The following is a 48,100-nucleotide window of genomic DNA, read 5'->3' as shown; positions in this document are numbered from 1 at the left end:
GGGGGGCGCCCCCCCCCCAAACGGCGGGAAGGCCCCTGGAAATTCGGGGGGAGAACCCACCCCTTGAGGGGCCGGCCCCTCAAACGGTGGACGCTCGGACGGTCACGCTCGGATGGTGGAGGTGTTGGGACGATGGGGGTCGCGGTGTTCTTCCGTGCCGATCTGGCCGGCGAGGAGCTGACGCTCGACGGACCGGAGGGCCGGCATGCAGCCGTCGTACGGCGGATCGGGCCGGGCGAGCGCGTTCGGCTGACGGACGGGCGGGGCGCCTGGGCCGAGGGTGCCGTGGTTTCCGCTTCCAAGGCCGGCGTAACGGTGGCAGTCGACGTGCGGGGGAGTGAGCCGGCGCCGGCTCCCCGGGTCGTCGTAGTGCAGGCTGTGCCGAAGGGGGAGCGGGCCGAGCTCGCGGTCGAGATGCTGACCGAGGTCGGCGTCGACGTGATCGTGCCGTGGAACGCGGAGCGGAGTCAGTTCCGGGCCAACCCGGAGCGGGTCGAGAAGATGCTCGCGAAGTGGCGGGCGTGGGCGTTCGAGGCGAGCAAGCAGTCACGCCGTACCTGGTTCGCGGAGGTGGCTCCGGTCGCGACCACGGCCGAGGTCGCCGAGTTGCTGGCCGGCGCGGCGCTGCCCGTCGTACTGCATGAGGAGGCGACCACCCCACTGGCGTCCCTCGAGGTTCCGGCCGCTGGTGACGTGGTGATCGTGATCGGCCCCGAAGGCGGGATCGCTCCGACCGAGCTCAAGAGCCTCGACGTCGACTCCGTCCGCCTCGGCGACACCGTCCTCCGTACTTCGACCGCGGGCGTCGCTGCGGCGGCCGCGCTGCTCGCCCGTTCCCGCTGGCGTTGAGCTGTTAGGTAGACTTCGAACACCATGGTTGTCGAGTCAGCGCGAGCGCGAACCCTGCAGCACGTCGCACCGGTCGACGTGCCGTTGCAGACGGCACTCGACGCGCTCGCGGATCCGGTCCGCCGCTCGATCCTGCGCGACCTCGCCGTCCACGACGACTGGACGCGCGCCTGCGGCACCTTCGACCTCCCGGTGAAGAAGGCGACTGCCAGCCACCACTTCTCGGTACTGCGCTCCGCCGGCCTGATCGAGCAGCGCGACGAGGGCGCCCGCCGCCTCAACCGCCTGCGCCGGCCCGAGTTCGACCAGGCCTTCCCAGGACTGCTCGCCGCAACCATCGACCGCGCGGACTAGCTACTTCACCAGGCCTACTTCACGAGGATCGACTTGGAATCCGTGTCGGTGATCGTGCCGTCCGCCGCGGACACCAGGTAGACGCTGATCTGCCACGGGCCCGGGCTGAGCGTGAGCTGGAACGCGTACGGCGAGAACTTCATGCCTTCCTTCGTGCTGGTGAAGCTCTTCTTCGTCTCGCGGGTCTTCAGGTTCGTCGCCTGGTAGTTGACCGTCGCCTCGAACGTGTTCGCCACGCCCTGGACCGTGACCTGGTCCTCCCCGAGCACCTGGGCCTCTGCGGGCGACTCGATCCAGACGAAGGCCTGCACGTCCGCCGCCTGCGCGCGCCCGAGCGGCGCCGTGGCGTCGACCTGACCGAACAGCTTCGGCACCGACTGCCCGCCCTGCGTGACCTGGATCGGGGTCTGGTCGTCCTTCAACGCGCCCTGCACGGTGTACACCAGCTGCTGCGTCGCGACCTGCGCGACGTCGGCGTCCAGCGTGGTCTTCGGCAGCTGCTTGAAGTCGACCGTCACCAGGCCGTTCGACCGCGTCACGGTGTTCACCGCGGCGCCGCGCCAGACCGTGAAGTAGTCCGGGTCGTCCGGCCGCTTCGTGGTCATGATCCGGACCGCCTCCTCGGCCGGCCGGCCGCTGACCTTGGCCCAGGTGCGGTACAGGCGGGTCGCGGTCTTCTTCCGGGCGCCGATCTGCTGACCCATCCAGTAGACCGGAACGAGCGCGTTGCTGACGGCCTGCTCGGGCGCGCCGGTTGTGGTCGGCGGAATGGCCTTGTACGGCGGGATGGTGGTGGCCCCAATCGACGCCCCGGTCGACGCCTCGGACGACGCCTCGGGCGAGACCACCGACGGTGCCGGCGAGGGTTGCGCGACCGACGGGGTCCGGCCCTGCGGTACGGCGGACGCGGTGGCCGTCGTACCGGAACCGGCGACCGTGTCGCCGTCGTTGGCGGTGTTGTCGCTGCCGGTGAAGACGGTGAAGGCGCCGATCGCCGCCGCGGTGCCGACCGCGGCCACACCGGTGGTCAGGAGCCAGGGGCGCCGGTGGACGGGCCGGCGCTGGGCGTGCGCGCGGGCGCGGATCTCCGGCAGGGCGTCGGCGGGCTCGATCCGGTCGGCCTCGTCGTGCAACGCCCGCCGCATCAGGTCGTCGAACGGGTCGTTCGGCGTGTTGTCGTTCATGCGTTCTGCTCCAGGAGCTGGCGCAGCGATTTCGTCGCGCGCGCGGCATGGCTTTTCACGGAGCCCCGGCTGATGCCCATCGTGTCCGCGATCTCGGCTTCCGACAGGTCACCGTAGTACCGGAGCACCATCACGGTGCGCTGCTTCTCCGGCAGCGTCCGCATCGCCTCGATCACGCGGTCCGTCTCCGCGCTGCGCAGTACCGCCTGCTCGGCGCTCGGCTCGTCGGGGAGGGCCTTGGGGGTGTGTTTGTCCACGACGATCAGGTGGCGTTGCCGGGACCGGCAGCGGTTCACCACCGCGGTCCGCAGGTACGCGAGAGCCTTGTGGGGGTCGCGGAGCCGGTTCCAGCGGCCGTGCATCGCGACGAACGCGTCCTGGACGATCTCCTCCGCCGTTCCGGTGTCGCGCAACAGCAGTGCGCCGAGGCGGACGAGCGAGGTGTAGTGCGCCGTGTACACAGCCGTCAGCGCCTCGTCGGCATCCCACGAGGACTCAGGTGTCACGCACTCTTCGTACACCACAGCCGGTTGCGCCACGAAAAGACGACGCGAAGATGGCGTCCCAGGTTGACAACAAGCAGGCCCCGGTCAGTGCAATTCTCAGCGGACGGACAGGTGCGTTGACGGGGAGTGGCCGGGTCGTCACGCAGCACCGAAGGTTCCGTTCGTACGGCGCTCCGGCGCCCCGGGCAGGCGTGTCTCGGGGAATTCCGAGTGAGGGTGTCGGACGAGGCGGCTAGCATGGAGAAAGTCACATCACCCGTACTCAGGAGGAAGAGCCTGTCCAGGCCACGCAGTATCGAACCGGAGGCGCGCGCGAACGGCACCGCTCGTGAGGCTGCCACCAGCACGCAGGCGTCGCACAAGATCGTCGTGCCGAACAGCATCGACATGGTGGCCCTGCTCGGAGCCCGGGACGAGTTCCTCCGCATCGTCGAGAAGGAGTTCGCCGCCGACATCATGGTCCGCGGCAACGAGATCACGCTGATCGGCGAGCCCGCCGAGCTGGCCCTGGCCGAGCGGCTGATCGACGAGCTGATCGCGGTGATCCGCACCGGGCACGGCCTGACCGCCGACTCGGTCGAGCGCAGCATCGCGATGATCAAGGCCGCCACGGTCGAGAGCCCCGCCGACGTGCTCACCCAGAACATCCTGTCCAGCCGCGGCCGGACCATCCGGCCGAAGACGCTGAACCAGAAGCGGTACGTCGACGCCATCGACAAGAACACCATCGTCTTCGGCATCGGCCCCGCCGGTACCGGCAAGACCTACCTGGCGGTCGCCAAGGCGGTCCAGGCGCTGCAGGCCAAGGAGGTCAACCGGATCATCCTGACCCGGCCGGCCGTCGAGGCCGGCGAGCGGCTCGGGTTCCTGCCCGGCACCCTGTCGGAGAAGATCGACCCGTACCTGCGCCCGCTGTACGACGCCCTGCACGACATGCTCGACCCGGAGTCCATCCCGCGGCTGATGACCGCCGGCACGATCGAGATCGCGCCGCTGGCCTACATGCGCGGCCGGACGCTGAACGACGCCTACATCATTCTGGACGAGGCGCAGAACACCTCGCCGGAGCAGATGAAGATGTTCCTCACCCGGCTCGGGTTCGGCTCCAAGATGGTCGTCACCGGCGACGTCACCCAGGTCGACCTGCCGAACGGTACGAACTCGGGTCTGCGGGTCGTCCAGGGAATCCTCGAAGGCGTGCAGGACCTCGCGTTCTGCCGGCTGACCTCGCACGACGTCGTCCGGCACAAGCTGGTCGGCCGGATCGTGTCCGCGTACGAGAACTACGAAGGCAGTGTTGATCACCAGCGATGAACGTCGAGGTCAACAACGAGTCCGGAGTAGAGATCGACGCCCACGGACTGATGCGGCTGAGCCGCTTCGTGATGTCGTCGCTGCGGCTGCACCCGGAGTGTGAGCTGTCGATCAAGCTGGTCGACGAGGACACCATGGCGCGGTATCACGTCGAGTTCCTGGACCTGCCGGGTCCGACCGACGTGATGTCGTGGCCGATGGACGAGCTGCGGCCGGGGCCGGCCGAGGAGGACGACGGCGAGCTGCCGCTCGGCCACCTCGGTGACATCGCGCTCTGCCCGACCGTCGCGGCCGCGCAGGGCGCGAAGGCCGGGCACGGCACGTGGGCCGAGCTGGAGCTGCTGACGGTGCACGGTATCCTGCACCTGCTCGGGTACGACCATGCTGAACCCGCCGAGAAAGCCGAGATGTGGGACGTTCAGGGTCGCCTGCTGGAAGCATGGCGCGCACCTGGAAACAGACTGGAGGGTGCCTGATGGCGCCCTCTGCCGGTCAGGAGTGACGTTCCCATGACCTACCACGACCTCGTTCTGCTGGTTGTGGCCGCTGTGCTCGTGCTGCTCGCCGGGTTGTTCGCCGGCGCGGAGGCGGCGCTGTCGTCGTACTCGAAGGTGCGGGCGAACGAGCAGGTCGAGCAGGGCAACCTGCGCGCGGTCAAGCTGCGCGACCTGCTGTCGGACGCCCCGCGGTACCTGAACTCTTTGCTGCTGCTCCGCCTGATCTGTGAGATCACCGCGATCGTGCTGGTCACCCAGGCGCTGTCCGGCGTCTTCGAGGTGACCTGGGAGCACATCCTGATCACCGCCGTGGTGATGGTGCTGGTCTCGTACGTGATCATCGGCGTCGCGCCGCGGACGCTCGGCCGGCAGCACTCGGACCGGTTCGCGATCCTGTCCGCCGGTCCGGTGATGGCGCTGACCCGGATCCTCGGGCCGGTGCCGAAGCTGCTGATCCTGATCGGTAACGCGCTGACCCCGGGCAAGGGGTTCGCCGAGGGACCGTTCGCGACCGAGGCCGAGCTGCGCGCGCTGGTCGACTACGCGGAGAAGTCCGCGGTGATCGAGTCCGGCGAGCGGCAGATGATCCACTCGGTGTTCGAGCTCGGTGACACCATCGTCCGCGAGGTGATGGTGCCGCGGACCGACATGGTCTACATCGAGAAGCACAAGAAACTCCGCCAGCTCACCTCGCTGGCCCTGCGTTCGGGGTACTCGCGGATCCCGGTGATCGGCGAGTCGCTGGACGACATCCTCGGCGTCGTCTACCTCAAGGACGTGATGCGTCGCGTCTACGACAACGCCCAGGCCGAGTCGACCGAGCGGGTCGAGTCGGTGATGCGGCCGTGCATGTACGTGCCGGACTCCAAGCCGGTCGACCAGCTGCTGCGCGAGATGCAGGCGGCCCGGATGCACCTGGCGATCGTCGTCGACGAGTACGGCGGTACGGCGGGACTCGTGGCGATCGAGGACATCCTCGAGGAGATCGTCGGCGAGATCACCGACGAGTACGACGAGGACCCGGACTCGGTGCAGGAGCTCTCGGACGGGAGCTACCGGGTCTCCAGCCGGCTCCCGATCGACGAGCTGGGCGAGCTGTTCGGCGTGCCGCTGGACGACGACGACGTCGACACTGTCGGCGGTCTGATGGCGAAGCTGCTCGGCAAGGTGCCGATCCCCGGCGCCGAGGTCTCGCTCGAGGGTCTGTCGCTGACGGCGGAGCGGCCGTCGGGTCGCCGCAACCAGGTAGGTACGGTTCTGGTACGACGCGAGGAGCCCACCCCCGCGCCACAAGACCAGAATCACCAGCACGCCTAGGAGCCTGTGTTGCCTGACCTCTCCGCTGAGGACGCCAAACTCGTCACGCTCGCTCGCGCTGCCCGGGCCCGTACCCGGGCTGCTGAGGGCGCCGCCGTACGGGATTCCGACGGCCGGACGTACGCTGCCTGCACCGTCGCGCTCGACACGGTCGAGTTGACCGCGTTGCAGCTGGCGGTCGCGATGGCGCTGGCGTCGGGTGTGAAGGGGCTGGAGGCCGCCGCGGTGGTTGGTGACGGCGTCGGTGCCGGGGACTCCGTCGACGTGAACGTCGTACGCCACTTCGCCGGGGCGAACGTCCCGGTCGTCCTGGCCGAAGGAAGTGGAGAGGTTCGCGATGTCGTCCACACCTGAGAACTTCAAGTCCGGGTTCGCCTGCTTCGTGGGCCGGCCGAACGCGGGGAAGTCGACCCTCACCAACGCAGTGGTGGGGAAGAAGATCGTGATCACCTCGTCGAAGCCGCAGACCACGCGGCACGCCGTGCGCGGCATCGTGCACCGGCCGGACGCGCAGCTGATCCTGGTCGACACCCCCGGTCTGCACAAGCCGCGGACGCTGCTCGGCGAGCGGCTGAACGACCTGGTCAAGACGACCTGGGCCGAGGTCGACGTGATCGCGGTCTGCCTGCCTGCCAGCGACAAGATCGGTCCCGGTGACCGGTTCCTGGTGAGCGAGGCGGCGAAGGTCGCGAAGACCCCGAAGGTCGCGCTGGCCACGAAGGCCGACCTCGTCGCGCCGGACCGGATGGTCGAGCACCTGGCCGAGATCCAGGCGCTCGGCGAGTCGGTCGGGATCGAGTGGGCGTCGATCGTCCCGGTGTCGGCGACGTCCGGTTTTCAGGTGGACCTGGTCGCGGACGAACTGGTGAAGCTGCTGCCGCAGGGCTTCCCGCTCTACCCGGACGGCGACATCACCGACGAGCCCGAGGAGACGCTGGTCGCCGAGCTGATCCGCGAGGCCGCGCTGGAGGGTGTCCGGGACGAGCTGCCGCACTCGATCGCCGTCACCATCGACGAGATGAACCTGCGCGAGGACCGGCCCGAGGACAAGCCGCTGCTCGACGTCTACGCGAACATCTTCCTGGAGCGCGAGAGCCAGAAAGGCATCGTGATCGGTCACAAGGGCGCCCGGCTGCGCGAGGTCGGCGCGGCCGCACGGAAGCAGATCGAGGCCCTGCTGGGGACGCCTGTCTACCTCGACCTGCACGTCAAGATCGCCAAGAACTGGCAGACCGACGCGAAGAACCTTCGCAAGCTGGGCTTCTGATGAGCCTGCAGAATCCCGTGTACGCCGCGTTGACCGGGCCGCACGCGTCGTTCGCCGAGGTCCGGGGCAACGCCCGGCGGTACCCGTCCGCGGTGGCGCCGTTCCTCGGTCTTCCGGACGAGCCGACGGCGGCGGACTGGGCGGATGCCGCCGTACTGCTCGGGCAGGGGACCGTCGGCGCGTTGATGCGGCCCGAGTTCCCGGTGCCGGACGGGTTCAAGCTCGACCGCGTGTTCGATCTCGTGCAGTTCACCGCGCCGGCGGATCTCGCGGCCGATGATCCCGAGGCGGTCGTGCTGGGCGTCGACGACGTGCCTGACATGCTCGCGCTGGTAGCGCTCACCGATCCCGGTCCGTTCCGGAGTCGGACGATTGAGCTCGGCACTTACCTGGGGATCCGTCGTGAGGGTGAGCTGATCGCGATGGCCGGCACGCGGTTCAACCTGCCTGGGTACACCGAGATCAGCGCCGTCTGCACCCACGAGTCGGCCCGCGGCCAGGGCCTCGCCACTCGCCTGATCCGAGCTGTCGCGGCCCACATCACGTCAACCGGCAGCAGCCCGTTCCTGCACACCGGCGGCACGAACACCGCCGCGATCCGCCTGTACGAGTCGATGGGTTTCACCGTCTCGAACCGCATGAAGGTCACCCTCGTCGAGCCCGCATGACAGCCGCCGCCCGCCTCACCCACGTCCACTGGCTGGGCGGCGGCACCGGTGGAGGCAAGTCAACAGTCGCAAACCGCCTCGCCGCCCGATTCGGCCTGCGGCTGTACGACACGGACCGGATGATGGGGGAGCACTCGGCGCGAACGACCGCGACCGACAGCCCGTACCTGCACGAGTTCCTGGCGATGGACATGGACGAACGCTGGGCGAACCGCGCACCCGGCGTCATGCTCGACACGTTCCACTGGTTCCGGGGCGAGGGTTTCCAGCTGATCGTCGACGACCTGCTGCAGCTGCCGCCGGAGCCGGTTGTGGTGGAAGGGTTTCGGCTGTTGCCTGAGCTCGTTGCACCGTTGCTTGCCGATCGGAGGCGGGCGGTTTGGTTGCTGCCGACACCGGAGTTCCGGCGGATGGCGATCGAGCACCGCGGTTCGTTGTGGGCGATCGCCGGGCGGACCAGTGCGCCGGAGCGGGCGCTCGGCAACCTGCTCGAACGGGACCGGATGTTCACCGAGCGGCTGACGGCGGACGTTGCACGGCTCGGCCTGACCGGTGTCGACGTCGCGATCGGCACCACGGAGGACACACTGGTCGACCGGGTGGCCAGCCTCTTCGGCCTTGGCCACCCAGCAACCTAGCGCCCATGCCGTCTGTCTGTGCCTGCCGAGCCCGAACCGTCCTCCGACCTGCAGCTCGACAGTACGTATATGCCCACTGCTGGCGTGCGCACGCCTGAGAAGAGCTGGAATCGAGGGCGGATCGTCGACACCTCCTGTCGAGCTGCCGATTCTCCCGACTAGATCGTTTTCTGGTACGCGAGGATGCGGGCGACGATCTTGTAGTTGAGTTTCTCGTTGATGCCGATCATGTGGTTGTTGGACTCCGCGTTCCAGGTGTCGACCTGGGTCACGGCCGGCTCGGCCTCCCGGAGCCACAGCAGCATTGCGGACTTGACCAGCGCGCCCAGCCGATGGCCTCGGTGCGCCCGGTCGACGGCCGTGTCGTGCTGCTCGCCGATGTGCGGGCGCTCGCGCTCGACCGCGATGACCGTGTGCCCGGCCAGTGCGCCGGTGCTCTTCTCCCGGGCGATCACGCGATAGATCGTGTGGTCGCTCTTCGCCTGCGCTTCCTCGTAGGCGCGCAGGCGTTCCGGACTGAAGACGTCGTCCTCCATGTCCAGGTCGTCCTTCGGGGCGTCGTTGATCGAGCCGGTCAGCTCGACCATCGGCTCCAGCAGTTCCTCCGGCAGCGCCCCGGTCAGCGTCGTCAGCTCGTACGCCGTCGACGCGCCCACCGCGTCGTCGTACAGGGCCTGGACGACGTCCCAGTCGAGCGTCGCGAGGTCCTGCCGGCGGTTCACCTCGATCGCCTTCTGCTCGAACCCGTGCCGCCGGGCGAACGCGTCCGCCTTCGGCAGGTCGATGCAGCCGTATCCGACCGTGTCCCGGCCGAGCTCGCGCGCCACCTGCTCGGCGTACTCGACGAGCGCAGACCCGACGCCCCGGCCGCGGTGGTCCGGGTGGACGTCGATGTCGACCCACACCTGGTTCGTGTTGTCGTACGTGGGCATCGACAGCCCCAGCAGGCCGACGGCGACTCCGTCATCGTCCCGCGCGAGATAAGCGTCCTGCGGCTCGAGGTCCCAGCCGTAGCGCAGCATGTTCGCGAACCCGCGGGGCGTGGCCTCGACCATCTCCGGGCAGTCCAGCTTCCACGCGGCGTTCCGGATCGCGACGGCTTCGACGCACCCGGCTTCGTTGTCGGGCGACAGTTTCGTGATCTCCACACCCTCAGCGTCCACGAACCACCGGTTTACCGCGACTGGTTTATCCGCGGTCGAGAAGTTCCTCGCTGAGCTTCCACAGCCGGCGCGCGTTCTCGGCGTCGATCGCATAAGGCAGTACGCCGAACGCGCCCGGAGTCACCGCGAGCACACCGACGTCCGGCTCGTCCGACGTGTGCACCTTCGCGATGTCCACGTCCTCGCAGTACACGCCGCCGTACCCCTCGAGTTGGGGGCTGACCGCGCACCAGACCTGGGTCGCCGCGCCCTGCTCGACCGTCTTCAGGCCGCGGGCGGGGTCGATCACCGGCTCGTCGTTCGCGTCCAGGATCCCGCCCTGCCGCAGCGTCTCGCGATCCGTGAAGCGCGCGAGGTTCGTGACGATGCTCCCCGGGTGGACGGCGAATGCGCGGATGCCGTTGGCACGCTCGCGCTCGTCCAGTTCGACCGCGAAGAGGATGTGCGCCGTCTTCGACTGCCCATACCCCAGGTACGGCGCGTACTCGCGCTGCTCGAAGTTCGGGTCGTCGAAGTCGACGTCGCTGTACCGGTGCCCGCGCGACGACACCGACACCACCCGAGCGGCACCAGCGTTCCGCAGCGCCGGCAGCAGCCGCGTCGTGAGCTGGAAGTGCCCGAGATGGTTCGTCGCGAACTGCGACTCGTACCCGCGGGCGTCGCGGGTCAGGGGGTTCGCCATGATCCCGGCGCTGTTCACCAGGATGTGCAGCGCACGCCCGCTCGCCAGGAACCGGTCCGCGAACGCGTCGATACTCGCCGGATCGAGTAGGTCCATCTCCTCAACAGCGACTCCACCAACATCGGCCAACTCGGCGCTCGCCCGGGCGACATCCCGCGCCGGTACGACGACATCCGCGCCGGCCGACCGGAACGCGCGAACGGTTTCCCTGCCCAAACCGGAGTACCCACCGGTGACGATCGCGACCTTCCCGTGCAGGTCGATGCCGTCCAGTACGTCGTTCGTCGTGGAGGCCGCGGTGAATCCTGATCCCATTGGTGTCTGCATACTTCGACAGTAGGCCGCCGTACTCGGACTCTGAATGCTTGAGAGTGCTGATTACTTGCGCGATAGTACGGATATGGCCGATCCGCTCACCGACACCCTCGCGCTCACCGAGGCGCATTGCCACGTCTCCCGCGGGTTCGAGGCGATCGGCGAGTGGCGGCTGCGGTACCCGGCCACGAACCGGCTGAAGTTCACCGCCGCGGTCGAGGGCACGTGCTGGATCGACTTCGACGACGACCTGACGGCCGACCGGATCGAGTTGGCGGCGGGGGACGTCGTGCTGTTCGACGGTCGGCACGAGTTCGTGAAGGGCAATTCCGACGCAGTGCCGGTCGAGGACGCGGTGGCCGCGTTCGGTGCCACCGACGGTCCGATCGCCCGCTTCGGCAGCGGAGCCGGGTCCGGCATCGGTCAGCGGGTGGTCGGCGTCGGTGGCCACGTGTCCCTGAATCGCACCGGCGAGGAACTGCTGCTCCGCGCCCTGCCGCCGGTGATCCACCTGCGGGCCGCCGACGAGCGGGCCGCGACCTTCCACTGGCTGCTCAACCGCTTGTTGCGCGAGGTATCGACCGCCGAGCCCGGCGCGAGCCTGGCCGCCGACGATGTCGCGCACCTGCTGTTCCTCGAGGCGCTCCGGGCCTGCCTGGACGCGTCCGACGCGCTCCCGGTCGGCTGGCTGCGCGCGATCGCCGACGACCGCATCGCACCGGCGCTGCACCTGATGCACGACCAGCCCGGGCGGGTCTGGCAGCTCGAGGAACTCGCGCAGGCCGCCGCGATGTCCCGGACCACGTTCGCGGAACGCTTCCGTTCGGTCGCAGGCGTCCCGCCGCTGACGTACCTGCTGAACTGGCGGATGCGCCTCGCCGAGCGAGCGCTGCGCGACGACGATCAGCCGCTGTCGGCCCTCGCGCGCTCGCTCGGCTACATGTCCGACAGCGCGTTCAGCAATGCCTTCAAACGCGTCAACGGTGTCGCGCCGCGCCGGTACCGCGAGGCGGCGCGGGCGGCGCGGGGGACACCCGAAACGGAAGTCGCTGCTACGGCTTAGGCATCCCGTAGGCGTGGTCGACGGTCATCGTGAGCATCAACCGCTTGTCCCGGACCATCACCGCGCGGTACTCGTCCCAGTCGGGGTGCTCGCCGGATGCGGTCCGGTAGTAGTCGACAAGGCTCTCGACGGTGGCGTCGTGCGGGTCCGCGGCGACCGGGCTGAGCTCGGCCTTCCCCTCGAGGACGATGTACGAGCGCCCGCCAGAACCGTTGATGTACAGGCTGGCGCGCGGGTCGCGGCGGAGGTTCCTGGTCTTGGCCCGGTCGTCGGTCAGCGAGACGCCGAGGCGGGTGCCGTCGAAGACATAGGTGACGTTGGACAGCTGGGGGCGGCCGTCGCGCTTGATGGTGACCAGAACGCCGAGCCCGTGGGTCCCGATCCGGCCGAGGAGGGTTTCCGTCATACCGACACTCTAGAAATTCAAGCGCCCTTGAAGGCAAGGAACTCCCGGACTGTCGCGAGCCACTGGTCGGGTTGGCGGCTGTGGATGCGGTGGCCCGCCTCGATCGTGGTGACCGTCGCGGCCGGCATCACTTCGCTGACCGCGGCGAAGCGGGTTTGATCCAGGTGACTCTTGGGGCCGCCCGCCAGCAGGAGCGTGGGCGCCTTGACCGCCGCCAAGCCGTCCCACCAGGCCGTCTGTGGGCGCCGGAGATCCGCGATCACATCTCGAAGGAGAACCGGATCGCACCGGCGCCGACTCAGCCAGCCGGCCGCGAGCAACGCCAACGGCGGAATCGACCGCACTGTGGGACCAGCATCGTCGGAGTCCCTCGGCGGGACCGGCAGCTCTTCGAGCACCATGCGCTCGACAAGATCCGGCTCGGCCACCGTGACCGCGCTCGCGACGAACGCGCCGAGCGAGTTCCCGACGAGAGTGACCGGCCCGTCGAGTTCACGCAGTACCTGATCGCGCAGTATTTGATCGCAGAAGGCGTCCAGGCGGTACGGGCGTTGGCGCGCCGCGGTGCCGTGACCGAGCAGCGTCGGGCAGTGCACCCGATATCCGAGCTCCTCGAACGCGGGCACGAAGCGGTCCCAGGTCGACGGCCCGCTCGTGCCGGCATGCAGACAGACCAGGTCTTTCACGTTGTTCCCCTCAGACACTCACCAATAGGACGCCACCGATAATGATGGCGAGACCAACGATTCGAGCGCGATCGAGCCGCTCGCGCAGTACGACGACTCCGAGCAGCGCACCGAGGACGACGTTCAGCGTCCGTCCGATCGCCACAGTTCCGACCGAGGCGACCGACAACGCGAGTAACACAAGCCCGTAGCTGGCCGGCATGAGTACGGCGATCGGCAGCGCTGACCGCCAGTTCCGCAGGGCTCCCTGGTGATCGCGGACGATGGCCGACAAGACGACAACCTGCGCCACGTTGGCCACCGCGAGATACGTCAGCAGGTCGATGTGCAGCGAGCTGACGGCGTACTCGTCCCAGAGCGTGTACGCCGCCGTACATCCGCCGACCAGCAACCCGAGGACGACCCCGCGCGCCGGCGTCCGCGAGCGCGGCCGGTCCATGATGAGGACCCCGGCCAGCACTAACGCCGCGCCGCCGAAGACCCGTGTCCCGGATTCGCTCGCCACCGCTACCAACGCCGGGCCGGCGCCGCGACTCACCGAGTAGACGGTCGAGAACGCCGCGGCGCCGTACGCCTTCTGCAGCGTCACGGCGTACGTCGTGTGAAGGGCCATGCTCACGAGGCCGGCCCACCAGCTCGTGGCGAGCGACCCGCGGAGCAGGAGCACGACCGAGATCGGCAAGGTCAGCAGCCCGCACAACCAGACGAACGCGGGACCGCCCAAGCCGCCTCGTTTCAGCAACAGGTTCCAGGCGGCGTGGCAGCCGGCGGAGGCGGTCAGCAGACCCAGGGCGATCACGTAGACAGTGTCTACCGGATGTCGATAGACGCTGTCTACCCGGCACCTGTGGATCACCTGAAGAAAGCCGCCGGATCCTGGTCCGAGGGCGGCTCGACGGAAACGATCGGGGGCATGACCGAGATCAGCGAGAGGGCCGTGCTCCGGCGGCTCAACGATCGGTTGGGGTTCGGCCCCGCGCCGGGTGACCTCGATGCCACCGCAGACGCGACCGTACGGCGCCTGCTCGGCCACGCGACGGATGCGGCCGCCGCCGCGATACCACCGCCGACCGCACTGGAACCGCCCGCGCAGCCGAAGAAGGACGACCAGGGCGCGAAGAAGGCCGCCAACCGGCAGCGGGCCGCGCAGGAGCGCAAGCTGACGATCTGGTGGCTCGACCGGATGGTCGTGAGCCGGACCGCGGGCGAGCGGCTGACCTGGTTCTGGCACGGCCACTTCGCGACCAGCAACCAGAAGGTCCGCAACGCGGCCTGGATGCTGGCGCAGAACCAGACCCAGCGCCGGCTCGCGCTCGGCCGGTTCGGCGATCTCGCGCAGGCGATGATCGTCGACACTGCGACGATCCGCTGGTTGGACGGGCAACGGAACCGCAAGGGTTCGCCGAACGAGAACCTGGCCCGCGAGTTCATGGAACTGTTCACGCTCGGCATCGGTCACTACCAGGAGGCCGACGTCGCGCAGGGCGCCCGCTGTCTGACCGGGTGGGTGCTGCGCAAGGACGGTCGCGCCGCGACGTTCCAGCGCAAGCGGTTCGACTCCGGCACGAAGACGGTGCTCGGCAAGACCGGTGACTTCGACGCGAAGGCGTTCGCCGGGCTCGCGCTGGCGCAACCCGCGTCGGCCGGTTTCGTCATCGGGCGGTTGTGGTTCCGGTTGGTGTCGGCGACTCCACCCGATACCGCGACGGTCGCCCGGCTGAGTGCGGCGTACGGCGTGAATCGCGACATCCGATCGTTGCTCACAGCAATGGTTGCCGAACCGGGGTTGGATCCGGCGTCGGGGCTGGTGAAGCAGCCGGTGGAGTGGACGGTCGGACTGATGCGGGCGCTCGGACTGCGGCCCGGCAAGCTGCAGGAGAAGGAGCAGAACAAACTGCTCGCCGGTCTGCGCGGTATGGGACAGCTCCCGTACCGGCCCCCGAGTGTGGGTGGTTGGCCGGCTGGTGCGAGTTGGCTGACCACGTCGGCCGGCGTGACGCGGCTGCAACTCGCGCAGCAGTTGGCGAAGAAGGCCGATCTGTCGGCGGTCGAGGACGCTCGCGACAAGGTCGCCGCGGTCGCCGTACTGCTCGGTGTGGACGGCTGGTCCGATCGAACGAAGAGTGCGTTGGCCGGTGTGAAGAACCCTGCGCAGCTGACGGCGGTCGCCGCCTGCGCACCCGAGTACGTCGTGAGCGGATGAGTGGAGGACCGATGGACAACCTGACGAGAAGGCGGTTCCTGACGCTCAGCGGGGTGACCGCGGCCGGCGCACTCGCAGCTGGAGCGACCCGGGTGAACTGGTCCGACCTGATGGCCGCGGCTGTCGACGATCCGTTGCCGAGCGACCAGTCGGTACTCGTCGTCATCACCTTGTACGGCGGCAATGACGGGCTGAACACGGTCGTGCCCGCGGCGGACCCGGCGTACCAGAAGGCCCGGCCGGATTTGGCGTACGGCGCCGACGAGGTACTGGATCTCGGTGAGGGCCTCGGACTGAACCCTGGCCTGAAAGGGCTCAAGGGCCTGTGGGACGACAAGCGGCTCGCGATCGTCCGCGGGGTCGGGTACCCGGAGCCGGACCGCAGTCACTTCCGCTCGATGGCGATCTGGCAGACGGCGTCACCCAAGTCACCCGTCCCGACCGGGTGGCTCGGCCGGTGGCTGGACGCGACCGGCGCGGATCCGCTGCGCGCGGTGTCGGTCGAGCCGACGCTTCCCCCGCTGCTCGCGGGTGCGACCACGGCCGCCGCGTCGTTGCCGTTACGTGGTTTGGCCTTACCAGGTGGGGCTTTGGGGACGGCGTACGCCGCGTTGGGCAAGCCGAGCCCGGGGGAGGGGCCCTGGCAAGCGCGGGCTGCGAAGTCGGTTCTGGATCTGCAGAATGCGACGCAGGTCCTGGGCAAGGCGGTGCGGAGTGGTCACGAGCAGGAGGTCCCGGACGACGAGGAGCGGACGAAGGGCGCGTCGGCGGGTGGCGCGTCGCAGCTCGGCGCGCAACTGGACCTGATCGCCGGGCTGATCGAGGCCGGCGTACCGACGCGGGCGTACTCGGCTTCGCTCGGTGGGTTCGACACTCACGCGGACGAACGCGGAACGCAGCAGCGGTTGCTGACCGAGCTGGACGGTGCACTGACCCCGTTCGCGCAGCGGCTGCAGAAGACCGATCGTGGCAAGAACGCGGTTGTCCTCGTGTACTCCGAATTCGGCCGTCGCGTGCAGGCGAACGGCAGTGACGGCACGGACCACGGCACCGCCGGTCCGGTCTTCGTGCTCGGCGAGAAGGTGTCCGGCGGCTTCTTCGGCGAACAGCCCAGCCTCACGGACCTGTCCAACGGCGACCTCAAGGCGGGCACCGACTTCCGCGACGTCTACGCCACAGTCCTCCACCACGTCCTAGGCGCCGACCCCGCCCAAATCCTCGCGAACCACACGACCACCATCCCGAACCTCCTCCGTACCTAGGGGAGGCGGAGGTGGAAGGCGGCGCCTACCTTGCCGTCTTCCACGGTGAGGTCGCCGCCGTGGGCTCGGGCTACGCCGCGGGCGATGGCGAGGCCGAGGCCGGCGCCTTTGCTGTGCGGCCCGTGGACGAGGCGGTCGAAGATGCGCTCGCGGGCCTCGGGTGGGACGCCGGGACCGTCGTCCTCGACCAGTACGCCGGTCTGCGCGACGGTGATGTGGATGCTGTGGGCCCCTGCCTGGCGGGCGTTGTCGACCAGGTTGGCGAGGACCTGGGTGAGGCGTTCGGGATCGGCGCTGACGGTTGCGGTGCCGTCGACCTGAACCTTCACAGCGGGTGCCACCAGCCGCAGGCGAGCCGCCTGAGCATCAGCCAGGTGGCGAAGATCGACCTGCGCCAAGTGGAGCTGGAGGCCGGCGTCGATACGGCTCAGCTCAAGCAGATCGCCGACCAGTGTGCCCGCGCGGCGGGACTCGCGGACCAGCAGCAGTTCCAGCTCCTCGCGCTGCTCGGCCGTCGCCTCGGGGCCGAGCTGGATCAGTGTTTCCGCGGCGGTCTGCAACCCGGCGACCGGAGTACGCAGCTCGTGTGCAGCGTCCGCCATGAACTCCCGCATCCGGTCCTCGGACCGCCGCGCCACGCCCTCCGCTTGCCGCGCCGCACCCTCGGCACGTCGCGCCGTACCTTCCGCTTGACGCGCCGTCCCCTCGGCCCGTCGCGCGGTGTCCTCCGCGCCTTCGAGTGCGTCGAGCATCTCGTCGAACGCGGCCGCCGTACGGCCGAGTTCGGTGTCGGCGCGCTCGGGCTGCAAGCGCCCACCTCGCCGTCCGGCCGCGATCGATCGCGCCAACCCCGTCATCGCGTCCAACGGTGCCAGCGCGAACCGCATACCGATGACCAGCGCGAGCGCCGTGATCAGGATCGCCGCGACGCCGGACAGCAGGAGAACGGTCCGCAGTCGCGCACTCGCATCGGCGAGCAACCCGGTGTCTGCGGACAGCAGCAGCGTCGCGCCCTTTGTTTGCTGGCCCGCTTGCAGCGTCGCCTTCACCTGCCGGACGGTCCCGCCGGCGTCGACGGGAGGCGCACCGAGTTGCCGTCCGTTCCGCAGGGTCAGCGTCACTCGGACCCCGTCCGCGTCGACCCGCCGTACTAAGTTGCCGGGTGCAACGTTCTGCCGGGCGAGCTGTTGCGCCAGCTGAGCCCGCCCGGTGAGCAACGAGTCGAGGCTGCGCTCGGCCTGCGCGTCGAACACCGCCTTCACCGTCAACCCGGTGATCGGCAGTACCACCAGCAACACGGCAATAGCAGTCAGCGTCACCCGGACCCGAAGCGATGCGGTTCGTAATCCGCTCATGGGCGTAGCACGTAGCCGGAGCCGCGGACGGTGTGGAGCAAGCGGGGGCCGTGGGCTTCGAGTTTGCGGCGGAGGCCGCTGACGTAGACCTCGACGAGGTTGTCGGCGTAGTCGTCGTACCCCCACACCGCGGTCAGCAGTTGCGTCTTGCCGACGACCTTCTCCGCGCGGCCGGCGAGGAACGCGAGCAGCTTGAACTCGGTCGCCGTCAGTTCGATCTCGGTCCCGCCCCGGCGTACCGCTCGCGCCTCGACGTCCACCTCGAGGTCGCTGATCGCGAGAACGGTGCGCAGCCGCCCCATCCGGCGCAGCACCGCCTCAACCCGCGCGATCAGTTCGGCGAGCACGAACGGCTTGACCACGTAGTCGTCCGCGCCGGTCCGCAGTCCGTGAAGCCGGTCGTCAACGGCGTCCCGCGCGGTCAGCAGGATCACCCCGGCGTTCGACGTCTCCCGCGCGACCGCCAACAGCTCGAACCCGTCCCGCCCGGGCAGCATCACATCCAGCAGCACCAGATCCGGCCGGTACTCCGCCAGCTCGCGCTCGAACCCTTCGCCGTCCGGCCGGGTGCGCACGTCGTGGCCAGCCTCGGTCAAGGCGATCCCGACGGCGGTCCGGATCGGTTCCGCGTCCTCGACCACCAGTACCCGCGCCGTCATGCGGGCCATCCTCGCACCGCGATCAGACCGCTCTGTCACAGCCGGACGGAATCTTCAGCACATCCTCAGCGAGGACGCCGTCACTGTCCGTATCTCGCCCGTCGAGACCCCCGGTTCGACGGCCCGGGGGAGTTGTGCATATAGTCGCAGGCATCATGCGGCACCAGCTTCTCCTCCTTCGCTGCCGCGGCGAGGCCTGACAAGGCCGGTTCCCTCGCCGCGGAGTTTCGTCGTTACGCCGGTCGTCCAGCGACCCTGTGCAGTAAGACGTATCCCGAGGAGCACCCCCGTGGCACCGAAGAACCAGCCCAAGCCCGTCCAGCAGCCGTCCGGCATGCCGACCCATCGTTACCGCCCCTTCCCGCCGATCGACCTGCCGGACCGCACCTGGCCGGCCCAGTCCGTCGACCACACCCCGCGCTGGCTGTCCACCGATCTCCGGGACGGCAACCAGGCGCTGGTCGAGCCGATGTCGCCGGCCCGCAAGCGGCGGATGTTCGACCTGCTGGTGAAGATGGGCTACAAGGAGATCGAGGTCGGTTTCCCGAGCGCCAGCCAGTACGACTTCGACTTCGTCCGCAGCCTGATCGAGGGCGACGCGATCCCGGACGACGTGACGATCTCGGTGCTGACGCAGGCGCGTGAGGAGCTGATCGAGCGCACCGTGCAGTCGCTGCAGGGCTCGCCGAAGGCGACCATCCACCTGTACAACGCGACCGCGCCGCTGTTCCGCCGGGTGGTGTTCAACGTCGACAAGGCCGAGTGCCGCACGATCGCCGTCCGCGGCACCGAGACCGTGATGAAGTACGCCGACGAGCTGCTGGGCGACTGCGAGTTCGGCTACCAGTACAGCCCGGAGATCTTCACCGGCACCGAGATGGAGTTCGCGCTCGAGGTGTGCGAGGCGGTCAGCGACGTCTGGGAGCCCGCCGAAGGCCGCGAGATCATCCTGAACCTGCCGGCCACCGTCGAGATGTGCACCCCGAACGTGTACGCCGACCAGATCGAGTGGTTCGGCCGGAACCTGACCCGCCGCGAGCACAGCGCGATCAGCCTGCACCCGCACAACGACCGCGGCACGGCGGTGGCCGCCACCGAGCTGGCCCTGATGGCCGGCGCGGACCGCGTCGAGGGCTGCCTGTTCGGCCACGGTGAGCGGACCGGCAACGTCGACCTGGTGACGCTGGGCATGAACCTGTTCAGCCAGGGCATCGACCCGCAGATCGACTTCTCCGACATCGACGAGATCCGCCGTACGGTCGAGTACTGCACGCAGATGCGCGTCCCCGAGCGCCAGCCGTACGCCGGTGACCTGGTCTACACCGCGTTCTCGGGCTCCCACCAGGACGCGATCAAGAAGGGCCTGGAGGCGCTCGACAAGCAGGCCGCGGCCGAGGGCAAGCCGGTCGGCGAGATCACCTGGGAGGCGCCGTACCTGCCGATCGACCCGAAGGACGTCGGCCGGTCGTACGAGGCCGTGATCCGGGTCAACTCGCAGTCCGGCAAGGGCGGCGTCGCGTACATCATGAAGTCGGAGCACCGGCTCGACCTGCCGCGCCGGCTGCAGATCGAGTTCAGCCGGGTGATCCAGCAGCACACCGACGACGAGGGCGGCGAGGTCGGCCCGCAGGTGATGTGGGACATCTTCGCGGGTGAGTACCTGGCGCCCGGCAAGCTGTCGCTGCTGAGCGTCAACTCGACCTCGGGCGAAGGCCAGGGCGACCAGCTCCGCGTACAGGTCTATGCCAATGGTGTTCCCCACGAGTTGGTTGGCGAGGGCAACGGTCCGGTGTCGGCCTTCGTCGACGCGCTGCAGCCGCTGAAGTACGACGTCCGTGTCCTGGATTATCACGAACACGCGCTCTCCGCGGGCGGCGACGCGCTGGCCGCGGCGTACGTCGAGTGCGAGGTCGGCGACGAGGTCTTCTGGGGCGTCGGCCGGGACGCCAACATCCTCACCGCATCGCTCAAGGCCGTAGTGTCGGCTGTCAACCGCGCCACCCGCTGATCAGGCCGCATTCTTAACCTCGAATTGCCCGTCCCCCGTGTTGGGGGCGGGCAATTCCTGTACGCCCCGGTACCGTTACGTCACACTCTGCAACGTTGTCTCAACGTTGCCTCAAGTCGTTGACTCGGTGACCGAGGTTGCGCACACTGTCGTCACTATGCGCAGATCCTTGCAAGACAGCGTTACTAAGTCTTGTTGTTGAAAGGTCTGCGCCACCGACTTTCCCCTGCAGTCGCGTGGAGGTGAGCAGTGAGCGGTGCGGTCGAGACATCCGCGTCTGATCTGATCGAAGGACCGGTTGTCGAACCGAGACCCTCGGCTGTCCGGCGTTTTTTCAACGCCTGGCTGGTCCGAAGACTGTTCAAGGCGGTCCTGACGATCTTCATCGTCACGACGGGAACGTTCTTCCTGGTCCGATTGCTGCCCGGTAACCCGGTCGACACCTATATCCAGACCCAGATCGCGCAGACCGGCATCTCGTACGAGGCTGCCGCCGCGCAGGCGAAGAACCTGTTCTCGCTGGACCCGAACGAGCCGCTGCTCGTGCAGTACTTCCACTACATGGTCAACATGCTGCACGGCGACTTCGGCAACTCGTTGCTGTCGCCGGGCACCACGGTCGCCTCGGTGATCAAGACCTACCTGCCGTGGACCTTGTTCTCGGTCGGGGTGGCAACGGTCTTCAGCTTCGTCATCGGCATCATCGCCGGGATGATCATGGCGTACCGCCGGGAGACCTGGATCGACCATCTGCTGACCTCGATCGGCTCACTGCTGCACGCGATCCCGAACTACATCCTGGCGATCCTGATCGTGGTCTTCCTCGGTGTGAAGCTGCAGATCTTCGACCTGACCCAGGCCCGCGGTTCGTACACACCGGGCGTCACACCGTCGTTCAGCCTCAGCTTCCTGAACGACATCTTCTACCACGCGATGCTGCCGATCCTGGCCTATGCGCTGACCACGGTCGGCTCGTGGGCGCTGGTGATGAAGTCGTCGACGGTGGAGACCCTCGGCGAGGACTACGTGACGGTGGCCCGCGCGCGCGGCTTGGCCGACTCCCGGATCCGGTCCGGGTACGTCGGGCGGAACGCGGTACTGCCGCTGTTCAGCCAGCTCGCGGTGTCGCTCGGATTCGTCGTCGGCGGCTCGATCTTCGTCGAGCGGATCTTCGGCTACCAGGGCATCGGCTTCAGCCTGTACAACGCGGTCAACGGCCGCGACTACGCCGTACTGCAGGGCATCTTCCTGGTCGTGACGATCTCGGTCGTGGTCGCCAACCTGCTGGCCGACGTGCTGTACAGCCGGCTGGATCCGCGGATCCGCGTCCAGGGCAAGGGGTGACGAGATGGCCGAGGCAACAATTCCCGTTTCTTCGATCGGTACGACCGGCGTCTCCCGGTTCGCGGGCATCCTGAAGTCGCTGCGCCGCAGCCCGGCCGGCTTCATCGGGTTCGTGATCGTCGCGCTGATGGTGCTGGTCACCGCGATCGTGCCGTTCTTCCTCCCGGACGTGGCGCCGAACGTCAAGGAGATTCTGCTCCCGGCCGGTTCGCCCGGTCACCTGCTCGGTACCGACAACGAGGGCAAGGACGTCCTGATCCAGATGATCGGCGGCGGCCGGACGGTGATCTTCGTCGGCTTCTTCGCCGCCCTGATCTCGACCGCGCTGGCGATCGTGCTCGGCTCGCTCGCCGCGTACCTCGGCGGCTGGGTCGACTCGGTCGTGGTCACGCTGGCCGACGTCTTCCTGACGGTCCCGCAGATCGTCCTGCTCGCGGTGCTCGGCGCGTTCTTCAAGCTCGACTCGCCGCTCCTGCTCGCGCTGCTGGTCGGAGCCCTGTCCTGGCCGGTGCTGACCCGGGCCGTCCGGGCCCAGGTGTTCTCGCTGAAGGAACGCGAGTTCGTCGAGGCGGCCCGGCTGCTCGACCTCGGCACCGCCCGGGTGGTGTTCGTCGAGATCCTGCCGAACATGGCCAGCTTCATCCTGATGAACTTCATGATCGGCGTGACCAACGCGATCTACCAGCTGGTCGGCCTCTACCTGCTCGGTCTGGCCCCGCTGACCGGCTCCAACTGGGGCATCATGCTCAACCGCGCCTGGATTGCCGGCGCGATCTTCAACGACGCGAGCCTGGCCTGGATCCTCAGCCCGATCGTCGCGATCGTCCTGCTGCTGGTCGGATTGGTGATGATGACGAGATCCCTCGAAGAGATCCTCAACCCGCGGCTCCGGGACCGGTGAGCATGACGACGACGACTTCCGGCCAGGACCGCGCGGTGCGCGGCGGCCAGGGCAAGCCACTGCTGTCGGTCCGCGACTTCAAGGTCGAGTACCGGACCGGTTCCGGATCCACCGTGCAGGCGGTCCGTGGCGTCGACCTCGACCTCTACCCGGGCGAGAGCCTCGCGCTGGTGGGGGAGAGCGGCTGCGGCAAGACCACCTTCGGCCTCGGCCTGCTGCGGTTGCTGCCGCGCCTCGGCCACGCCAGCGGCAAGGTCGTGTTCAACCGCGGCGACGGCTCCGAGATCGACGTCCTCGCACTGGACGGCCGGGACCTGCGGGAGTTCCGCTGGCGGGACGCCGCGATGGTGTTCCAGGGCGCGATGAACGCGTTCAACCCGGTGTTGAAGATCCGCGCGCACATGCACGACACGATGCGCGCGCACACCAAGGCGAGCCGCCAGGAGATCGAGGACCGCGCCGGCGAGCTGCTCCGGCTGGTGCGGCTGGAGCCGTCGCGGGTGATGGACAGCTACCCGCACGAACTGTCCGGCGGGATGCGGCAGCGGGTCCTGATCGCGATGAGCCTGCTGCTCGAACCCGAGGTACTGATCCTCGACGAGCCCACCACGGCGCTCGACATCCTCACCCAGCGGTCGGTGGTCGACGTACTGCACGAGGTGCGCGAGCGGCTCGGGTTCTCGATGATCTTCATCTCCCACGACCTGTCGCTGGCCGCCGAGCTCGCCGACCGGGTGGCCACCATGTACGCCGGAAGCATCGTCGAGACGGGTGGCGTCCGGGACCTGTTCTACCGGCCCCGGCACCCGTACACGCTGGGCCTGATCAAGGCCGTGCCGCCGATCGTCGGCGACCTGCCGGACCTGGAGTCGATCCCCGGCGGACCGCCGAGCCTGGCGTCGCTCCCGAAGGGCTGCACGTTCAGCCCGCGGTGCAAGTTCGTCACCGACGAGTGCCGGGAGGCCGAGCCGCCGTTGGTTCCGGTGACCGACGAGCCGGGTGACGCCCACGACGTCGCCTGCATCCACGTGAAGGACGTGCACCTCGACCGTCAGGTGCCGAACGAGACCCTGGGAACCGCCTCATGACCGCGCTCGAGGAATCGCCCGCGACCACGGGCGCCGCACCGCTGATGACGCTGGCCGGTGTCAGCCAGGTGTTCGACACCAAGGCAGGACCGATCCGCGCGGTCGACAACGTCGACCTGTCGGTCAACCCGGGTGAGGTGCTCTGCCTGGTCGGTGAGAGCGGCTCCGGGAAGACCACCGCGGCGCGGATGGCGGCCGGCCTGGCCAAGCCGACCGAAGGCAAGGTGGAGTTCGCCGGCCAGGACATCTGGTCGAAGAACCGCAACGACTTCACCACCTTCCGCCGCAGCGTCCAGTACGTCCATCAGGACCCGTACGCGTCGCTGAACCCGACCCGGACGATCCAGCAGACGATCACCGCGCCGCTGCTCAAGCACGGTGTCGTCAAGGGTGCGAAGGCGGCCGCCGAGCGCGCGGCCGAGCTGCTCACCAAGGTGGACCTGACGCCGGCCGAGAACTACCTGCCGAAGTACCCGCACCAGCTGTCCGGTGGCCAGCGGCAACGAGTCGCGGTCGCGCGAGCGCTGACCCTCGACCCGAAGCTGATCATCGCGGACGAGTCGACCTCGATGCTGGACGTGTCGATCCGGATCAGCGTGCTGGCGATGCTCGGCCGGCTGCGTGACGACCTCGGCGTCGGGTTCCTGTTCATCACCCATGACCTGGCGATCGCGAAGTACTTCGGCTGGAACGGCAAGACCGCGGTGATGTACCTGGGCCGGATCGTCGAGTTCGGGCCGACCCCGAAGATCATCAACGCACCGACGCACCCGTACACCCGGGCGCTGATCGACGCGATCCCCGAGCCGGACCCGGACCTGACCAAGACCAAGGGCCGGGAATCCCTGCGCAGCCTGGAGATCCCGAGCCTGGCGCACCTGCCGTCGGGCTGCTCGTTCCACCCGCGCTGTCCGCAGTTCGAGGACGGGCTGTGCGACGGTGCGGTGCCCGCCCTGACCCAGATCCGATCCGGGCAGTCCGCCGCATGCCACGTGGTGGCCCGCGACGGCGCCCACGAAGGACGGCCGGATGAGCCGGGGGCCTGATGGGGCCCCAGATCGGCCGGGCGGCGCTCGGCTGGGCGGCGTTCCTGGTGCTCGCGAGCGGAGCCTTGCTGCTCACGCTGTCGCCGGGTACCCCGGAGTTCGTCGTCACCCTGTTCACCTTGTGTTTGGGCCTGCTACTGGGCCTGGTGGTCGTCGTCGGAGTGGTTCTGACGCGGCGTCGGGAAAAACGCGAGGGCGGTAGTTAAAACGAACCAGTAGTGCCTGACGCACACGGGCGTGCGTCAGATCAGAAAGGACCAAGGAATGAGTCCCACCGGCACCAACGATTCCGGCAGCACCGACTCGGGCGCCAACGCCCGGACCAACGCCATCTCCCGCCGCAACGTGCTCCAGTTGTTCGGCATCGCCGGTGTCGGCGTGGCCGGCATCGGGTCGCTGGAAGCGTGCTCCCCGAGCAAGCCGAACGCCGCCTCGGGTGGTGACGGCAAGTCGGGGAACAAGGAGTTCCACGGCGCGTACCCGTACCAGCTGCCGCCCAAGGGCCACTTCAACCTGGCGGCCGGTGTCACCGACGGCATCCAGCAGCAGAGCCCCTACCTCGACCTGATCTACCCCAGCGGCGGCCTGTACTACTGGGCCGACAAGAAGTGGGAATGGATGATGGCCGAGTCCGGCACGCTGGACGAGGCGACCAAGACGTACACGATGAAGCTCCGCTCCGGGCTGACCTGGAGCGACGGCAAGCCGGTGACCGCCAAGGACGTCGTCTCGACGTTCAACCTGCACTGGCTGATGCGTCAGCAGTCCTGGACGTTCCTGTCCGACGTCAGCGCCAAGGACGACACCACGGTGCTGTTCACCATCGGTACGCCGTCCACCGTGCTGGAGCGTTACATCCTCCGCGCGCCGATCATGCCGGACTCGGTGTACGGCGAGTGGGCGACCAAGGCCGAGACGATGCGCAAGGCCAAGACCAGCCTGGACAGCGCCGAGGGCAAGGCGCTGAACGGTGACTTCCAGAAGTTCCGTCCGGAGAACCCGGTCGTCTCGGGTCCGTTCAACTTCGACTCGAAGAACATGACCAACGCGCAGATGGCGCTGGTCAAGAACGACAAGGGCCTGTTCGCCGACAAGATCGGCTTCACCAAGGTCGTGCTGTACAACGGTGAGACCTCGGACATCACGCCGGTCGTGATGAACAAGGACGTCGACTACGCGACCCACGGTTTCGCGGTGGCCAGCGAGAAGACCATGCAGGGCAGCGGTTTCCGGATCCTCCGGCCGCCGGTGTACTCGGGCCCGTCGCTGGTGTTCAACTACACCACGCACCCCGAGCTCGCCGACGTCCGCGTCCGGCAGGCGATCGCCTACGTCCTGGACCGCAACGAGAACGGCACCGTCGCGCTCGGCGAGTCCGGCAAGCCGTGCAAGTTCATGGCCGGCTTCTCCGACATCTCGGTCCCGGACTGGGTCTCCGACGCCGACCAGAAGAAGCTGAACGCCTACGAGAAGGACGAGGCCAAGGCCACCGAGCTGCTGCAGGCGGCCGGGTGGAAGAAGAACGGCGGCAAGTGGACGCTGCCGTCCGGCAAGCCCGCGGCCTACGACATCAAGTTCCCGACCGAGTTCGCCGACTGGAACCCGGCCGCCACCAACGCGGCCGACCAGCTGAACAAGTTCGGCTTCAACATCACCAAGCGGGGCATCACCTTCACCCAGCTGAACCCCGACGTCCTGGCCGGCAAGTTCGACATCGCGATCCAGACCTGGGGCGCGTCGAACCACCCGCACCCGTACTTCGCGTTCGTCCAGGACCTGTACACGTTCAACTACGTGACCGCGGCGAACTCCGGCGGCAAGGGGATGAACTTCCCGCTCAAGCAGACCACCTCGGCCGGTCCGATCGACCTGCAGTCCGTGGTGGACAAGTCCGCGCAAGGCCTGAACCTCGACGAGCAGAAGAAGAACGTCACCGCCGCGGCGCTGGCCTTCAACGAACTGCTGCCGATCATCCCGCTCTGGGAGCGCTACGGGAACAACCCGGCGCTCGAGGGCACCCGGGTGGCGAAGTTCCCGGCCGACGACGACCCGATCCTGAAGAACGCGCCGTACGCCGACAACTTCGTGATCATGTACATGTACCAGGGCAAGGTCGCACCGGTCTAAGGAAAACCGACTGGCGGACTGACCCGTTTGTTTGGTTGGGTCGGCCGGGTGATCAGCATTCGCGAGATCGACCCGGCCGACCTGGCCCTGTTCGACGAGTGGTACGACGCCTTCCGGGCCGGCGCGATCGCCGGACGGGAGGCCCCGCTGGTGGCCGCGCGCGAAGCCCTCGGGTTCTCGCTGCGGAACCCGGGGCCGTTGAAGCAGCGCCTCGCGGTCGGGGCGTTCGAGGACGACCGGGTGCTCGGCGGCATGCTGTTCGAGTACCGGCTGACCGACAATCTCGACACGGTCGAGGTCGAGATCGACGTACCGCCGGAGCACCGGCGGCGCGGGATCGGTACGGCGCTGTGGCAGTGGACCGTGACGCGGGCGGCGCAGCTGGGACGGACGATCGTCCAGACCGAGCTCGGCGTACCGGGGGAGCCCTGGGCGGGTGCGGCGTTCGCCGAGCGGCTCGGGTTCCGGACGGAACATGTCGAGGAGCATCTCGTCGTATCGCTGCCGTACGACGACCTGCGGCTCGAGGAACTGCGGGAAGCGGCCGGACGGCTCGACGGGTACCGGCTGACGTCGTGGGCCGGGCTGTGTCCGCCGGAGCACCAGCACGCGTACGCCGATCTGCACACCGCGATGGATCGGGACGTACCGACCGGTGGGATGACCCGTGAGGTCGTGCCGTGGACGGTCGAGAAGCTCGAGGCGAGCGAGACGCGGGTCGACCGCAACTACCTCGCGCTGGTCACGATGGCCCACACCGACGCGGGCGAACCGGCCGGCTACACGCTCATCTACCTGCCCCGCGCCGACGCCGAGCACGCCCAGCAGGACGACACCCTCGTACTGCGCGAGCACCGCGGCCACAACCTCGGGACTTTTATGAAGCTCGCGAACCTCGAGCAGCTGGCCAAGCACCGGACGACGCAACGCTTCCTGCACACCTGGACCGCGCTGTCGAACGTCGCGATGCGCAAGGTCAACACCCGCTTCGGTTTCCGCGCCGTCGAGCAGCACCGCGAACTCGAACTGCGGTTGCCGCGTCTGCGCCCCGCGGCCCGCGCGGTGATCGTCGATCCTGAGGACCGCATCCTGCTGGTCCGCTTCGAGTTCGCCGACGGTCCGTTGTGGGCGACGCCCGGCGGCGGCCTCGAGCCCGGCGAGACGGTGATCGAAGGCCTGCGCCGCGAACTCGTCGAGGAGGTCGGCCTCCGGGACTTCGCCGACCCGCCGCAGCTCTGGCACCAGGAAGTCGTTGCCGAGGACCACGCCACCGGCTACGACGGCGTACTCCACGACTTCTTCCTGATCCGCACCGACCACTTCGAGCCGGCCGGAACCTTCACCCCGGAAGAGATGCGCGCCGAGAACGTGCACGCCATGCGCTGGTGGTCGCAGGCCGAGTTGGAGGCCCACGACGGCCGCTTCGCCCCGCGCGACCTACCCGCGCTGGTCCGCTCAGCGCTGGAGTCCGGCCCGCCAACCACCCCGACCCAACTGAGCCTCTGACCCAGCAGCCTCAGCTGAGCTCCTGCCCGTCCCGGCCACGCGGCTTCGCTGTCCGCTCCTTCGTAGCCGTGCTGCTCTGGGCCGAGGACGTCGTGGGAGCCGCTAGCCCCGACAGCGCGGCCTGCGTGACCTTGGGATCGACCGCAGGCCCGGCGAGCTCGGTACCGTCTGTCCTCAGACCGGCCGGGCGGACGACCTGCGCAAGCTGGTCGCGAAGCGGCAGATGGTTACCGGCGTGCGCATGCAACCGGGCCATCTTGAATGCCTCGATGTTCTGGTTGACGGCAGCCCAGTTGATCGATCGGCCGGCTTGTTGCGTCAACTGATCCACGAAGACGCGTTGGCTGCGAGTGTTCCCGTTCAGCGACGGATGCAACGCCGTCAGCTCACCCCAGTGGTAGGCCAGCCGATCATTGAACTGGTCGTCGCCCATACCCTGCAGCAGGTCGTCCCGCTGCAGCATCCGGAACACGTACCTCGACTGCTCTTCCAGGTGCTCCGGGAGACAATGCACCAGCTGGGTGTTCGTCGTACCGGTCGGGACGTCGCGCAGCTTGCCCGCCCAGTCGTACATGTCCTGGAACGCGCGCCGGTTGATCTCGAGCAGATGCGCGAGGTCGTAGTCGCCCTGGACCGGGTTCTGTACCAGTTCGGCGATCCGGACGTAGGCCAGCCGGGTCTCCATCGTGTGCGCGGCGAGCTCGTCCTGGAGCCCGAACTTGTTCCGCAGGACGGTGGAGTTCGGGTAGACGTAGTCGTCGTACTTCGCCATCAGTCGCGCTTGAACTCTTCGAGGGTTCGGGCGATCTCCTGCTGGACGGCCTCGTCGGCGGTGATCTCGCCGCGGAGCTGGCGGCGGGCGAGGTCGATCGACTCCTCGTCGGGCTCGTGCTCGGCCAGCCGGTGACCCGCGGTGGCGCCTTCCAGCGCGGCTTCGATCTCGTCCTCGGTCAGCTGCTTCTTCTCGTCCGCCATGGATCCATTTTACCGGTGTGAGAGGTCTGTGCGAAGGGTGTGAGAAAGGGGGACGGGGGCAACGGAGCGGCCTAGTTTCGGGGTGTGAGCACTCGACATTGCGTTGATTTGTTCGTTCCGGTCCGGTGTCTGGGGGAGATCGCCACGGTGCAGACCGGGCGGTTGCCGGACGGGGTGCGGGTCGGGATCGCGTTCCGGACACTGACGGGACTGCGGGCGGCGTGCGGCGTCCAGGAGTGGATGCGGATGTCCGAGACCGCGTTGCGTGACCTGCTCGGACCGTTGGGGATCCGCCGGATCCAGCTCGATCCGACGACGGTCGCCACACCGGTCAGAGGCGCCGTAGCCAGCTGAGGTGGCCCTCGTCCATCACGGCGTGGCCGTCGGCGCTGTCGGCGACCTTGGGATCGTGAGTGGCGATGACGACGGCGGCACCGCGGCGGGCCTCCGCGTGCAGCAGGTCGAGAACCCGCTCGCGGTTGGTGCTGTCGAGTTCGCTGGTCGACTCGTCGGCGAGGATCACCCGGCCCTGCTGCGCGATCCCGCGCGCCACGGCGACGCGCTGCTGCTCGCCTCCGGACAGTTCCTCGACCAGGTGGTCGCCGCTCTCCTCGAGCCCGACTCCCGCCAGCGCGTGCTCGATGGACCGCTCGACATCCTTGTGACGGGCCGCCAGCAACGGGATGGTGAGGTTCTCGCGCGCGGTCAGCACCCGGGCGAGCCCGTTGCCCTGCGGGATCAGTACGACGCCGTGCGCGGCCGCGGCCGGCCTCTCGGTGATCACCAGACCGTCGATCTCGACCTGCCCCTTGGCGACCGGCACCGCCCCGGCGATTGCCCACAGCAACGAGCTCTTGCCGGCCCCGGACGGCCCGCTGACCGCGAGCACGAACCCCGGCGGGACCGTGAACGACACGTCCGACACCGCGGTCAGATCGCCGTACCGGACCGTCACCTGGCTGAGGTTGATCACTGGTTCCCCTCCTGCTCGACCGGGGTGATGCGGATCTCGCCGTTGTCGGTGGTGACCTGGACGAGCGTCCCGGCGGGTAGCAGTTCGGCCACGTGCGGCGGCAGCGGCAGCGATCCGTCGACCGCGACCACGGCGTACTCCTCGCCCGATCGTCCCTCGGAGGCGATCCGGCCGTCCCGGATCGTGATCGTCCGGGGGAGGGTCGCGGCGACCTCGGGGTCGTGCGTGACCAGCAGCACGGTCATCCCGGTCTCGCGGTTGACCGTCCGGATCGCGGTGAGGACTTCGTCGCGGGCGTGGTGATCGAGCTGGCTGGTCGGCTCGTCGGCCAGCAGCAGACCGGGCCGGGTCGCGATGCCGACCGCGACCGCGCAGAGCTGGACCTGTCCCGGTGTCAGCTGCGTGAGCGGAGTCCCGGAATGGTTGCCTAGGCCAACGAGATCGAGGATGTCTGTCGGGGCCGGCAGGCCGCGGCCGCGTACGGCGGCCCGTTGTGCGTACCGGATGTTGTCGGCCGGCGTGAGGTAGGGGACGAGGTTGCGCCCGGCGCCCTGCAGCACGATGCCGACGTCGCCGGAACGCATCCGGTCCAGCTCGGTCTCGGTCATCGTGGCGACGTTGTGTTCGCCGATCTGCAGCCGGCCCGCGCTCGGGGTGAGCAGACCGCCGCAGAGCTGGAGCAGCGTGGACTTCCCGGCTCCGGACGGCCCGAGCAGCCCGACGAGCTCGCCCGGGCGGACGGTGATCCCGATCCCGGACAACGCTGCGACATCGTGACCGTGCGCGCGGTAGATGTGCACGAGTCCCGTCGTACTGATCGCGAGGCCGCTCATGTCAGCTCCTCCCGGATCCGGCCGTAGCTGGAGCGTCTGTTGACGCCGCTGCCGAGGAGCAGCGTCACGGCCGCGAGGACCGCCGTACCCGCGATCCAGAGCACGATTGCGACGGGCCAACTGGTGCCGAGGTCGAGTGGCACCGGCCCGCCGCTGGTGGCGAACAACGGGATCAGCGGCAGTGCGACCTGCGCGCCGATCAACCCGCAGACCGTTCCGAGCAGCACCGCGAGCGCGACCGGACCGGTCTGCTCCCAGCGTGCGGCCCGGCCGGTGGTGCTCGCCGGTACGCCGGTGATCTTCAGGCTCGCGTAGTCCTGGGCCCGCGAGCGCCACGACGTCACCACGGTGAGCAGCAGTACGACGATCGCGAGCACCCAGGCCGCAATCCCGACCACCGGCGTCAGTTGCAGGGCGAGCGCGCTGGCGGAACGCCCGTACGACGCGATCCGGTCGTCGCGGCGGTCCACCAGGTCGGCGTTGAACCCGGCCTTCGACAGCTTCGCGGTGATCGCGTCGACGTTCGCGAGACCGTCCTTGTTCAGCCACAGCTCGAAGTCGGTCCCGCCCTCGTCGACGGCCCCACCGAGCCGGCGGACCGTCTCGAGATCGACGACGGCCGTGCGGTCGCCGTACCGGTTCACCGGCCCGCGGAGCCGGTCGATCCGGGCCAGCGTGATCGGCGTACCGTCGATTGCCGGGCTGGTCGTGGTGTTGTCGGCGTACCGGTACTCCGGCGTGACGAAGGCCGGCGTCACCGGCGGCACGGTCGCGTACTGCAGGAACTCGTCGTTGCCGAAGCTCTTCATCGCGATCGTCAGCGCGCCGCCTGGCTTCGCCGCCAGTGAGCCTTGGTCGGACTCGACTTGGGCGAACGGCTTCCAGTCGTCCGGCTTGCCGAGTCCGATGCTCGGATGGTCGTCGCTGGCGAGCTTGCTGATCACCAGGTCGCCTTCCAGACCGGCCGGGTCGAGCGTCTCGCGACCGATGCCGAGCCGCAGCAGGTCACAGCCACCCAGACAGTCGACCGCGGCACGCAGCTCGACGGGTTTGTTCGACGGCAGTGGCAACGGCGGGAACGAGACCAGGTACCTCGCGCCGTCGCGGTGGCTGACGACATTCGCCCGCAGTACGACGGACTTCGGCGCACCGGAGCCGATCTCCTCGCCGCGCGGGGTGCGGCTGACGAGCCGTTTGATGTCAGCAGCCGAGACTGTCGCGGTCAGCTGCGCACTTCGGAACTCGATCGGCTTCACGCCGCTCGGCGCCTGGAGCGTCTGCCAGCCCTGCGCGTCGGTGAGCCGATCGCCGCGGAACGCGACCCGCCGGAAGCTGTCCGGCTCGATCATCAGCGACTTCAGCGCGTCGGGGGAGCCCGGGCTGGAGACCACCACTGGAGTCAGCCAGTGCCGGTCGGGGTCGATCTGGTCGGCGGCGCGCAGGAAGTCGGCGAGGTACAACGAGTTCATCCGCAGGACGCCCTCCGCGCCGGTCTCGTAGCCGGAGCGCGTCTCGCGGTTCCTGGCCGCAACGGACGACGCCTGGCCGGCGAACGTGAGCAGCGCGGCGGCGACGGCAACGGCCGCCACGATGCGGGTCACGGCCGGGCGGCGGGAGATCTGCAGTGCGCCGAGCGCCAGACCCAGACGGCCGCGGCGCAACGCCTGCCGACTGAGCTGGCCGGCGGCCGGGAGCAGCAGGTGCGCAAACGTCAGACCAATGGCGAGCGCGAGCAGCGCGGGCGTGAGAACCGGAAGTGGGCCACGGCCGTCGCCGGTGAGTGCCGCGAACAGACCGGCCACCGCGAACACGATGATGCAGAGGTCGGCGACACCGATCAGCCACCCGCCGCGCCGTGGCGCAACCCGACGCAGCAGGCTCGAGATCGGCTGCCGGACCGCGGATCGAACCTGCAGCACCACCACCGCCAACGCGACGATCGCTGCCGCGGCGAGCGCGGCCGGGACCATCCACGGGAGCTCGAGCGGCGCACCGTTGCGCAACCAGGTGGCGCGGACGATCAACAGCACCGCGAAGCCCACCACTCCACCGAGCAACGTCCCGACCAGCACGGGCAGGCCGAGCTCGACAGCCAGCGCACGATGGGTACGACGAGCCGACGCGCCACGCAACCGCGACAGCGCGATCTCCGGCCGGCGCTGATCCACCACGGCCGCCAGCGCAAGCGCCAGTACGACGACTGCGAACAGCGCGACCTGCACCATCACCAGCGGGATGATCGTGGTCGCCTGTTTCCGCTCCGCCTGGATCTGGTCGACCAGCGTGGCAAGTGACGACGTGGTCTCCGCGGGGATGCCGAGCTCGCCGGCGTTTCCGTTGACCGTCTGGGTGGCTTCCTGCAGGCGTTGCAGGTCGTCGAGCCGCGCTACTCCGGGCAGCGGGCGGGCGTCCGACGTGACCGTCTGCTGCCAGTCGCCGGCGCTGAACGTCGTACTGTCGGTGAAGAACTGGTCGGCGCTCCCGGGATCCTTGTCGGCGGGCTGATGCGAGTGGCCGGTCGAGTAGTCGCCGTACCAGTAGTCGCCGCGAGGCTCCTTCGGCGTGTAGAAGCCGACGACGGTGAGGCGGCCGCCGCCCTTGCCGGCGTCGCTCGGCACCGCGGTGAAGGCCGTGCCGAGTTTGAGGTCCCAGGTCGTCTGGTCGACGGTCGAGGCGATCACCTCGTTCGCGGCGCGTGGGCAGCGGCCCGCGGTCACGGTGAGCTGGGCGCAGTACCCGTCCCGCCAGCGCAGGCGCGCCTTCGGCGGCGCCTCGGCCCGCGGGGTGACCCAGGCGACGTCGTTGTGGACGCCGTGCACGGGCTTGGTGAACAGCGGCTGGAGGTCTTTCGGCAGCAATTTGTCCAACTGCTCCGGCTGGACGTCGCCTTGCGACGCGATCCGCCAGGACGCGGGCAGGCGTTGTACCGAGAGTGTCTCGGTCATCACGGTCTGTTCGACCGCGCGGGCGAACCACGGCCCGAACACCGCACAGCTACCGATCAACAGACTGATGCCGGTCAGCACCAGGGCCTGTGCCCAGCGGTACCGCAGCGCCCGTCGCAGGAACATGCCACCCCCAGATTCCGTGTCGCCCGCCGAATGTACGGAATGTTTCGGGCAGCAGGCCGGGCGGCGGAAAAATGTCACATTAATGTTGTCCAGACAGGAACCCGGCGGTGTCCGGGGCCCCGTTCGTCCCCTGGACCGGGTCCCGGCGGTAGGTTCGGGGCATGCGTGAATCCCACCTCGGCGACCTGACCGTTTCCTCCCTGGGCCTCGGCTGCATGGGCATGTCCCAGTCGTACGGCGACACCACGGACGAGACCGAGTCGATCGCCACCCTGCACGCGGCCATCGACGCGGGCTGCACCTTCCTCGACACCGCCGACGTGTACGGCGACGGCGCGAACGAGGAACTCGTCGGCCGGGCGCTGGCCGGCCGCCGCGACCAGGTCGTGCTCGCGACCAAGTTCGGTTTCAAGCGCCCCGCCGGCGCCACGGCGGTGCCGACGGTCGTCGACGGGTCCCCGGAGTACGCGCGGCAGGCGATCGACGCGTCGCTGCGGCGGCTCGGCGTCGACCACGTCGACCTGTGGTACCTGCACCGCCGCGACCCGCAGGTGCCGATCGAGGAGACGGTCGGCGCGATGGCCGCGATGCTCGAGGCCGGCAAGGTGCGGTACCTCGGGTTGTCCGAGGTCAACGGCGAGACCGTTCGCGCCGCGCACGCCGTACACCCGATCACGGCCGTACAGAGCGAGTGGTCGCTGTGGACGCGCGACCCGGAGACCGTCGTGCTGCCGACGCTGCGGGAGCTCGGCGTCGGGTTCGTCCCGTTCAGCCCGCTCGGGCGCGGGTTCCTGACCGGGCAGATCAAGTCCCAGGCGGACTTCGGGGACGACGACATGCGCCGCGGACTGCCGCGGTTCCAAGGCGAGAACTTCCAGCGGAACCTCGATCTGGTCGCGCAGGTCCAGGCGCTGGCCGCGTCGAAGGGAGTCACGCCCGGACAGTTGGCGCTCGCCTGGTTGCTTGCGCAAGGCAATGACGTGGCGCCGATCCCGGGGACGAAGCGGCGCAAGCACCTGGCCGAGAACCTCGGCGCGGTGGACGTGACGCTGTCGGCCGAGGAGCTGGCCTCGCTGGACGCGGCGTTCCCGGCAGACGCGGTGGCCGGGCAGCGGTACACCCAGGGTGGGATGAACCTGGTGGGCAAGTGATCGGCGTCACCGGGTCGACCGGGCAGCTCGGATCGCGGATCGCGTCGCGGTTGGCCGCGGCCGGCGTACCGCAGCGGTTGATCGTGCGCGACCCGGGCCGGGCGCCCGCGTTACCCGGTGCCTCGGTGGCGCAGTCGGCGTACGGCGAACACGCCGCGCTGCTGTCCGCGCTGGACGGGGTCGACGTACTGATGTTGCTCAGTGCAACGGAGTCGGCGGATCGGGTGGAGTTGCACAAGGCAACCGTCGACGCGGCGGTCGCCGCCGGGGTGCAGCGGATCGTCTACACGTCGTTCGTCGGGGCATCGCCGGGCGCGACGTTCACGTTCGCGCGCGACCACTGGCACACCGAGGAACACATCCGTGCGTCGGGCGTCGACTTCACGTTCTTGCGGGACAATCTGTACCTCGACTTCGTGTCGGGCGGCGTCGGCGAGGACGGCGTGATCCGCGGCCCGGCGGGTGACGGCAGAGTCGCCGCCGTCTCGCGGGACGACGTGGCTGCGGTCGCTGCACAGGTGCTGACGTCGGCTGATCATTCCGGTGCCACCTATGACCTGACCGGGCCCGCTGCGTTCACGCTGGCCGAGGCCACGGCGGTGCTGACCGAGGCGTGGGGGCGCAAGATCCGGTACGAGCCGGAGACGCTGGACGAGGCATACCGCTCGCGGGAGAGCTACGGCGCTCCCGCGTGGGAGGTGGCCGGTTGGGTCACGTCGTACGCCGCCATCGCCAGCGGCGAGCTCAGCCAGGTCTCCACCGCGGTCGCCGATCTCACCGGTCACGACCCGATCAGCCTCGAGGCGTCTGTCGGTCGCGAGTGAGACACTGAGGGCGTGCCGCTCTACCGTGATCAGGCGATCGTGCTGCGCACCCAGAAGCTGGGTGAAGCGGACCGGATCGCCACGCTGCTGACCCGCGCCAACGGCAAGGTCCGCGCGGTCGCGAAGGGCGTCCGGCGTACGTCGTCCCGCTTCGGCGCGCGCCTCGAACCGTTCAGCCACGTCGACCTGCAGCTCGCCACCGGCCGCACGCTCGACGTCGTCACGCAGGCCGAATCAATCGCGGCGTACGGCGAGGGCATCGTCGGCGACTACGCGCGCTACACCACCGGCACCGTCCTGCTCGAGACCGCCGACCGCCTGGTCGTCGAGGAGAAGGAACCCGCCACCCAGCAGCACCTCCTGCTCGCCGGCGCTTTGAGGGTCCTCTCCACCGGAGAACGCGAACCGTCCCTGGTCCTGGATTCCTTCCTGCTCCGCTCGCTGGCGATCTCCGGCTACGCCCCGTCCTTCGACGACTGCGCCCGCTGCGGCGAACCCGGCCCCCACCGAGCCTTCAACCCCGCCGCCGGCGGCATGGTCTGCACCTCCTGCCGCCCACCCGCCTCAGCCATGCCATCCCCCACCACAGTCGCCCACCTTGCCGCCCTCCTCACCGGCGACTGGCCCACCGCCCTCCAAGCCGACCCCAGAACCCGCCGAGAAGCCACCGGCCTAACAGCCGCCTTCTTCACCTACCACCAAGAAAACCAACTCCGCTCCCTACCCCACCTAGACCTGACCCCCGGAGGTTCCTGATGCCGTCGGACCGCGCCGTGGACCGCCTCGACGCCGAAAAACGTCACCAGCTCGACAACCTGATCGCCTCCTGGCGCATGGAGAACATGCCCCTCAGCGCCCCCGAGATCGACATCCTCGCCCGCTACATCCTCGGCGAAATCACCGCCGACGAACGCACCCGCCTGCTGGACGAACTTCTCTGATGCCGACGTTCGAGAACTGGGGCGACTACTTCTGGCCCGGCCAGATCGACGACTGCCGGATCAACAAACTCAACATTCACGACGCCACCCGGCTGGAGGCCGCCGAACGGGTCCGCACCGCCGGCCGCGCGGCCGAAATCATCACCGGCGAAGCAGAGATCCCGAGGACGTTCGACCTCGAGCACCTCCGGGCGATCCACCGGCACCTGTTCCAGGACGTCTACGACTGGGCAGGTGACCTTCGCGTCACGGAGCTGGTCCGGCCGTCCGAGGACCCCGACGCGCCAGGGCACGAATTCGTCAAGCCGGAGGACATCGAGCGCCTGGCACCGATGGTCTTCTCGCAGCTCGGCGACCCGGCCGACCTTCGTGACCGGCCGACCGCGGAAGTTGTCGACGTGCTGGCGAGAACGTACTCCGGTGTGAACATGCTCCACCCCTTTGTCGAGGGCAACGGTCGCACGCAGCGCATCTTCCTCGACCAGGCCGCGGAAGCCGCCGGCTACCGCATCAACTGGACCCGGATCGCCGACCGCCAGAACGAGGTGATGGCCGAAGCCTTCGGTGTCGGCCCCGAACCCGTCCGCCAGGCCCTGTCCGAATGCATCGAACGCCTCCCCGGCCACGAGGCCCGCCAAGACACCGAGCACGCCCTTCGCATCACCACCGACGGCCTCGCCAAGCCAGGCACCACTCCGACCCAGGCCTCCGCCACTTCCACGGCCCCCGCCGCCCGCAACCACGCCCCGAGCCACAAGCGCGACCCCAACGAACGCCAGTAACCAATCAACCGCACGTCGAACACACCCGTCGGGCGGCCACCGATTCCGTCAACGACTCAGCACGGTCCGCGGTCCTCGTCAGACACGAGGATGCACATCTCCTGCTTGCCGTCTCTGGGAGCCGCGAACACGAGACGCGACTCGACCTTGCGCCGAACTGAGTCTTGCCTGCTCGATACCAGCCGCTGTCGCGAAGAGTACGGACATCTCCGATCGCGTCGATCATCCGCTGGTCACTCAGACCAGCCGCCTCGAGTGGAGCGCGACTTGGCGCCGTCGGATCAGTCATGACCCCGTCGATCGCGGCGAGCGCATCGACGTACCGCGTCTTCGCGGCGGTGATAGCTGCCTGCTGCTCGGGGGTCCAGATCGGAGCAGACCGCGCGCTCGGAGTTGGTGTCGGGCCGCCGGAGGTCCGCTTCGCTGCGTCAGGGCCGCCGGCCTCGGGAGATCCACCGCAGGCGGTCAACAAAGCAAGAAGACCAAGCGTCGCGCCGACACTCCGGAGCAGCCTGCAGGCCATCTCGCAAAGCTCCGATCTTGAGCACTGGTGGCGTGCCTGATTGCAGTTGGCCAGACCCGATCGACGTCTATCGCCAGTACGGCCGAGACGCGAATACGAGAGAACAATTCAAGTGGTCGAGGCGAACATCCCCGTCAGCATCCGGACTTGGCCGGAGCGACAGCATCGCCGCCGTTCGGATCAACGAGCACCGGTACCGCCTCGCCGATCCGCAGTTGCGTTGCAGCGTTCTGCGTCATGGAAATCTGACCGGTATCGCCCAAGGTGCTCTGCCAGGTGATGTCCCACTGCGCGGTCGCCGTCACCGGGTACTTGCACTTCGGCAGTTTGCTCGAGGTCTTCGCGTATTGATGACCGCAAGTAGGCGAGCCTTTCACACCCATCGACTTGTCGTACGGCGTCCCGGGGCCTTCGCAGCGCACCGTCTTACCGTCACCCATGGTCCAGTCGATCGCCTTGACCTGCGCCGTTGCCGTGACCGACAGACCCGGCACGCTGGCACTCCGCACGATCGGACCCCACGTGTTCTCAGTCTTGGCAACCCACATCCACACAGGCATGTTCACGAGGCCGATTTGTCCGGCTCCAGGAGCCGTCTTGATCAGCGGGGGTGCGAGTTGCATGGTGGCGATTGCCTGGTAAACGAGGGTCAATGGATCTACAACAACAGTGTCCGGTGTGCCTGGCAGCCAGACCCATTTCGTCACGATGTGCTTGCCCTCGTCGTACCCTTGCTCACGCAGGCAGGCCCAGATGCTGCCATCCGTGTGCCCCTGCCAGCGAGGATCGGTGAACGGCGGCTGTGGGACCTCGCGCCGCATGTAGCACTGCTGACCGTTGGACCAATTGCCGAGGACCGAGGTACATGCCTGTGCCGCACCACCGTATTCGCACGCCGGTTTGACTGCCTGTACCGGCTTCTTGGTGGGTTTGGAGCCAGGCTTCTGTTCCGTGCCTGGCTTGTGGACGTATTTCTTCAGGACCCATCCACAAGTGTGCGTGGCCTTCACGCACGCCCAGACGTAGTCAGGGCCTGGCTTCGGCGGGCGCTTTCCCTCTGCGTTGGCTAGCTGTGGTTGGGCGATGACCACGGCGGCGATCGCCAGCGCGAGCCCGAGCCGATATAGGCGGGCTAACACGTGCCGAGCTCCTTCTCCGCAATCAGCCACCAGCGTTTGCCGCCGCCGGCTGCCGGCGGGGCGAACACAACGCGAGAGGAGACCTTCTGGCGCTTGCTGGTTCCGGGGCCCATCGGAACCGGCTTGCCGTCCTTCTGGAAACGGATGATGATCGCCGAACTGTCGATGCAGTTCGTCAGGCGGACCTCAGGCTGCTGAAGCTTGAGATTGACGGACGAGACCTGAGCGGTCGTGACCTTGGTGCGTCCTGATTCGTACCAGCCGTAGTTCTGGAAGTTGATCACATCCTCGAGGACGGACGTAATCCACTCGCCACCGTTGCCTGCCTTCTCGAGCTTGTTCCGGTCGGCCTTTGTCGGCGCGGCGAGGGCAGCGTCGATGGCCGCCCGGGCGACCGAGTATTGAGTCTTTGCAGCCGTGATCGCTGCTTGTTCCTCGGGGGTCCAGGTGGGGGTCGAGGGGGCGGTTGGGGTTGGGGTGGGGGTCGCCGACGTCGTGGGTGGGGTGGTGTTGGGTTGGCCGGCCTCTGGGGAGCCGTTGCAGGCGGTCAGGGCGGTGAGGGCGCTGAGCGTGGCTGCGGCGGTGGCTAGGGGTCGGCGGCGCATGGGAGGGGGCTCCGATCTTGGGTGCTGTTGGTGTAAGGGTTGCATACGGAGGGTGTTGGCGGGGCGGGTTATCCACAGGTTGCAGGTTGCTGCAGTGGGGGTTCGGGGTGGGTGGGAGACTGCGGGTATGTCGCCTATTGGTCGTCGTCGGGGTCGTGGGTTGGTGGGGGCTCGGGGGGAGCGGAAGGTCGTGGTGGCGCCGGAGGCGCATCCTTCGGGGGCTCGGGCGCCGCTGGTGCCGGCGGAGTTGGTGCCGCGGCATGTGGCGATCGTGATGGACGGGAACGGGCGGTGGGCCAAGCAGCGCGGGCTGGCGCGGACCGAGGGGCACAGGGCAGGGGAAGCGGCGCTGCTGGACGTGATCAAGGGCGGGATCGAGATCGGGGTGAAGTACATCTCGGCGTACGCGTTCTCGACCGAGAACTGGGCCCGGTCGCCGGAGGAGGTCCGGTTCCTGATGGGGTTCAACCGGGAGGTGATCCACCGGCGCCGCGACGAGCTGGACGCGATGGGGGTGCGGGTGGTGTGGTCGGGGCGCCGGCCGCGGTTGTGGAAGAGCGTGATCGACGAGCTCGAGTACGCGCAGGAGCGGACCAAGGACAACGACACCATCACGCTGCAGTTCTGTGTGAACTACGGCGGCCGCGCGGAGATCGCGGACGCGATGCGGTCGATCGCGCGGGAGGTTGCCGAGGGCAAGATCAAACCGGACCGGATCTCCGAGCAGACGATCGCGCGGCACCTGTACGCGCCGGACATCCCCGAGGTGGACCTGTTCGTCCGGTCGTCGGGGGAGCAGCGGACGAGCAACTTCCTGGTGTGGCAACTCGCGTACGCCGAGATGGTGTTCCTCGACACACTCTGGCCGGACTTCGACCGCCGCGATCTGTGGCGAGCCGTCGAAATGTATGCGCAGCGTGACCGCAGGTACGGCGGAGCGGTACCAAACGAGGTCCTGAGCGAGGGATGACCGGGCCGCGGGCAACCACTGCGGAACGGGGGAGGACCTGGTCGCGTCTACGGTCGTTGGAGGAACACCGCGACGACAGGAGTAGAAGCGTGCCGGAGCAGGCGATGAACGAGACGCCGAGCGAGGTTGCCGAGCGGGAGCTGCTCGCTGTGCGGGAGGAAGTGCAGCAGATGGCGGAGACGATGCGCGCCCGGCTGGAAGCGGACGAGGCTCCGGCACCCGATGAGCGTACGGCGACCGGCGAACAGCCGGCGCCCGCTCCCCAGGAAGCTCAGCCGGCCAGCCCCGAATGGCCGCCAGCCGTTCCACAGGACGCGCCCGCGACGCAGGACGCGCCCGCGACGCAGCACACGCCCGCGACGCAGCACACGCCCGCGGCGCAGGACGACCAGCCGGGCGAACCCGAATGGCCGACGACCGGTCGCTGGGCCCAGCGTTGACGCTCGACGTGCGCGACATCGCCGGCCGCACCGACAGGGTCGCGCAGGCGATGCACAACACGAGGATGGAGCTCGGGCGGGCGGAGCGCCTGCTCGATGCGGACTCGCCGCCTCCGCGCCAGGAACTGTTCGAAGTGCGAGAGCAGCTCATGGGCAGCGGGCGACAGCTCCGCGACGCGCTCGGACACGTCGATGCGCTCCGCGAGATCCCGGAGTACGGCGAGCTGAAGAACAACGTCGAGAGCGTCGAGCGACTGGTGACGGACACCGAGCGGGCCGTCGATGCAGTTGCAGCGAACCCGGCGGCTCGGCAAGAGATGCGGGACCGGCTGCGACCGCGCATGGCCGCAGCTCGGACCTCGGTGCAGTTCGCGGTCAATACGGCCAACGACGCGCGGAACCTGGCGAAGACCGCTGAGGCCGCGGCGAACCCCACGCCTACGTCGGCGCAGCACGCGCCCGGAAGCGCCCAGCCCGAGGTGCGCAACCGGCCGGACGGACAGTCGCAGAGCCCCGGCGTACAGCTCTAGCCTCGGCGTCCCGGTGAAGGCAGGAGGCCGCGTTCGATCGCGACGGTGACGGCGCGGGTGCGGTCGTCGACGTCGAGCTTGGCGAACAGGCGCTGCAAGTGGGTCTTGACCGTGGCCTCGCCGATGAACAGCTCCCGCCCGATCTCCGCGTTGCTGAGTCCGCGAGCCACAGCAGCCAGTACTTCGAGTTCCCGCGGCGAAGGCTGCGCCGCGGGAGGCGGAGCCGGCGTACGCAGGCGAGACATCAACCGTGCCGCGACTGGCGGAGCGAGAACGGTCTCACCACGAGCGGCGGCCCGGATCCCGTTCAGCAGCTCGGCGTGTGGCGTGTCCTTCAACAGGTACCCGGCAGCGCCTGCCTCGACCGCGTGCAGGATGTCCGTGTCGGTGTCGTACGTCGTCAGCACGAGCACCCGCGTCGACGGATAGCCGGACACGATCGCCCCGGTCGCCGCGACACCGTCCATGCGCGGCATCCGCAGATCCATCAGTACGACGTCCGGCTTGGTCGACTCCACCACTGCCAGGGCTTCCGCCCCGTCGCCGGCCTCACCGACCACGGAGATGTCGTCGGTCACCGACAACATCCCGGTCAGCCCGGACCGCACCACCGGATGGTCGTCGACCACCAGAACCCGAATCACGCGCCCTCCTGCACAGCCGGGATCAGCACCTGCACCCGCGTACCACGTCCCGGCGCGCTCTCGACCTCGACCGAGCCACCGGATTCCTCGACCCGCCCACGCATCGCGTTCAACCCGAACCCGCCGGACACCGACCCTGGCATGAACCCGGACCCGTCGTCGCGGATCTCGATCCACACCCCGCTGTCCGACAACCCGAGTGTGATCAGTACCTGCGTCGCCGCGGCGTGCTTGCGGACATTCGCCAATGCTTCCTGCGCGGACCGTAGCAGCACGACCTGCTGAGCCTGCGGCAGCGCCGCGACCTCCTCGTCCGGAAGGTCCAGCTCGACCTGTACGTCGACCCCGGTCTCGGCCGCGAAACGTTCCGCCTGCCGGCGCAGTACCTCGGTCAAGGTTGCCTCGGACAACGCCACCGGGGTGAACGCGGCGACCAGCGCCCGCGCCTCCGCGAGGTTCTCCCGCGCGGTGTCCTCGATCGCGGCGAGCCGGGCCGCGGCGCCCGGAGTGCCGCCGCGCGAGAGCTCGGCCGACGCCGCCTGGGCCAGCATCACGATGCTCGTCATCCCCTGCGCGAGCGTGTCGTGGATCTCCCGCGCCATCCGCTCCCGCTCGGCCATCACGCCGGCGCTGTGGTGCGCTTCGGCGAGCTCGTCCCGCGCGGACTCGAGCTGGTCGATCAGCTCGGCGCGCTGCTGACTCTGCGTGATCACCTTCTCGATCCAGATCCCGAACAGCAGACTGACCACGAGGCTGACCAGCATCCACGGGAGGATGCTCCAGAACGCGTCCCAGCCCCATCCCGCGCTCCAGAGCTGCGCCGTACCGACGCCGAGCACCAGCAGCAGGCTGAGCGCGATCCCTTCGCGGACGTCCTCGCACAGTAGCCAGATCTGCGCCGACGCGATGAACATCAGGAACACCGACTGCGGATAGATCCCGATCAGCACCATCAGGCAGGCGATCAGCACCAGCCGATAGGTGTACGACGGGAGCGCGCGCCGGGACCGGATCGCGGGCAGTCCGAGGAACTGGTATGCCGCCGCGAGCACGACGACCGTACCGGCGAACACCGACTGCCGCAGCGCGTCGAGGTGCCCGAGGAACGACAGCGCCAGCGTCATCCCGAGGAGCACCCAGAACACGATGTGCCACCCGACCAACGCCCGGGTCCAGACCGGCTGCCCGGCGCTACCGTGAGAACTCTGCACGGATCCCATCTTCCTCCACACCAGGATCCACACCCGAGGTCCGGTCCAGGCCGGCGCCCGGGACAGCTCGGTACGACGCCGGTCCGGAAGGTCCGACGTCGTACCGGTGAGGCCGTTCATCAGCCCGCGTCCCGGCGGGTCCAGCGGAACACCCGCTGGGCGAGGAACAGGCCGACGATCAGCCAGATCGACAGCACGATCGCGCCGGTGCCGAGCTGCCACGACCCACCCGGCTCGTTCACCTGGAACCCGTCGGGCAGGAAGACGGAGCGCATGCCCTGGGCGAGCCACTTCAGGGGGAAGAACGAGGCCACGGTCTGCATCCAGCTCGGGAGGCTGCTGTAGACGAAGTACACGCCGGAGATGAACTGGAGCAGCAGGACGACCGGGGTGACCACGGCCGACGCGGCGCGGCCGGACTTCGGGACGACCGAGAAGGCGATGCCCAGGACCGAGCCGGACGCCGTACCGAGGATGAAGATCCAGAGGAAGTTCAGCCACCGCTGCGGCGTGGACGGGATGTCGACGCCGAGCAGCAGGCCGGCGATCGCGAGCAGCAGCGTGAACTGCAGGACCGAGGTGACCAGGACCATGCCGATCTTGCCGATGAAGTACGACTGCGGCGACATCGGCGTACCGCGGAGCCGCTTCAGCACGTCCTGGTCGCGCTCGATGGCGATCGCGATGGCCAGCGACTGGAAGCTGGTCAGGAAGATGCCGGAGGCAATCATTCCGGGGGTGAAGTAGGTGGCGGCGGTGACGCCGCCGGAGAAGTCGGTGCCGCTGAACACGGCCGAGAAGATGCCGAGGAAGATGATCGGGAAGAAGAACGTGAAGATCAGCTGCTCGCGTTCCCGGAAGAACTCCTTGACCTCGATCCCGGCCCGGGACAGACCGACCTTCAGCGGTGAGGGCAGTACGGCGCTCATCGAGCGGCTCCTTCCAGTTCCGGAGCGGCGGTGGCCGACCCGATGAGTTCCAGGTAGATGTCTTCCAGGCTCGGCCGCCGGACCTGCAGTTCGGGGACCTCGCCGCCGTACTCGGCCAGCAGCCGGGCGACCTCGGCGCTCGGCCGGTCGGTGCGCAGCTCGCGCATCCCGTCGGCGGCCAGCCAGGAGACTCGCGCGGTGCGGGCGCCGCGGCCGCCGAGGGTCTCGGGGGTCGCGACCTCGACCATCCGGCCGTCGGCGATCACGCCGACCCGGTCGGCCAGGTGCTCGGCCTCGTCGAGGTAGTGGGTGGTGAGCAGGACCGTGGTGCCCTCGGTGCGGAGCTCCTCGATCAGGGTCCAGAACTGGCGGCGCGCCTCCGGGTCGAACCCGGTCGTCGGCTCGTCCAGGAACAGCAGCTCCGGGTTGCCGATCACGCCGAGCGCGACGTCGAGCCGGCGCCGCTGACCGCCGGACAGGGTGCGGATCCGGGTCTTGCGCTTCTCCTCGAGCCCGACCGCGGCGATCACCTGCTCCGGGTCGCGGGGGTTCGGGTAGTAGCCGGCGAAGTGCGTCACCATCTCGGCTACCGACAGCACCGCCTCGTCACGGGTGGTCTGCGCGACGATCCCGATCCGGGACCGCCAGATCCGGTCGCCGCGTGCCGGGTCGCTGCCCAGCACGCTGATCTCACCCTCGTCGGCCCGGCGATACCCCTCCAGAATCTCCGTGGTCGTCGTCTTACCGGCCCCGTTCGGGCCGAGCAGGGCGAACACCTCGCCCCGGTGGATGTCCAGGTCGACGCCGTCGACCGCGACCTTGTCGGGGTACCGCTTGACCAGGCCGCGCACCCGCACTGCGTTGTTCTCCATGCCTCAACCTTCCCGTCCGGGCGGGGTGCGCGGGGAGCACCGGCCGGATGACTGGTTGTCCCCCGACCGGTGGACAGCGGCGTACCGAAGAACGGGTAGTGGTGGTGTCCACCGGAGGGTTTGGAGTGGGGGCCAGGCGTGGGGAGCGGTATGCGTAGACGACTACGTCCCGTTGTTGCGTACACGCCGAAGGGGGCTGACGCGGGCGGGGTGCGGCGGCTAGGTTCGGGGGATGGCTCAGACTGTGCGTGGTGTGGTGGCGGCGAGCAAGGGTGCGCCGGTGACGATCGAGCAGATCACGATCCCGGACCCGGGTCCCGGCGAGGCGGTCGTGCAGGTGCAGGCCTGTGGGGTCTGTCATACGGACTTGCACTACCGAGAGGGCGGGATCAACGACGAGTTCCCGTTTCTGCTCGGGCACGAGGCGGCCGGTGTGGTGGAGTCGGTGGGTGAGGGCGTCACGGACGTTGCCCCGGGCGACTTCGTCGTACTGAACTGGCGGGCGGTCTGCGGGAACTGCCGCGCCTGCCTGCGCGGGCGGCCGTGGTACTGCTTCAACACGCACAACGCGAAGCAGAAGATGACGCTCGCGGACGGGACCGAGCTGAGCCCGGCGCTCGGGATCGGGGCGTTCGCGGAGAAGACCCTGGTCGCGGCCGGGCAGTGCACGAGGGTGGACCCGGCGGCGAAGCCCGAGGTCGCGGGCCTGCTCGGCTGTGGCGTGATGGCCGGTCTCGGTGCCGCGATCAACACCGGGAACGTCGGACGCGGGGACACCGTCGCGGTGATCGGATGCGGCGGAGTCGGTACGGCGGCTCTCGTCGGTGCCCGGTTGGCGGGTGCGGCGAAGGTGATCGCGATCGATCTCGACGAGCGCAAGCTGGCGACCGCGACCGAGCTCGGTGCGACGCACACGATCAACTCGAAGGGGCTCGACCACGATGGCGTGGTGGAGGCGGTGCAGGAACTCACCGGCGGGTTCGGTGCCGATGTCGTGATCGACGCGGTCGGCCGGCCGGAGACCTGGAAGCAGGCGTTCTACGCCCGCGACCTGGCCGGGACCGTGGTGCTCGTCGGCGTACCCACGCCCGACATGCGCCTCGACATGCCGCTGCTCGACTTCTTCGGTCGCGGCGGCTCGCTCAAGTCCAGCTGGTACGGCGACTGCCTGCCGACCCGGGATTTCCCGATGCTCGTTGACCTGCACCTCCAGGGCCGCCTGCCGCTGGACCGTTTCGTCTCCGAAACCATCGCGCTGGACGGGGTCGAGGCCGCCTTCGAGAAGATGCACCACGGCGACGTACTGCGTTCTGTGGTCGTTTTCTGACCGCAGCGATTAATCGGGGGCGTCCGCGCGGTACATACCTGCGTGGACGCGTGGAGGGGTGACGTGACGGACCGGGACGAGTTCGAGCAGCGAGTCGCGCCGTACCGGCGGGAGCTGCTGGCGCACTGCTACCGGATGCTCGGGTCCGTGCACGATGCGGAAGACCTGGTCCAGGAGACGCTGCTCCGGGCCTGGCGGGCGATCGACACGTACGACGCGGAGCGGGCCTCGCTGCGGACCTGGTTGTACCGGATCGCGACCAACGCGTGCCTGACCGCGATGAAGGGGCGGGCCCGCCGAGCGCTCCCGTCCGGGCTGGTGGGGGCGGCCGACGACGCGTACGCGGCGATCGAACCGGCGCTGGACGTGCCGTGGTTGCAGCCGTTCCCGACCAAGGACGACCCGGCGGTCGCGCTCGCGGAGCGGGGGAGTCTCCGGCTCGCGCTGGTCGCGGCGATGCAGTACCTGCCGGCCCGGCAGCGGGCGGTGCTGGTACTGCGTGACGTGCTGGACTGGCCCGCGGCCGACGTCGCCGAGGCGTTGGAGACCACGCCGGCCTCGGTCAACAGCGCGTTGCAGCGCGCCCGGGCGCGGCTGGCGGAGATCGGGATCACCGAGGACGACGTCGATGAGCCGACCGATCGCGAGATCCGGCAGGTGATCGACGACTACGTGCGCGCGTTCGAGGCGGCCGACGTCGACGGGCTCAAGCGGCTACTGGCCGAGCAGGTGGTGCTGGAGATGCCGCCGGCCCCGCTGTGGCTCGTCGGTCGCGACACGTACGGCGACTTCATGGAGCGCGTCTACGCGATGCGCGGCCCGGCCTGGCGAATGCTCGTCACCGGGGCGAACGACCAGCCCGCCCGGGGGGGGGGGGGGGGCGCGCGCCCCCCCCCGGGGGGAGGGGGCCCCCCCACACCACATCGCGGCGGCCGCGCCCGCCGGCAGCCCC

The 48,100-nt window shown here is 68.8% G+C and carries 51 protein-coding genes; 31 read left to right on the top strand and 20 right to left on the bottom strand.

What is annotated here, in order from left to right:
* The first annotated feature begins 132 nt into the window (after positions 1 to 132).
* Both ACWGID_RS35565 and ACWGID_RS35560 read left to right on the top strand, forming a co-directional pair.
* Complete coding sequence (locus ACWGID_RS35565) at positions 133 to 849, top strand: 16S rRNA (uracil(1498)-N(3))-methyltransferase (RefSeq protein WP_452203736.1); 717 nt, start codon at positions 133 to 135, stop codon at positions 847 to 849.
* A gap of 24 nt (positions 850 to 873) precedes the next feature.
* On the top strand, positions 874 to 1,203 hold the full coding sequence (locus ACWGID_RS35560; RefSeq protein ID WP_452203735.1) for an ArsR/SmtB family transcription factor: 330 nt from the start codon (positions 874 to 876) through the stop codon (positions 1,201 to 1,203).
* Positions 1,204 to 1,217: 14 nt separating this feature from the next.
* On the opposite strand, the gene ACWGID_RS35555 is transcribed toward ACWGID_RS35560, so the two are convergent.
* Together ACWGID_RS35555 and ACWGID_RS35550 are read right to left on the bottom strand one after the other, a co-directional pair.
* Positions 1,218 to 2,387: a Gmad2 immunoglobulin-like domain-containing protein gene (locus ACWGID_RS35555; protein WP_452203734.1), complete on the bottom strand. Its 1,170-nt coding sequence runs from the start codon at positions 2,385 to 2,387 to the stop codon at positions 1,218 to 1,220.
* On the bottom strand, positions 2,384 to 2,893 hold the full coding sequence (locus tag ACWGID_RS35550; protein ID WP_452203733.1) for a SigE family RNA polymerase sigma factor: 510 nt from the start codon (positions 2,891 to 2,893) through the stop codon (positions 2,384 to 2,386). The genes ACWGID_RS35555 and ACWGID_RS35550 overlap by 4 nt, the downstream gene beginning before the upstream one ends.
* Positions 2,894 to 3,280: 387 nt before the next feature.
* Between ACWGID_RS35550 and ACWGID_RS35545 the strand changes: the two genes are divergently transcribed.
* Genes ACWGID_RS35545 through ACWGID_RS35515 form a run of 7 tightly spaced genes read left to right on the top strand, consistent with a single transcriptional unit; the run spans position 3,281 to position 8,594 of the window.
* On the top strand, positions 3,281 to 4,207 hold the full coding sequence (locus ACWGID_RS35545; protein WP_452203740.1) for a PhoH family protein: 927 nt from the start codon (positions 3,281 to 3,283) through the stop codon (positions 4,205 to 4,207).
* Positions 4,204 to 4,683 carry an rRNA maturation RNase YbeY gene (gene ybeY / locus ACWGID_RS35540; RefSeq protein WP_387784872.1) on the top strand — a complete coding sequence of 160 codons (480 nt, stop codon included), beginning with the start codon at positions 4,204 to 4,206 and terminating at the stop codon, positions 4,681 to 4,683. Before ACWGID_RS35545 ends, ybeY begins: the two co-directional genes overlap by 4 nt.
* Before the next feature lie 33 nt (positions 4,684 to 4,716).
* Positions 4,717 to 6,021, top strand: a complete 1,305-nt coding sequence (locus ACWGID_RS35535; protein ID WP_452203732.1) for a hemolysin family protein — start codon at positions 4,717 to 4,719, stop codon at positions 6,019 to 6,021.
* 9 nt (positions 6,022 to 6,030) lie between these two features.
* The gene (locus ACWGID_RS35530; protein WP_452203731.1) at positions 6,031 to 6,375 is read left to right on the top strand and encodes a cytidine deaminase; all 345 of its coding nucleotides are present in this window, start codon (positions 6,031 to 6,033) and stop codon (positions 6,373 to 6,375) included.
* Positions 6,359 to 7,288, top strand: a complete 930-nt coding sequence (gene era / locus ACWGID_RS35525) for a GTPase Era (protein ID WP_452203730.1) — start codon at positions 6,359 to 6,361, stop codon at positions 7,286 to 7,288. The genes ACWGID_RS35530 and era overlap by 17 nt, the downstream gene beginning before the upstream one ends.
* Positions 7,288 to 7,956 (top strand): GNAT family N-acetyltransferase, encoded by a 669-nt coding sequence (locus ACWGID_RS35520; protein ID WP_452203729.1) that lies wholly within the window; start codon positions 7,288 to 7,290, stop codon positions 7,954 to 7,956. Before era ends, ACWGID_RS35520 begins: the two co-directional genes overlap by 1 nt.
* Entirely contained in the window at positions 7,953 to 8,594 is a 642-nt protein-coding gene (locus tag ACWGID_RS35515; protein ID WP_452203728.1) for a hypothetical protein, read from the top strand. The genes ACWGID_RS35520 and ACWGID_RS35515 overlap by 4 nt, the downstream gene beginning before the upstream one ends.
* A gap of 158 nt (positions 8,595 to 8,752) precedes the next feature.
* On the opposite strand, the gene ACWGID_RS35510 is transcribed toward ACWGID_RS35515, so the two are convergent.
* Both ACWGID_RS35510 and ACWGID_RS35505 read right to left on the bottom strand, forming a co-directional pair.
* Positions 8,753 to 9,742 (bottom strand): GNAT family N-acetyltransferase, encoded by a 990-nt coding sequence (locus ACWGID_RS35510; protein ID WP_452203727.1) that lies wholly within the window; start codon positions 9,740 to 9,742, stop codon positions 8,753 to 8,755.
* A 40-nt stretch (positions 9,743 to 9,782) separates the two neighbouring features.
* Entirely contained in the window at positions 9,783 to 10,766 is a 984-nt protein-coding gene (locus ACWGID_RS35505) for an oxidoreductase (RefSeq protein ID WP_452203726.1), read from the bottom strand.
* Between the two features lie 73 nt (positions 10,767 to 10,839).
* Between ACWGID_RS35505 and ACWGID_RS35500 the strand changes: the two genes are divergently transcribed.
* Entirely contained in the window at positions 10,840 to 11,817 is a 978-nt protein-coding gene (locus ACWGID_RS35500; RefSeq protein ID WP_452203725.1) for an AraC family transcriptional regulator, read from the top strand.
* Here ACWGID_RS35500 and ACWGID_RS35495 read toward each other — a convergent pair.
* The 3 genes from ACWGID_RS35495 to ACWGID_RS35485 are packed head-to-tail and all read right to left on the bottom strand — an operon-like array spanning position 11,807 to position 13,708.
* A complete protein-coding gene (locus ACWGID_RS35495; RefSeq protein ID WP_452203724.1) occupies positions 11,807 to 12,223 on the bottom strand; it encodes a PPOX class F420-dependent oxidoreductase in 417 nt (138 codons plus the stop codon). The two genes, ACWGID_RS35500 and ACWGID_RS35495, sit on opposite strands and share 11 nt — an antisense overlap.
* A 17-nt stretch (positions 12,224 to 12,240) precedes the next feature.
* Positions 12,241 to 12,927, bottom strand: a complete 687-nt coding sequence (locus ACWGID_RS35490) for an alpha/beta fold hydrolase (protein ID WP_452203723.1) — start codon at positions 12,925 to 12,927, stop codon at positions 12,241 to 12,243.
* Complete coding sequence (locus tag ACWGID_RS35485; protein WP_452203722.1) at positions 12,920 to 13,708, bottom strand: EamA family transporter; 789 nt, start codon at positions 13,706 to 13,708, stop codon at positions 12,920 to 12,922. Before ACWGID_RS35485 ends, ACWGID_RS35490 begins: the two co-directional genes overlap by 8 nt.
* A gap of 114 nt (positions 13,709 to 13,822) precedes the next feature.
* On the opposite strand from ACWGID_RS35485, the gene ACWGID_RS35480 reads away from it, so the two are divergent.
* A complete protein-coding gene (locus ACWGID_RS35480) occupies positions 13,823 to 15,112 on the top strand; it encodes a DUF1800 domain-containing protein (protein WP_452203721.1) in 1,290 nt (429 codons plus the stop codon).
* A gap of 11 nt (positions 15,113 to 15,123) precedes the next feature.
* Entirely contained in the window at positions 15,124 to 16,374 is a 1,251-nt protein-coding gene (locus tag ACWGID_RS35475) for a DUF1501 domain-containing protein (RefSeq protein WP_452203720.1), read from the top strand.
* Here ACWGID_RS35475 and ACWGID_RS35470 read toward each other — a convergent pair.
* Positions 16,371 to 17,729 (bottom strand): sensor histidine kinase, encoded by a 1,359-nt coding sequence (locus ACWGID_RS35470; protein ID WP_452203719.1) that lies wholly within the window; start codon positions 17,727 to 17,729, stop codon positions 16,371 to 16,373. The genes ACWGID_RS35475 and ACWGID_RS35470 overlap by 4 nt on opposite strands.
* Positions 17,726 to 18,388, bottom strand: a complete 663-nt coding sequence (locus tag ACWGID_RS35465; protein WP_452203718.1) for a response regulator transcription factor — start codon at positions 18,386 to 18,388, stop codon at positions 17,726 to 17,728. Before ACWGID_RS35465 ends, ACWGID_RS35470 begins: the two co-directional genes overlap by 4 nt.
* Before the next feature lie 334 nt (positions 18,389 to 18,722).
* Here ACWGID_RS35465 and leuA point away from each other — a divergent pair, with 334 nt between their 5' ends.
* The 8 genes from leuA to ACWGID_RS35425 all read left to right on the top strand — a co-directional run bounded on the left by leuA (position 18,723) and on the right by ACWGID_RS35425 (position 28,408).
* Positions 18,723 to 20,396 (top strand): 2-isopropylmalate synthase, encoded by a 1,674-nt coding sequence (gene leuA / locus ACWGID_RS35460; RefSeq protein WP_452203739.1) that lies wholly within the window; start codon positions 18,723 to 18,725, stop codon positions 20,394 to 20,396.
* Between the two features lie 249 nt (positions 20,397 to 20,645).
* Complete coding sequence (locus ACWGID_RS35455; protein WP_452203717.1) at positions 20,646 to 21,740, top strand: ABC transporter permease; 1,095 nt, start codon at positions 20,646 to 20,648, stop codon at positions 21,738 to 21,740.
* Between the two features lie 4 nt (positions 21,741 to 21,744).
* Positions 21,745 to 22,641: an ABC transporter permease gene (locus ACWGID_RS35450; protein ID WP_452203716.1), complete on the top strand. Its 897-nt coding sequence runs from the start codon at positions 21,745 to 21,747 to the stop codon at positions 22,639 to 22,641.
* A gap of 2 nt (positions 22,642 to 22,643) precedes the next feature.
* On the top strand, positions 22,644 to 23,729 hold the full coding sequence (locus ACWGID_RS35445; protein WP_452203715.1) for an ABC transporter ATP-binding protein: 1,086 nt from the start codon (positions 22,644 to 22,646) through the stop codon (positions 23,727 to 23,729).
* The gene (locus ACWGID_RS35440) at positions 23,726 to 24,775 is read left to right on the top strand and encodes an ABC transporter ATP-binding protein (protein WP_452203714.1); all 1,050 of its coding nucleotides are present in this window, start codon (positions 23,726 to 23,728) and stop codon (positions 24,773 to 24,775) included. Before ACWGID_RS35445 ends, ACWGID_RS35440 begins: the two co-directional genes overlap by 4 nt.
* Positions 24,775 to 24,981, top strand: coding sequence for a hypothetical protein (locus ACWGID_RS35435; RefSeq protein WP_452203713.1), 207 nt, complete (start codon positions 24,775 to 24,777; stop codon positions 24,979 to 24,981). The genes ACWGID_RS35440 and ACWGID_RS35435 overlap by 1 nt, the downstream gene beginning before the upstream one ends.
* 58 nt (positions 24,982 to 25,039) lie before the next feature.
* Positions 25,040 to 26,902, top strand: a complete 1,863-nt coding sequence (locus tag ACWGID_RS35430) for an ABC transporter substrate-binding protein (protein ID WP_452203712.1) — start codon at positions 25,040 to 25,042, stop codon at positions 26,900 to 26,902.
* A gap of 48 nt (positions 26,903 to 26,950) precedes the next feature.
* Positions 26,951 to 28,408, top strand: coding sequence for a GNAT family N-acetyltransferase (locus ACWGID_RS35425; protein WP_452203711.1), 1,458 nt, complete (start codon positions 26,951 to 26,953; stop codon positions 28,406 to 28,408).
* Between the two features lie 10 nt (positions 28,409 to 28,418).
* Here the strand turns inward: ACWGID_RS35425 and ACWGID_RS35420 are convergent, their stop codons facing one another.
* The gene (locus ACWGID_RS35420; protein ID WP_452203710.1) at positions 28,419 to 29,180 is read right to left on the bottom strand and encodes a Fic/DOC family protein; all 762 of its coding nucleotides are present in this window, start codon (positions 29,178 to 29,180) and stop codon (positions 28,419 to 28,421) included.
* Complete coding sequence (locus tag ACWGID_RS35415) at positions 29,180 to 29,383, bottom strand: antitoxin VbhA family protein (RefSeq protein ID WP_452203709.1); 204 nt, start codon at positions 29,381 to 29,383, stop codon at positions 29,180 to 29,182. The genes ACWGID_RS35420 and ACWGID_RS35415 overlap by 1 nt, the downstream gene beginning before the upstream one ends.
* Positions 29,384 to 29,467: 84 nt before the next feature.
* Here ACWGID_RS35415 and ACWGID_RS35410 point away from each other — a divergent pair, with 84 nt between their 5' ends.
* Positions 29,468 to 29,737, top strand: a complete 270-nt coding sequence (locus ACWGID_RS35410) for an SAV_915 family protein (protein ID WP_452203708.1) — start codon at positions 29,468 to 29,470, stop codon at positions 29,735 to 29,737.
* Here the strand turns inward: ACWGID_RS35410 and ACWGID_RS35405 are convergent.
* From ACWGID_RS35405 to ACWGID_RS35395, 3 genes are read right to left on the bottom strand one after another with little or no spacing between them, the layout of a single operon-like run.
* A complete protein-coding gene (locus ACWGID_RS35405) occupies positions 29,715 to 30,356 on the bottom strand; it encodes an ABC transporter ATP-binding protein (RefSeq protein ID WP_452203707.1) in 642 nt (213 codons plus the stop codon). The two genes, ACWGID_RS35410 and ACWGID_RS35405, sit on opposite strands and share 23 nt — an antisense overlap.
* Positions 30,353 to 31,189, bottom strand: coding sequence for an ABC transporter ATP-binding protein (locus ACWGID_RS35400; protein WP_452203706.1), 837 nt, complete (start codon positions 31,187 to 31,189; stop codon positions 30,353 to 30,355). Before ACWGID_RS35400 ends, ACWGID_RS35405 begins: the two co-directional genes overlap by 4 nt.
* Positions 31,186 to 34,260, bottom strand: coding sequence for an FtsX-like permease family protein (locus ACWGID_RS35395; RefSeq protein WP_452203705.1), 3,075 nt, complete (start codon positions 34,258 to 34,260; stop codon positions 31,186 to 31,188). Before ACWGID_RS35395 ends, ACWGID_RS35400 begins: the two co-directional genes overlap by 4 nt.
* Before the next feature lie 161 nt (positions 34,261 to 34,421).
* On the opposite strand from ACWGID_RS35395, the gene ACWGID_RS35390 reads away from it, so the two are divergent.
* The 5 genes from ACWGID_RS35390 to ACWGID_RS35370 are packed head-to-tail and all read left to right on the top strand — an operon-like array spanning position 34,422 to position 37,958.
* The gene (locus ACWGID_RS35390) at positions 34,422 to 35,411 is read left to right on the top strand and encodes an aldo/keto reductase (protein ID WP_452203704.1); all 990 of its coding nucleotides are present in this window, start codon (positions 34,422 to 34,424) and stop codon (positions 35,409 to 35,411) included.
* Positions 35,408 to 36,235 (top strand): SDR family oxidoreductase, encoded by an 828-nt coding sequence (locus tag ACWGID_RS35385; RefSeq protein WP_452203703.1) that lies wholly within the window; start codon positions 35,408 to 35,410, stop codon positions 36,233 to 36,235. The genes ACWGID_RS35390 and ACWGID_RS35385 overlap by 4 nt, the downstream gene beginning before the upstream one ends.
* 12 nt (positions 36,236 to 36,247) lie before the next feature.
* Positions 36,248 to 36,991 (top strand): DNA repair protein RecO, encoded by a 744-nt coding sequence (gene recO, locus ACWGID_RS35380; protein ID WP_452203702.1) that lies wholly within the window; start codon positions 36,248 to 36,250, stop codon positions 36,989 to 36,991.
* Positions 36,991 to 37,176: an antitoxin VbhA family protein gene (locus ACWGID_RS35375; protein WP_452203701.1), complete on the top strand. Its 186-nt coding sequence runs from the start codon at positions 36,991 to 36,993 to the stop codon at positions 37,174 to 37,176. Before recO ends, ACWGID_RS35375 begins: the two co-directional genes overlap by 1 nt.
* Positions 37,176 to 37,958, top strand: a complete 783-nt coding sequence (locus tag ACWGID_RS35370; RefSeq protein WP_452203700.1) for a Fic/DOC family protein — start codon at positions 37,176 to 37,178, stop codon at positions 37,956 to 37,958. The genes ACWGID_RS35375 and ACWGID_RS35370 overlap by 1 nt, the downstream gene beginning before the upstream one ends.
* A 657-nt stretch (positions 37,959 to 38,615) precedes the next feature.
* On the opposite strand, the gene ACWGID_RS35365 is transcribed toward ACWGID_RS35370, so the two are convergent.
* Together ACWGID_RS35365 and ACWGID_RS35360 are read right to left on the bottom strand one after the other, a co-directional pair.
* On the bottom strand, positions 38,616 to 39,620 hold the full coding sequence (locus tag ACWGID_RS35365; protein WP_452203699.1) for a hypothetical protein: 1,005 nt from the start codon (positions 39,618 to 39,620) through the stop codon (positions 38,616 to 38,618).
* The gene (locus ACWGID_RS35360; protein ID WP_452203698.1) at positions 39,614 to 40,225 is read right to left on the bottom strand and encodes a hypothetical protein; all 612 of its coding nucleotides are present in this window, start codon (positions 40,223 to 40,225) and stop codon (positions 39,614 to 39,616) included. The genes ACWGID_RS35365 and ACWGID_RS35360 overlap by 7 nt, the downstream gene beginning before the upstream one ends.
* Positions 40,226 to 40,352: 127 nt before the next feature.
* On the opposite strand from ACWGID_RS35360, the gene ACWGID_RS35355 reads away from it, so the two are divergent.
* The 3 genes from ACWGID_RS35355 (at position 40,353) to ACWGID_RS35345 (ending at position 42,165) form a co-directional block, all read left to right on the top strand.
* Entirely contained in the window at positions 40,353 to 41,195 is an 843-nt protein-coding gene (locus tag ACWGID_RS35355; protein ID WP_452203697.1) for an isoprenyl transferase, read from the top strand.
* A gap of 104 nt (positions 41,196 to 41,299) precedes the next feature.
* Positions 41,300 to 41,635 carry a hypothetical protein gene (locus tag ACWGID_RS35350; protein ID WP_452203696.1) on the top strand — a complete coding sequence of 112 codons (336 nt, stop codon included), beginning with the start codon at positions 41,300 to 41,302 and terminating at the stop codon, positions 41,633 to 41,635.
* On the top strand, positions 41,602 to 42,165 hold the full coding sequence (locus ACWGID_RS35345; RefSeq protein ID WP_452203695.1) for a hypothetical protein: 564 nt from the start codon (positions 41,602 to 41,604) through the stop codon (positions 42,163 to 42,165). Before ACWGID_RS35350 ends, ACWGID_RS35345 begins: the two co-directional genes overlap by 34 nt.
* Here ACWGID_RS35345 and ACWGID_RS35340 read toward each other — a convergent pair.
* The 4 genes from ACWGID_RS35340 to ACWGID_RS35325 are packed head-to-tail and all read right to left on the bottom strand — an operon-like array spanning position 42,162 to position 45,821.
* Positions 42,162 to 42,809 carry a response regulator transcription factor gene (locus tag ACWGID_RS35340; RefSeq protein WP_452203694.1) on the bottom strand — a complete coding sequence of 216 codons (648 nt, stop codon included), beginning with the start codon at positions 42,807 to 42,809 and terminating at the stop codon, positions 42,162 to 42,164. The genes ACWGID_RS35345 and ACWGID_RS35340 overlap by 4 nt on opposite strands.
* A complete protein-coding gene (locus ACWGID_RS35335; protein WP_452203693.1) occupies positions 42,806 to 44,140 on the bottom strand; it encodes a sensor histidine kinase in 1,335 nt (444 codons plus the stop codon). Before ACWGID_RS35335 ends, ACWGID_RS35340 begins: the two co-directional genes overlap by 4 nt.
* Complete coding sequence (locus ACWGID_RS35330; RefSeq protein WP_452203692.1) at positions 44,140 to 44,949, bottom strand: ABC transporter permease; 810 nt, start codon at positions 44,947 to 44,949, stop codon at positions 44,140 to 44,142. The genes ACWGID_RS35335 and ACWGID_RS35330 overlap by 1 nt, the downstream gene beginning before the upstream one ends.
* Complete coding sequence (locus ACWGID_RS35325) at positions 44,946 to 45,821, bottom strand: ABC transporter ATP-binding protein (protein ID WP_452203691.1); 876 nt, start codon at positions 45,819 to 45,821, stop codon at positions 44,946 to 44,948. The genes ACWGID_RS35330 and ACWGID_RS35325 overlap by 4 nt, the downstream gene beginning before the upstream one ends.
* 232 nt (positions 45,822 to 46,053) lie before the next feature.
* Between ACWGID_RS35325 and ACWGID_RS35320 the strand changes: the two genes are divergently transcribed.
* Together ACWGID_RS35320 and ACWGID_RS35315 are read left to right on the top strand one after the other, a co-directional pair.
* Positions 46,054 to 47,148 carry an S-(hydroxymethyl)mycothiol dehydrogenase gene (locus tag ACWGID_RS35320; RefSeq protein ID WP_452203690.1) on the top strand — a complete coding sequence of 365 codons (1,095 nt, stop codon included), beginning with the start codon at positions 46,054 to 46,056 and terminating at the stop codon, positions 47,146 to 47,148.
* A 63-nt stretch (positions 47,149 to 47,211) separates the two neighbouring features.
* The coding region (locus ACWGID_RS35315) for an RNA polymerase subunit sigma-70 (protein ID WP_452203689.1) at positions 47,212 to 48,100 on the top strand (889 nt) is incomplete at its 3' end.

Source organism: Kribbella sp. NPDC054772 (assembly GCF_053611945.1).
This window is presented reverse-complemented; position numbering and strand designations above follow the sequence as displayed.

Excerpts from the sequence above, each read along its gene's own strand:
- ACWGID_RS35495 (WP_452203724.1), bottom strand. The coding sequence starts at position 12,223 with ATGACGGAAACCCTCCTCGGCCGGATCGGGACCCACGGGCTCGGCGTT.
- ACWGID_RS35355 (WP_452203697.1), top strand. The coding sequence starts at position 40,353 with ATGTCGCCTATTGGTCGTCGTCGGGGTCGTGGGTTGGTGGGGGCTCGG.
- ACWGID_RS35435 (WP_452203713.1), top strand. The coding sequence starts at position 24,775 with ATGGGGCCCCAGATCGGCCGGGCGGCGCTCGGCTGGGCGGCGTTCCTG.
- ACWGID_RS35390 (WP_452203704.1), top strand. The coding sequence starts at position 34,422 with ATGCGTGAATCCCACCTCGGCGACCTGACCGTTTCCTCCCTGGGCCTC.
- ACWGID_RS35320 (WP_452203690.1), top strand. The coding sequence starts at position 46,054 with ATGGCTCAGACTGTGCGTGGTGTGGTGGCGGCGAGCAAGGGTGCGCCG.
- ACWGID_RS35565 (WP_452203736.1), top strand. The coding sequence starts at position 133 with ATGGGGGTCGCGGTGTTCTTCCGTGCCGATCTGGCCGGCGAGGAGCTG.
- ACWGID_RS35400 (WP_452203706.1), bottom strand. The coding sequence starts at position 31,189 with ATGAGCGGCCTCGCGATCAGTACGACGGGACTCGTGCACATCTACCGC.
- ACWGID_RS35560 (WP_452203735.1), top strand. The coding sequence starts at position 874 with ATGGTTGTCGAGTCAGCGCGAGCGCGAACCCTGCAGCACGTCGCACCG.
- ACWGID_RS35415 (WP_452203709.1), bottom strand. The coding sequence starts at position 29,383 with ATGGCGGACGAGAAGAAGCAGCTGACCGAGGACGAGATCGAAGCCGCG.
- ACWGID_RS35445 (WP_452203715.1), top strand. The coding sequence starts at position 22,644 with ATGACGACGACGACTTCCGGCCAGGACCGCGCGGTGCGCGGCGGCCAG.
- ACWGID_RS35465 (WP_452203718.1), bottom strand. The coding sequence starts at position 18,388 with ATGACGGCGCGGGTACTGGTGGTCGAGGACGCGGAACCGATCCGGACC.
- ACWGID_RS35535 (WP_452203732.1), top strand. The coding sequence starts at position 4,717 with ATGACCTACCACGACCTCGTTCTGCTGGTTGTGGCCGCTGTGCTCGTG.
- ACWGID_RS35325 (WP_452203691.1), bottom strand. The coding sequence starts at position 45,821 with ATGGAGAACAACGCAGTGCGGGTGCGCGGCCTGGTCAAGCGGTACCCC.
- ACWGID_RS35330 (WP_452203692.1), bottom strand. The coding sequence starts at position 44,949 with ATGAGCGCCGTACTGCCCTCACCGCTGAAGGTCGGTCTGTCCCGGGCC.
- ACWGID_RS35450 (WP_452203716.1), top strand. The coding sequence starts at position 21,745 with ATGGCCGAGGCAACAATTCCCGTTTCTTCGATCGGTACGACCGGCGTC.
- ACWGID_RS35420 (WP_452203710.1), bottom strand. The coding sequence starts at position 29,180 with ATGGCGAAGTACGACGACTACGTCTACCCGAACTCCACCGTCCTGCGG.
- ACWGID_RS35475 (WP_452203720.1), top strand. The coding sequence starts at position 15,124 with ATGGACAACCTGACGAGAAGGCGGTTCCTGACGCTCAGCGGGGTGACC.
- ACWGID_RS35375 (WP_452203701.1), top strand. The coding sequence starts at position 36,991 with ATGCCGTCGGACCGCGCCGTGGACCGCCTCGACGCCGAAAAACGTCAC.
- ACWGID_RS35440 (WP_452203714.1), top strand. The coding sequence starts at position 23,726 with ATGACCGCGCTCGAGGAATCGCCCGCGACCACGGGCGCCGCACCGCTG.
- ybeY (WP_387784872.1), top strand. The coding sequence starts at position 4,204 with ATGAACGTCGAGGTCAACAACGAGTCCGGAGTAGAGATCGACGCCCAC.
- leuA (WP_452203739.1), top strand. The coding sequence starts at position 18,723 with ATGCCGACCCATCGTTACCGCCCCTTCCCGCCGATCGACCTGCCGGAC.
- era (WP_452203730.1), top strand. The coding sequence starts at position 6,359 with ATGTCGTCCACACCTGAGAACTTCAAGTCCGGGTTCGCCTGCTTCGTG.
- ACWGID_RS35350 (WP_452203696.1), top strand. The coding sequence starts at position 41,300 with ATGAACGAGACGCCGAGCGAGGTTGCCGAGCGGGAGCTGCTCGCTGTG.
- ACWGID_RS35370 (WP_452203700.1), top strand. The coding sequence starts at position 37,176 with ATGCCGACGTTCGAGAACTGGGGCGACTACTTCTGGCCCGGCCAGATC.
- ACWGID_RS35480 (WP_452203721.1), top strand. The coding sequence starts at position 13,823 with ATGACCGAGATCAGCGAGAGGGCCGTGCTCCGGCGGCTCAACGATCGG.
- ACWGID_RS35505 (WP_452203726.1), bottom strand. The coding sequence starts at position 10,766 with ATGCAGACACCAATGGGATCAGGATTCACCGCGGCCTCCACGACGAAC.
- ACWGID_RS35520 (WP_452203729.1), top strand. The coding sequence starts at position 7,288 with ATGAGCCTGCAGAATCCCGTGTACGCCGCGTTGACCGGGCCGCACGCG.
- ACWGID_RS35430 (WP_452203712.1), top strand. The coding sequence starts at position 25,040 with ATGAGTCCCACCGGCACCAACGATTCCGGCAGCACCGACTCGGGCGCC.
- ACWGID_RS35545 (WP_452203740.1), top strand. The coding sequence starts at position 3,281 with ATGGTGGCCCTGCTCGGAGCCCGGGACGAGTTCCTCCGCATCGTCGAG.
- ACWGID_RS35360 (WP_452203698.1), bottom strand. The coding sequence starts at position 40,225 with ATGCGCCGCCGACCCCTAGCCACCGCCGCAGCCACGCTCAGCGCCCTC.
- ACWGID_RS35555 (WP_452203734.1), bottom strand. The coding sequence starts at position 2,387 with ATGAACGACAACACGCCGAACGACCCGTTCGACGACCTGATGCGGCGG.
- ACWGID_RS35500 (WP_452203725.1), top strand. The coding sequence starts at position 10,840 with ATGGCCGATCCGCTCACCGACACCCTCGCGCTCACCGAGGCGCATTGC.
- ACWGID_RS35515 (WP_452203728.1), top strand. The coding sequence starts at position 7,953 with ATGACAGCCGCCGCCCGCCTCACCCACGTCCACTGGCTGGGCGGCGGC.
- ACWGID_RS35345 (WP_452203695.1), top strand. The coding sequence starts at position 41,602 with ATGGCCGACGACCGGTCGCTGGGCCCAGCGTTGACGCTCGACGTGCGC.
- ACWGID_RS35395 (WP_452203705.1), bottom strand. The coding sequence starts at position 34,260 with ATGTTCCTGCGACGGGCGCTGCGGTACCGCTGGGCACAGGCCCTGGTG.
- ACWGID_RS35470 (WP_452203719.1), bottom strand. The coding sequence starts at position 17,729 with ATGAGCGGATTACGAACCGCATCGCTTCGGGTCCGGGTGACGCTGACT.
- ACWGID_RS35335 (WP_452203693.1), bottom strand. The coding sequence starts at position 44,140 with ATGAACGGCCTCACCGGTACGACGTCGGACCTTCCGGACCGGCGTCGT.